General features: G+C 71.3%; 53 protein-coding genes and 1 tRNA gene (1 of these 54 running past the window's edge). 24 read left to right on the top strand and 30 right to left on the bottom strand.

The genetic code is table 11. From position 1 onward, the window contains the following. Both FHY05_RS18140 and FHY05_RS18135 read left to right on the top strand, forming a co-directional pair. On the top strand, positions 1-344 hold the 3' portion of the coding sequence (locus FHY05_RS18140; protein WP_183945849.1) for an opacity protein. 283 nt of this gene lie to the left of the window's left edge; 344 of the gene's 627 nt are visible here — the last part of the coding sequence; its start codon lies off the left edge, out of view; it ends in the stop codon at positions 342-344. Between the two features lie 199 nt (positions 345-543). Further along, on the top strand, positions 544-1,245 hold the full coding sequence (locus tag FHY05_RS18135) for a DUF2490 domain-containing protein (RefSeq protein WP_311732519.1): 702 nt from the start codon (positions 544-546) through the stop codon (positions 1,243-1,245). Positions 1,246-1,420: 175 nt separating this feature from the next. Here FHY05_RS18135 and FHY05_RS18130 read toward each other — a convergent pair whose 3' ends face one another. Further along, entirely contained in the window at positions 1,421-3,199 is a 1,779-nt protein-coding gene (locus FHY05_RS18130; protein ID WP_183945847.1) for an ABC-F family ATP-binding cassette domain-containing protein, read from the bottom strand. Positions 3,200-3,298: 99 nt separating this feature from the next. On the opposite strand from FHY05_RS18130, the gene FHY05_RS18125 reads away from it, so the two are divergent. The 7 genes from FHY05_RS18125 to FHY05_RS18095 all read left to right on the top strand — a co-directional run bounded on the left by FHY05_RS18125 (position 3,299) and on the right by FHY05_RS18095 (position 7,375). Further along, complete coding sequence (locus FHY05_RS18125; protein ID WP_311732518.1) at positions 3,299-3,754, top strand: copper chaperone PCu(A)C; 456 nt, start codon at positions 3,299-3,301, stop codon at positions 3,752-3,754. Beyond that, positions 3,738-4,034, top strand: coding sequence for a hypothetical protein (locus FHY05_RS18120; RefSeq protein ID WP_183945846.1), 297 nt, complete (start codon positions 3,738-3,740; stop codon positions 4,032-4,034). The genes FHY05_RS18125 and FHY05_RS18120 overlap by 17 nt, the downstream gene beginning before the upstream one ends. After that, positions 4,022-4,486, top strand: coding sequence for a vgr related protein (locus tag FHY05_RS18115; protein WP_183945845.1), 465 nt, complete (start codon positions 4,022-4,024; stop codon positions 4,484-4,486). The genes FHY05_RS18120 and FHY05_RS18115 overlap by 13 nt, the downstream gene beginning before the upstream one ends. Before the next feature lie 190 nt (positions 4,487-4,676). Then, complete coding sequence (locus tag FHY05_RS18110; RefSeq protein WP_183945844.1) at positions 4,677-5,576, top strand: DUF6662 family protein; 900 nt, start codon at positions 4,677-4,679, stop codon at positions 5,574-5,576. An 11-nt stretch (positions 5,577-5,587) separates the two neighbouring features. Continuing rightward, a complete protein-coding gene (locus FHY05_RS18105; protein WP_183945843.1) occupies positions 5,588-6,109 on the top strand; it encodes an FMN-binding protein in 522 nt (173 codons plus the stop codon). Further along, the gene (locus FHY05_RS18100; protein WP_183945842.1) at positions 6,096-6,893 is read left to right on the top strand and encodes an FAD:protein FMN transferase; all 798 of its coding nucleotides are present in this window, start codon (positions 6,096-6,098) and stop codon (positions 6,891-6,893) included. The genes FHY05_RS18105 and FHY05_RS18100 overlap by 14 nt, the downstream gene beginning before the upstream one ends. Next, complete coding sequence (locus tag FHY05_RS18095) at positions 6,890-7,375, top strand: hypothetical protein (protein ID WP_183945841.1); 486 nt, start codon at positions 6,890-6,892, stop codon at positions 7,373-7,375. The genes FHY05_RS18100 and FHY05_RS18095 overlap by 4 nt, the downstream gene beginning before the upstream one ends. Before the next feature lie 37 nt (positions 7,376-7,412). Here FHY05_RS18095 and gorA read toward each other — a convergent pair whose 3' ends face one another. From gorA to rpiA, 5 genes are all read right to left on the bottom strand, one after another. Next, positions 7,413-8,762: a glutathione-disulfide reductase gene (gene gorA, locus FHY05_RS18090; RefSeq protein WP_183945840.1), complete on the bottom strand. Its 1,350-nt coding sequence runs from the start codon at positions 8,760-8,762 to the stop codon at positions 7,413-7,415. 267 nt (positions 8,763-9,029) lie between these two features. Further along, positions 9,030-9,413 carry a response regulator gene (locus tag FHY05_RS18085; RefSeq protein WP_183945839.1) on the bottom strand — a complete coding sequence of 128 codons (384 nt, stop codon included), beginning with the start codon at positions 9,411-9,413 and terminating at the stop codon, positions 9,030-9,032. 520 nt (positions 9,414-9,933) lie between these two features. Further along, on the bottom strand, positions 9,934-11,043 hold the full coding sequence (gene tal, locus FHY05_RS18080; RefSeq protein WP_183945838.1) for a transaldolase: 1,110 nt from the start codon (positions 11,041-11,043) through the stop codon (positions 9,934-9,936). A gap of 297 nt (positions 11,044-11,340) precedes the next feature. Further along, entirely contained in the window at positions 11,341-13,422 is a 2,082-nt protein-coding gene (tkt, locus tag FHY05_RS18075; RefSeq protein WP_183945837.1) for a transketolase, read from the bottom strand. A 139-nt stretch (positions 13,423-13,561) separates the two neighbouring features. After that, on the bottom strand, positions 13,562-14,233 hold the full coding sequence (gene rpiA / locus FHY05_RS18070; RefSeq protein WP_183945836.1) for a ribose-5-phosphate isomerase RpiA: 672 nt from the start codon (positions 14,231-14,233) through the stop codon (positions 13,562-13,564). Positions 14,234-14,465: 232 nt separating this feature from the next. On the opposite strand from rpiA, the gene FHY05_RS18065 reads away from it, so the two are divergent. Next, positions 14,466-16,034 (top strand): anti-phage dCTP deaminase, encoded by a 1,569-nt coding sequence (locus tag FHY05_RS18065; RefSeq protein WP_183945835.1) that lies wholly within the window; start codon positions 14,466-14,468, stop codon positions 16,032-16,034. 17 nt (positions 16,035-16,051) lie between these two features. Further along, positions 16,052-16,234: a hypothetical protein gene (locus FHY05_RS18060; RefSeq protein ID WP_183945834.1), complete on the top strand. Its 183-nt coding sequence runs from the start codon at positions 16,052-16,054 to the stop codon at positions 16,232-16,234. Positions 16,235-16,337: 103 nt separating this feature from the next. Here FHY05_RS18060 and FHY05_RS18055 read toward each other — a convergent pair whose 3' ends face one another. Next, the gene (locus tag FHY05_RS18055; protein WP_183945833.1) at positions 16,338-16,757 is read right to left on the bottom strand and encodes a hypothetical protein; all 420 of its coding nucleotides are present in this window, start codon (positions 16,755-16,757) and stop codon (positions 16,338-16,340) included. Between the two features lie 45 nt (positions 16,758-16,802). Continuing rightward, entirely contained in the window at positions 16,803-17,756 is a 954-nt protein-coding gene (locus FHY05_RS18050) for an energy transducer TonB (RefSeq protein WP_183945832.1), read from the bottom strand. A 122-nt stretch (positions 17,757-17,878) separates the two neighbouring features. Here FHY05_RS18050 and uvrA point away from each other — a divergent pair, with 122 nt between their 5' ends. Continuing rightward, positions 17,879-20,800 (top strand): excinuclease ABC subunit UvrA, encoded by a 2,922-nt coding sequence (gene uvrA / locus FHY05_RS18045; protein WP_183945831.1) that lies wholly within the window; start codon positions 17,879-17,881, stop codon positions 20,798-20,800. Positions 20,801-21,359: 559 nt separating this feature from the next. On the opposite strand, the gene FHY05_RS18040 is transcribed toward uvrA, so the two are convergent. From FHY05_RS18040 to FHY05_RS18030, 3 genes are all read right to left on the bottom strand, one after another. Continuing rightward, positions 21,360-21,842, bottom strand: a complete 483-nt coding sequence (locus FHY05_RS18040; RefSeq protein WP_183945830.1) for a hypothetical protein — start codon at positions 21,840-21,842, stop codon at positions 21,360-21,362. A gap of 64 nt (positions 21,843-21,906) precedes the next feature. Further along, on the bottom strand, positions 21,907-22,206 hold the full coding sequence (locus tag FHY05_RS18035) for a BrnA antitoxin family protein (protein ID WP_183945829.1): 300 nt from the start codon (positions 22,204-22,206) through the stop codon (positions 21,907-21,909). Then, positions 22,166-22,438, bottom strand: a complete 273-nt coding sequence (locus tag FHY05_RS18030) for a BrnT family toxin (RefSeq protein WP_183945828.1) — start codon at positions 22,436-22,438, stop codon at positions 22,166-22,168. The genes FHY05_RS18035 and FHY05_RS18030 overlap by 41 nt, the downstream gene beginning before the upstream one ends. 136 nt (positions 22,439-22,574) lie before the next feature. Between FHY05_RS18030 and FHY05_RS22835 the strand changes: the two genes are divergently transcribed. Then, positions 22,575-24,488: a DUF3597 domain-containing protein gene (locus FHY05_RS22835; RefSeq protein WP_311732517.1), complete on the top strand. Its 1,914-nt coding sequence runs from the start codon at positions 22,575-22,577 to the stop codon at positions 24,486-24,488. A 230-nt stretch (positions 24,489-24,718) separates the two neighbouring features. Here the strand turns inward: FHY05_RS22835 and FHY05_RS18020 are convergent, their stop codons facing one another. From FHY05_RS18020 to FHY05_RS17990, 7 genes are read right to left on the bottom strand one after another with little or no spacing between them, the layout of a single operon-like run. After that, complete coding sequence (locus FHY05_RS18020; RefSeq protein WP_183945827.1) at positions 24,719-25,333, bottom strand: SURF1 family cytochrome oxidase biogenesis protein; 615 nt, start codon at positions 25,331-25,333, stop codon at positions 24,719-24,721. Next, a complete protein-coding gene (locus FHY05_RS18015; protein WP_183945826.1) occupies positions 25,330-25,704 on the bottom strand; it encodes a DUF983 domain-containing protein in 375 nt (124 codons plus the stop codon). The genes FHY05_RS18020 and FHY05_RS18015 overlap by 4 nt, the downstream gene beginning before the upstream one ends. Before the next feature lie 5 nt (positions 25,705-25,709). Further along, positions 25,710-26,621 carry a cytochrome c oxidase subunit 3 gene (locus FHY05_RS18010; RefSeq protein ID WP_183945825.1) on the bottom strand — a complete coding sequence of 304 codons (912 nt, stop codon included), beginning with the start codon at positions 26,619-26,621 and terminating at the stop codon, positions 25,710-25,712. Between the two features lie 35 nt (positions 26,622-26,656). Further along, the gene (locus tag FHY05_RS18005; protein WP_183945824.1) at positions 26,657-27,211 is read right to left on the bottom strand and encodes a cytochrome c oxidase assembly protein; all 555 of its coding nucleotides are present in this window, start codon (positions 27,209-27,211) and stop codon (positions 26,657-26,659) included. Positions 27,212-27,213: 2 nt separating this feature from the next. Continuing rightward, the gene (locus FHY05_RS18000; RefSeq protein ID WP_183945823.1) at positions 27,214-27,351 is read right to left on the bottom strand and encodes a hypothetical protein; all 138 of its coding nucleotides are present in this window, start codon (positions 27,349-27,351) and stop codon (positions 27,214-27,216) included. Next, positions 27,348-28,247: a heme o synthase gene (locus FHY05_RS17995; protein WP_183945822.1), complete on the bottom strand. Its 900-nt coding sequence runs from the start codon at positions 28,245-28,247 to the stop codon at positions 27,348-27,350. Before FHY05_RS17995 ends, FHY05_RS18000 begins: the two co-directional genes overlap by 4 nt. A gap of 12 nt (positions 28,248-28,259) precedes the next feature. After that, positions 28,260-29,186: a LysR family transcriptional regulator gene (locus tag FHY05_RS17990; protein WP_183945821.1), complete on the bottom strand. Its 927-nt coding sequence runs from the start codon at positions 29,184-29,186 to the stop codon at positions 28,260-28,262. Positions 29,187-29,278: 92 nt separating this feature from the next. Between FHY05_RS17990 and FHY05_RS17985 the strand changes: the two genes are divergently transcribed. Next, positions 29,279-30,226, top strand: coding sequence for an NAD-dependent epimerase/dehydratase family protein (locus tag FHY05_RS17985; protein WP_183945820.1), 948 nt, complete (start codon positions 29,279-29,281; stop codon positions 30,224-30,226). An 8-nt stretch (positions 30,227-30,234) separates the two neighbouring features. On the opposite strand, the gene FHY05_RS17980 is transcribed toward FHY05_RS17985, so the two are convergent. Further along, on the bottom strand, positions 30,235-30,900 hold the full coding sequence (locus FHY05_RS17980) for a GntR family transcriptional regulator (RefSeq protein ID WP_183945819.1): 666 nt from the start codon (positions 30,898-30,900) through the stop codon (positions 30,235-30,237). Positions 30,901-31,056: 156 nt separating this feature from the next. Between FHY05_RS17980 and FHY05_RS17975 the strand changes: the two genes are divergently transcribed. Further along, positions 31,057-32,280, top strand: coding sequence for an FAD-binding oxidoreductase (locus FHY05_RS17975; RefSeq protein ID WP_183945818.1), 1,224 nt, complete (start codon positions 31,057-31,059; stop codon positions 32,278-32,280). Then, entirely contained in the window at positions 32,277-33,455 is a 1,179-nt protein-coding gene (locus tag FHY05_RS17970; protein WP_183945817.1) for a Xaa-Pro peptidase family protein, read from the top strand. Before FHY05_RS17975 ends, FHY05_RS17970 begins: the two co-directional genes overlap by 4 nt. 161 nt (positions 33,456-33,616) lie before the next feature. On the opposite strand, the gene FHY05_RS17965 is transcribed toward FHY05_RS17970, so the two are convergent. The 4 genes from FHY05_RS17965 to FHY05_RS17950 form a co-directional block, all read right to left on the bottom strand. After that, positions 33,617-34,039 (bottom strand): DUF6278 family protein, encoded by a 423-nt coding sequence (locus tag FHY05_RS17965; RefSeq protein WP_183945816.1) that lies wholly within the window; start codon positions 34,037-34,039, stop codon positions 33,617-33,619. A 64-nt stretch (positions 34,040-34,103) separates the two neighbouring features. Next, positions 34,104-35,036 carry a DNA/RNA non-specific endonuclease gene (locus tag FHY05_RS17960; protein ID WP_183945815.1) on the bottom strand — a complete coding sequence of 311 codons (933 nt, stop codon included), beginning with the start codon at positions 35,034-35,036 and terminating at the stop codon, positions 34,104-34,106. 229 nt (positions 35,037-35,265) lie between these two features. Next, a complete protein-coding gene (locus FHY05_RS17955; RefSeq protein WP_183945814.1) occupies positions 35,266-36,693 on the bottom strand; it encodes a methyl-accepting chemotaxis protein in 1,428 nt (475 codons plus the stop codon). Between the two features lie 127 nt (positions 36,694-36,820). Next, on the bottom strand, positions 36,821-37,420 hold the full coding sequence (locus FHY05_RS17950; RefSeq protein ID WP_183945813.1) for an NADPH-dependent FMN reductase: 600 nt from the start codon (positions 37,418-37,420) through the stop codon (positions 36,821-36,823). A gap of 69 nt (positions 37,421-37,489) precedes the next feature. Between FHY05_RS17950 and FHY05_RS17945 the strand changes: the two genes are divergently transcribed. Beyond that, positions 37,490-39,730, top strand: a complete 2,241-nt coding sequence (locus FHY05_RS17945; RefSeq protein WP_183945812.1) for a transglycosylase domain-containing protein — start codon at positions 37,490-37,492, stop codon at positions 39,728-39,730. 369 nt (positions 39,731-40,099) lie between these two features. Here FHY05_RS17945 and FHY05_RS17940 read toward each other — a convergent pair whose 3' ends face one another. Further along, positions 40,100-40,675: an opacity protein gene (locus tag FHY05_RS17940; RefSeq protein ID WP_183945811.1), complete on the bottom strand. Its 576-nt coding sequence runs from the start codon at positions 40,673-40,675 to the stop codon at positions 40,100-40,102. 145 nt (positions 40,676-40,820) lie between these two features. After that, complete coding sequence (locus FHY05_RS17935) at positions 40,821-42,560, bottom strand: VWA domain-containing protein (protein WP_183945810.1); 1,740 nt, start codon at positions 42,558-42,560, stop codon at positions 40,821-40,823. 352 nt (positions 42,561-42,912) lie between these two features. Between FHY05_RS17935 and FHY05_RS17930 the strand changes: the two genes are divergently transcribed. Both FHY05_RS17930 and FHY05_RS17925 read left to right on the top strand, forming a co-directional pair. After that, positions 42,913-43,917 (top strand): low specificity L-threonine aldolase, encoded by a 1,005-nt coding sequence (locus tag FHY05_RS17930; RefSeq protein WP_183945809.1) that lies wholly within the window; start codon positions 42,913-42,915, stop codon positions 43,915-43,917. A 298-nt stretch (positions 43,918-44,215) separates the two neighbouring features. Beyond that, positions 44,216-45,145 carry a DMT family transporter gene (locus FHY05_RS17925; protein ID WP_183945808.1) on the top strand — a complete coding sequence of 310 codons (930 nt, stop codon included), beginning with the start codon at positions 44,216-44,218 and terminating at the stop codon, positions 45,143-45,145. On the opposite strand, the gene FHY05_RS17920 is transcribed toward FHY05_RS17925, so the two are convergent. The 3 genes from FHY05_RS17920 to FHY05_RS17910 form a co-directional block, all read right to left on the bottom strand. Further along, positions 45,055-45,885: an NAD(P)-dependent oxidoreductase gene (locus tag FHY05_RS17920; RefSeq protein ID WP_183945807.1), complete on the bottom strand. Its 831-nt coding sequence runs from the start codon at positions 45,883-45,885 to the stop codon at positions 45,055-45,057. The genes FHY05_RS17925 and FHY05_RS17920 overlap by 91 nt on opposite strands. A 72-nt stretch (positions 45,886-45,957) precedes the next feature. Then, positions 45,958-47,427, bottom strand: a complete 1,470-nt coding sequence (locus FHY05_RS17915; RefSeq protein WP_311732516.1) for a CehA/McbA family metallohydrolase — start codon at positions 47,425-47,427, stop codon at positions 45,958-45,960. Between the two features lie 135 nt (positions 47,428-47,562). After that, a complete protein-coding gene (locus FHY05_RS17910; protein WP_260181686.1) occupies positions 47,563-50,082 on the bottom strand; it encodes a TonB-dependent siderophore receptor in 2,520 nt (839 codons plus the stop codon). A 248-nt stretch (positions 50,083-50,330) separates the two neighbouring features. Between FHY05_RS17910 and FHY05_RS17905 the strand changes: the two genes are divergently transcribed. The 5 genes from FHY05_RS17905 (at position 50,331) to FHY05_RS17885 (ending at position 53,583) form a co-directional block, all read left to right on the top strand. Beyond that, positions 50,331-51,572 (top strand): sulfotransferase, encoded by a 1,242-nt coding sequence (locus tag FHY05_RS17905; RefSeq protein ID WP_183945804.1) that lies wholly within the window; start codon positions 50,331-50,333, stop codon positions 51,570-51,572. Between the two features lie 62 nt (positions 51,573-51,634). Then, a complete protein-coding gene (locus FHY05_RS17900) occupies positions 51,635-52,630 on the top strand; it encodes an aldo/keto reductase (protein WP_183945803.1) in 996 nt (331 codons plus the stop codon). A 16-nt stretch (positions 52,631-52,646) separates the two neighbouring features. Beyond that, entirely contained in the window at positions 52,647-53,144 is a 498-nt protein-coding gene (locus tag FHY05_RS17895; protein ID WP_183945802.1) for a hypothetical protein, read from the top strand. A gap of 80 nt (positions 53,145-53,224) precedes the next feature. Further along, positions 53,225-53,392: a Flp family type IVb pilin gene (locus FHY05_RS17890; RefSeq protein ID WP_183945801.1), complete on the top strand. Its 168-nt coding sequence runs from the start codon at positions 53,225-53,227 to the stop codon at positions 53,390-53,392. Then, positions 53,389-53,583 carry a hypothetical protein gene (locus FHY05_RS17885; protein ID WP_183945800.1) on the top strand — a complete coding sequence of 65 codons (195 nt, stop codon included), beginning with the start codon at positions 53,389-53,391 and terminating at the stop codon, positions 53,581-53,583. The genes FHY05_RS17890 and FHY05_RS17885 overlap by 4 nt, the downstream gene beginning before the upstream one ends. A 54-nt stretch (positions 53,584-53,637) precedes the next feature. Here the strand turns inward: FHY05_RS17885 and FHY05_RS17880 are convergent, their stop codons facing one another. After that, complete coding sequence (locus tag FHY05_RS17880; RefSeq protein ID WP_183945799.1) at positions 53,638-54,921, bottom strand: Hsp70 family protein; 1,284 nt, start codon at positions 54,919-54,921, stop codon at positions 53,638-53,640. Positions 54,922-55,075: 154 nt separating this feature from the next. After that, positions 55,076-55,152, bottom strand: a tRNA-Met gene (locus FHY05_RS17875). Positions 55,153-55,277: the final 125 nt, after the last annotated feature.

Below are 55,277 nucleotides of genomic sequence, written 5' to 3'. Positions count from 1 at the left end.
CGCTCGGCGCCTTCTTCGTCGGCGCCGAGGGCAACGTCGCCAAGGGCATCTCGGGCGACATCGACTGGCAGTACGGCGCCGCCGGCCGCTTCGGCCTGCGCGCCGGCGAGAGCGGCCTGATCTACGGCAAGGTCGGCTACCAGTGGGTCAATTTCGACAAGCGCGTGAACACCGACCGCGACTTCCACGACGTCACCTACGGCATCGGCTTCGAGGTCGGCCCCAAGGAGATCGGCCTCGGCGGTCTGACCGGCAACTCGGGCATCCGTCTGCGCGGCGAGGTCTCGACCTTCGGCTGGACCAACAGCTTCCGCCCGACGCTCGGCATCGTGGCGCACTTCTGATCCCGGCTTCGGTCGCCAAGGGAGCCTAGCGCGACCGACCGCACCAGTGGCGTCCCGTGCGGGGGAGAGAGGGGCGGGGCCGGCGACGGCCTCGCCCTTTCTCTGTTCCGCATCGGCGCATGCTGCCCGCTCCGCTCTGGCCAGTGCCCGCCGCCGCGTGTAGCGCCGCGCGGCTCGCAGAGGGAGGAACGGTTCGGTGGTGCCATCACGTCGCGCGGCGGTGTCGCTCCCCGTGCCGCTCGCTGCCCTGCTCCTCTCGGCCGCGCCCGCCGCCGCGCAGGTCGAGGACCGTCAGCTGTGGGAGCAGGTCAACCTCGTCGTGCCGCTGACACCCGAGGTCCGTGTCACGCTCGAGCAGATCGGCCGCTGGGGCGATCGCATCGAGGGGCTGACCCAGACCGAGCTCGGCGGCGTGCTCGGCTACAAGCTCAGCGACACGATCGAGCTGGGCGTCGGCTACCGCCATGTCGGGCTGTACAGCGCGTCCGGCCCGACCGTGCACGAGAACCGGCTGCGGCAGCAGGTGGTGCTGACCCACGGGCGGCTGATCGGGCGGCTGCGCGTCGACGAGCGTTTCAACCCCGGCGGCAGCGAGATCGGCTTCCGCATCCGCCCGCTGGCGCGCTACAATCACCCGCTGGGATCGCGCGGCTACGCGCTCTACGCCAGCCACGAGAGCTTCATCGTGCCCAACAGCACGGCCTGGGGGCAGCGCTCAGGCTACGAGCGGATGCGCAACATGGCGGGAGTCACCCTGCCCTTCGTCCGACGCAAGGTGATGCTCGACGTCGGCTATCTCAACCAATATCGCCTCGGGCTGGGCGGCGCGCGGCCCCAGATGGAACATGCGCTGAGCCTGCAGCTGACCATCAACGCGCTCGGCCCGATCCTGCACGACTGAGGCGGTGACGGCGTGCAACTCGTCCTCCCCTGGAAGGAGAGGTGGCAGCGCGTCAGCGCTGACGGAGGGGTGTCGTCAGTCGTGAGTCCGCGACCCTAACCGACCGGATCACCCCTCCGACAGGCCTGCGGCCTGCCACCTCCCCTTACAGGGAAGGATGACATCGCCCCCTCCGTCAGCCCTCCACCTTCTCCGCCAGCTCGAGCCAGCGCAGCTCGGCCGCCTCCTTCTCGTCGCGCAGCGCGGCGATGCCCTTGCTCAGCCGGTCGAACGCCGCGGCGTCGCGGGCGTAGAGGCCGGGGTCGGCCATCGCCGCCTCGTCGCGCGCGATGGTGGCGTCGATCTCCTCGATGCGCTTGGGCAGCAACTCATAGTCGCGCTGGTCCTTGTAGCTGAGCTTGGTGCGTGCCGGGGGCGGCGGCGCGGCCGCGGTCGCCACCTTCGCCGCGGGTCGGCGCGCCGCCTCGACGCGCGGGCGCCGCTGCCGCTCCCAATCCTCATAGCCGCCCGCGACCACGTCGACATGGCCCGAGCCGTCGAGCCCGAGCGTCACCGTCACGGTGCGGTCGAGAAAGTCGCGGTCGTGGCTGACGATCAGCACCGTGCCCTCGTAATCCGCGATCACCTCCTGGAGCAGGTCGAGCGTCTCGAGGTCGAGGTCGTTGGTCGGCTCGTCGAGCACCAGCAGGTTGGAGCGCCGCGCGAACTCGCGCGCCAGCAGCAGCCGCGAGCGCTCGCCGCCCGACAGCGTCCCCACCTTGGCCTCGGCGAGCGAGGGATCGAACAGGAACTCCTTGAGATAGCCGTGGAGGTGCTTGCGCGTGCCGAGCACGTCGATCCACTCGCCGCCGTCGGCGACGACGTCGCGCACGGTCTTCTCGGGCGCCATCAGGCTGCGCTGCTGGTCGATCACGATCCCGTCCAGCGTCTTGGCGCGGCGGATCGTGCCCTGATCCGGCTCGATCTCGCCGGTGAGCAGCCGGAGCAGCGTCGTCTTGCCCGCGCCGTTGCGCCCGACGATGCCGATCCGGTCGCCGCGCGCGACGCGCAAGCTCAGGTCGCGGATGATCGCGCGCTCGCCGTAGCTCTTCGAGACATGCTCGACGTCGATCACCACCTTGGTCTTCACGTCGTCGCTCGCGATCGACAGCGCCGCGGCGCCCTGCGGCCCGGTCATCGCGGCGCGCTCGGCGCGCATCTCCTTGAGCTTGGCGAGCCGGCCCTGGTTGCGCCGCCGCCGCCCAGTGACGCCGCGCTGGAGCCAATGCTCCTCGATCTTGAGCTTGGCGTCGAGCCGCGCGGCGTTGCGCTCCTCCTCGGCATAGACCTGCTCGGTCCAGGCCTCGAAGCCGCCGAAGCCCACCTCGGCGCGGCGCAGCTCGCCGCGGTCGAGCCACAAGGTCTGGCGCGTCAGCCGGGTGAGGAAGGTGCGGTCGTGGCTGATGACGACGAAGGCGCCCTTGAAGCGCTTGAGCCAGTCCTCGAGCCACTCGATCGCGGCGACGTCGAGGTGGTTGGTCGGCTCGTCGAGCAGCAGCACGTCGGGGTCGAGCGCGAGCGCGCGCACGATCGCGGCGCGGCGGCGCTCGCCGCCCGAGGCCGACTGCGCCTCGTGCGTGAGATCGATGCCGAGCTGCCCCGCGATCGCCTCGGCCTCATAGGGCTGCGGCGGGTGCTCGCCGGAGAGGACATAGTCGGCCAGCGTGGCGAAGCCGGCGAGGTTCGGGTCCTGCTCGAGCATCACCACCTTGGTGCCGGGCACGATCGTGCGGCGCCCCTCGTCGCTGTCGATCGCGCCCGCGATCAGCTTGAGCAGGGTGGACTTGCCTGCGCCGTTGCGCCCGATCAGCGCGAGCCGGTCGCGCTCGCCGATGAACAGGTCGAGGTGGCGGAACAGCCAGCCGGCGCCCTGCACCAGCCCGAGGTCTTCGTAGGAGAGGATGGGTGCGGCCATCGCGCGGACCTAGGTGGCGGGGGCGCGGCTGGCAATGGCGGGGGCGATGCTTGCCGGGCGGAGCGGCGCCTCCTACACCGCACGGCCGAGGAGACCAGAGTGACCGCACGCCGATGGACCTTCGCCGCGACTGGGTTGCTGGCCGCATCGCTCGCCGCCTGCTCGGCGCAGCCGAGCGCACCCGCGGTCGGGGACGCCTATGTCCGGCTCGCGGCGGTGCCGGGGCGGCCGGCGGCGGGCTATTTCCTGCTCCACGGCGGCGCCGCGGACGCCACCTTGGTGCAGGTCGAGGCGCCCGGCGCGGCGCGCGCCGAGCTCCACACCAGCCGCATGACCGGCAACGGCATGGCGACGATGGACTCGCTGCCGGGCGTGCGCGTGCCCGCGCGCGGCAGCGTCGCCTTCGCGCCGGGGGCGCAGCACGTCATGCTGTTCGGCCTGCCCGCCAGCGTCGCGCCGGGCAGCACGCTGCCGCTGACCTTGCGCTTCGCCGACGGCAGCGCGGTGGGGGCGGATGCGCGCGTGATCGCGGCGGGTGATGCCGCGCCGGAGTGAGCCGGGCTATCGCCCTCCGACCGACGAGGTGGAGGGCCTTGCCGGCTGCCTGCTGTTCCTCCTCTTCTTCGCCGGCGAGACGCTGATCGGCGGCGTCGCCGCGTTCGGCGCGTACCGGCTCGTACGGGTCGAACAGCTCGACCCCGGCCATGCGGTCGCGTGCGCCGCCGCTTTCATGGGAGGGCTCGCCGCCTTGTGGTATGCCGACCGCCACTGCCTGCGCCTGACCGGCTTCAGCGCCGCTACGGTCGGCTTGGAGCTGCTGGCATGGTGGCCATGACCCGCCCGCTCACCCCCGGCGAGATCGATCTCGCGCGCTCGGTCTACGGCGACTCGATCGACTATGCGCCGGTGCGGCTGGCGCGGCGCCAATGGGCCTTCTTCCAGCCGCGCGACGTGGTGATGGCGCCGCGCGGCACGATCCACTTCCACCCCAAGGGCGAGCTGTGGCGCGACGATTTCGCCGCCGCGCCGCTCGGGCTGCAGGGGCTGTTCGTCCACGAGCTGTGCCACGTCTGGCAGCACCAGCGCGGCGTGTGCCTGCCGCTCGCGCGCCATCCGTTCTGCCGCTACCATTACACCATCCACCCCGGCTGGCCGCTCGAGCGCTACGGGCTGGAGCAGCAGGCCGAGATCGTCCGCCACGCCTTCCTGCTGCGCCGCGGCGCCACCGTCGCGGGCGCGCCCGAGCTGGCGCGCTACGAGACGATCCTGCCGTTCGGGACAGGGTGAGCGGCCGGCCGCGATCGTGTCGGTCCGGACTTGCACGGAGGGAGGTTGATCGGACGTCGCGCCGCTCGCCCGCCCCGGTGTAGCTCCGCCTCGCTCACTCCCCACCGCGGGTAACCCGTCGCTTGAGACCGCGCCCCGCCGCCGCGTACATGCGAGCGGATCGCAAGAACCGACACGGGGGATCATCCGTATGACATCTCACGCGCGCGCGCTCGGCGCCGCGCTGCTCGCCGGCGCGTGCCTCGCCGCCGCGCCCGCCCGCGCCGGCGAGGGCATGTTCTCGCGGCTCTACACCACCGATCTCACGCCAAGCGGCCATGTCGAGGTCGAGCAGGTGGTGCGCGAGCGCGCCGGGCGCCGCTTCGGCCATTACGACGCCACCGATTTCCGCAGCGAGCTGGAGGTCGGCGTCACCGACGATCTGCAGGCGTCGCTCTACGTCAACTCGAACCGGATGCACGCCACCGGCGCGCCCGACGACGACGACCCGAGCGCCGACACCGGCTTCACGCGGCACCGTTTCTCGCCGCAGAGCGTCTCGGCCGAGTTCGTCTACCGCGCACTCAGCCCGTACAAGAACAAGGGCGGCTGGGGCTTCGCGCTCTACCTCGAGCCCGAATACGACTTCCGCGATCTCCACAACGGGCTGCGCTACGCGCCGGGCACTTTCGAGCTGGAGACTCGCGCGATCGTGCAGAAGAACTTCGCCGAGGATCGCGTGATCGTCGCGTACAATCTCGTGCTCGAGGCCGAGTCGATCCGCTTCGCCGGGCGCGACGACACCAACAGCGAGCTCGACTGGAACAACGAGCTGGGCGTCACCGCGCGCGTCGCCCCCAAGCTCTACCTCGGGGTCGAGGGACGCAACCACAACGAATACGGCAATTTCACCCATCACGAGCACTCGATCTACTGGGTCGGCCCGTCGCTCCACCTCGCCGGGCAGCACGGCTGGGCGACGCTCGGCTGGCTCCACCAGGTCGCGGGCAACCCCGGCCATGACGACGACGGGCGCGACATCGGTCGCCATCTCTTCCTGCGCAGCCACGAGCGCGACGAGGTGACGCTCAAATACGGCATGCCCTTCTGAGCGCCGCGAGGATGCGCTGCCGCTTCGTGCTGCTCGCCGCCGCGCCGGTGCTGGCCAGCCCGGCGTGGGCGACCACCTATATGACGGTCGAGCAGGCCAAGGCCGCACTCTTCCCCGGCGTGGCGCTGGTGCGCGACGACCGCGAGCTGACCGACCCGCAGGCGGCGGCGATTCGCGCGCGCTCGGGGGTGAGCGTCCATTCCCGCGCGGTACACAGCTGGCGCGCCCCCGACGGCGCGCGGCTGATCGTCGACCAGGTGCTCGGCAAGCACGAGAACATCACGCTCGCGCTCGCGCTCGACCCCGCCGGCGCGGTGCGCGCGCTCGAGATCCTCGACTATCGCGAGAGCTACGGCGGGCAGGTGCGCGACCCGGCGTGGCGCGCGCAGTTCACCGGCAAGCGCGACGGCGCGCCGCTCGCGCTGGGGCAGGACATCCGCAACAACTCCGGCGGCACGCTCTCGGCGCGCCACGTCGCCGACGGCGTGCGCCGCCTGCTCGCCACCGACCGGATCGTCTTTGCGCCGCATTGAGCGCGCGCGCCCGCTGCTCGGCACGCTCGTCGCGGTGCGCGCCGAGGGGACGGGCGAGCTGGAGCGGGCGGTCGAGTCCGCCTTCGCCGCGATCGCCGCGGTCGAGGCGCGGCTGAGCGCCTATCGCGACGACAGCGACCTCGCCGCGGTGGCGCGGCTCGGCACGGGCGAGCGCGCGCCGGTGCATCCGCTCACCGCGCGCTGCCTGTGGCTCGCGCTGGCGCTGGCGCGCGCGAGCGACGGCGCGTTCGACCCGGTCGTGCCCGCGCCGGCGGGGGCGCCGCACGCGGCGTCGTGGCGCGACCTGCGCGTGGCGCGCGGCGCGGTGGCGGTGACGCGGCCGCTGCGGCTCGACCTCGGCGGGATCGCCAAGGGCTCCGCAGTCGACCGCGCGATCGCCGCGCTGCGCCGCGCCGGCGTGGCGGCGGCCACGGTCAACGTCGGCGGGGACCTGCGGAGCTACGGATCGGACGAGTGGGTCGCGCTGGCGCCGCGCCACGCCGCACCGCCGGTCGCGGTGCTGATCGCCGACGGTGCGCTCGCCAGCAGCGACGTCGTCGCCGCGACTGCGGACCGCGGCGCGCCGCAGCACCGCGACCCGGTCACCGGCGCGCCGCTGCTACCCGGTTTCGCCAGCGTCGCCGCGCCGCGCTGCGCGGTGGCGGACGCGCTCACCAAGGTCGTGCTGGCACGCGGCACCGCGGCGGGGTCGCTGGTGGCGCGGCTGCGCGCGTGCGCCTTCCTCCACCGCCCCGGCGGCGCCTGGCAGGAGATCGTGGCGTGACGCGCGGGCTACGACGTCTCGCCCAGGCGGTGCTGGCGCTGCTGTGGGCGAGCGGTGCGGCATGGCTGGTGCTGCATCATTGGGGCCAGCGCGCCGGTGCCTTCGGCCCCGAGCCGAGCGCGGCCGAGCCCTGGGCGCTGCGCGCGCACGGCGTGGCGGCGACCGCCACGGTGGCGCTGCTCGGGCTGCTCTACGGACTCCACGTCGCCCCGGGCTGGCGCGCGCGGCGGCGGCGCCGGTCGGGCGGCGCGCTGTTCGGCACCGCGGTCGCGCTCGCGCTCAGCGGCGACCTGCTCTACTACCTCGCCGACGAGGACGCGCGCGCCGCGGTGGCGCTGGCGCACTGGGCGGTGGGGCTGGCGGGGCTACCGCTGTTCGTGGCGCATCGGTGGCGGCGGGAGCGGCGTCATCCTGAGCTCGTCTCAGGATCCACCGAGCCGAAGGAGCCGCCGCCGCTGAGTCAGCCGCGCCGTGGATCCTGAGACGAGTTCAGGATGACGGGAGGAGAGAAGGCGCTCCTCACCGCAGCAGCACCAGCTCCTCCGCCATGGTCGGGTGGAGCGCCACGGTGGCGTCGAACTGCGCCTTGGTCAGCCCCGCCTTCACCGCCACCGCGGCGGCCTGGATGATCTCGGGCACGTCGGGCCCGATCATGTGGATGCCGACGACGCGGTCGGTCTCGCCGTCGCACACCATCTTGTAGAGCGCGCGCTCGTCGCGCCCCGCCAGCACGTTCTTCATCGGCCGGAAGTCCGAGGAATAGACCTTCACCGAGCCGAGCTGCTGGCGCGCCTGGCTCTCGGTCAGCCCCACGCCCGCGATCGGGGGATGGCTGAACACCGCCGAGGGCACGCAGTCGTAGTCGACGCGCGTGTCCTTGCCGCCGTACAGCCGGTCGGCGAAGGCCTGGCCCTCGCGGATCGCGATCGGGGTGAGCTGGATGCGGTTGGTCACGTCGCCGACCGCGAAGATCGAGGGGCAGGTCGAGCGGTTGTCGTCGTCGACCTTCACCGCGCCCTGCTCGTCGAGCTCGACCCCGGCGCTCTCCAGCCCCAGCCCGGCGGTGTTGGGGCGGCGCCCGGTGGCGAACATCACGAGGTCGACGATCGCCGGCTCGTGCCCGCTCATGCTGACCTTGAGGCAGCCGTCGTCCATCTTCTCGATGCCCTCGAAGGTGGCGTCGAAGCGGAACTCCAGCCCCTTCATCATGCTGATCTGGAGCAGCCGGTCGCGGATCTGCAGGTCGTAGCCGCGCAGGATCTCCTTGGTGCGGTTCATCAGGATGACGTGCGCGCCGAGCTGGTGGAAGATTCCCGCGAACTCGTTGGCGATATAGCCCGCGCCCGCGATCAGCACGCGCTTGGGCACGTTATCGAGGTGGAACGCCTCGTTCGAGGTGATGCCGTGCTCGTGGCCGGGGCAGGACGGCACCGCGGGGTGCGCGCCGACCGCGATCAGGATGGTCTTCGCGCTGCGGGTCGTGCCGTCGCCGAGCGTCACCTCGTTGGGGCCGGAGACGGTGGCGCGCTGGTGGATGATCTCGGCGCCCGCGTTCTCCAGCGTGTGGGTATAGGCGCCGTTGATTCGATCGACCTCGCGCAGCACGTTGTCGCGCAGCCGCTGCCAGTCGAACGCGCAGTCGCTCGGCACGTCCCAGCCGAAGTGGCGCGCGTCGCGCAGGTCCTCGGCGAAATGCGCGCCGTAGACGAGCAGCTTCTTGGGGACGCAGCCGCGGATCACGCAGGTGCCGCCGACGCGATATTCCTCCGCCACCGCGACCCTGGCGCCGTGCGCGGCGGCGACTCGCGCCGCGCGCGTCCCGCCCGAACCGGCGCCGATGACGAAGAGGTCGTAATCGTAGTCGGGCATGGGTCGGCGGCTCCGTGGACGCGGGAAGACGGACGCGCGCGCCGTGGCGTCGATGCGGCGCGCTGCGGTCCCGGCGCTGCTAGACGCCGGGCCCACCAAGCTCAACCGTGCTCCTGCGGACGCAGGAGCCTAGGGTGACGGAGCGAGATGCTCGCGGCTGTGGGCCCGTGCGTGCGCAGGCGCCCATCAGCGATCCCATAACCTTCTGCCGAGCAGGGATGCCCCGTCAGATGGGGCCGCGCGCACGCTCAGGGAAGGGGTGCGCGCTCAGCACGCTCCCGAGGTGAGCAGGTCGCTCAGCTCGCGCTGCAGCCGCGCCATGGTGAAGGGCTTGCCGATGAAGCGGTCGGCGGCGCGGGTCTCGAGATGGTCGTCGCCGACGAAGCCCGACATCACGATCGTGCGCGCGCCCGGCAGCAGCGCGAGCACGCGACGCACCAGCCCGAAGCCGTCGATCGTGCCCGGCATGCGCACGTCGGTGAGCAGCACGTCGAAATGCACGCCCTCGCTGATCATGTCATAGGCCTCGTCGCCCGAGGCGGCGGTGTGAACGCTGTAGCCGGTGCTCTGGAGCTGCTCGCAGACGGTGCTCCGCACCAGCGGCTCGTCATCCACCACCAGGATCACTGGCGCACGCTGGTCGTCAATCATCCCGTGCGAAGCCCCGTGCGACACCGTTCATCGTATAAAGTCATCCACTCGACGATGTCTTGCCGCTGGCTCGACGCGTGTCAAGGCGGGACAGGAGCGCCGCCGCTCCGAACTTGACGCAACGGTAATTTACAAGCGCGGGTGTGGCGCGGAGTCCGCAGTTCTGCCGGAAGGGCGCGTGTTGGGCTGCTGGCGCGGCAATTGGCGGCAAGGGCCGAGGGCTCGGACGAGCGCGGGCAACGCGATCGTGGTGATTCGGCTGAGGGGGGAAGGCGTCGCAGCCCCGAGTTCGTCATCCCTGCGCGGGCAGGGATCCAGACGCGCGGAGCTGTGGATGGAGTCGCGTCGCCAGCGTGTCTGGATCCCCGTCTCCGCAAGGATGACGGGAATGGGCGAGGATGGCGTGGAAAAGCACCGAGGCGCGAGCGGCGACTTAGCACTCGTCTTCGGGACGCCGCTGCCGGGGGAGCAGCGCCGGCCGCGATCGTCGCCGCCGCTCCCCTGCCCGCTCACCGCGGCGTCACGCCGCGGCGGGCTGCTTCGACTTGATCACCGCGAGCAGGTCGTCGAACGACTTGGAGAAGCTCGCCACGCCCTCGTCGACCAGCTCCTTGGTCACGCCGTCGAGGTCGAGCCCGAGCCGCGCCTGCTCGGCGATCACGTGGCGCGCGTCGTCGACGTCCTGCTGGAGCGTCTGCGCCACGGTGCCGCGCTCGCGGAAGGCGTCCATCGTCTTGGGCGGCATGGTGTTGACCGTGTCGGGCCCGATCAGCTGGTCGACGTAGAGCGTGTCGGGATAGTCCGGGTTCTTGGTGCCGGTCGAGGCCCAGAGCAGCCGCTGCGGGCGCGCGCCCTTGGCGGCGAGCGTCTGCCAGCGGTCGGAGGCGACGAACTCCTCGTACCAGGCATAGGCCAGCTTGGCGTTGGCGATGGCGACCTTGCCCTTGAGCGCCTTCGCCTCCTCACCGCCGACGCCGGCGTCGATCTTGTCGTCGATCTTGCTGTCGATGCGGCTGACGAAGAAGCTGGCGACGCTGGCGATCTTGTCGATCGACAGGCCCTTGCCGACGCGCTCCTCGAGCCCCTCGACATAGGCGTAGGCGACCTTCTTATAGGCCTCGACGCCGAACAGCAGGGTGACGTTGACGTTGATGCCCTTGGCGATCGTGTCGCGGATCGCGCGGACGCCGTCGTCGGTGCCGGGGATCTTGATCATCAGGTTGGGGCGATCGACCGCCTGCCACAGCCGCTCGGCCTCCTCGGCGGTCTCGGGGCCCTTGAGCGCGAGATAGGGCGAGACCTCGAGGCTGACGTAGCCGTCGGCCGCGTCCAGCCGCTGGTAGACCGGCAGCAGCGTGTCGCACGCCGCCTGGATGTCCTTGATCGCCTGCGCCTCGTAGCGCGCCATCGGCTCGGCGCCGGGGTTGGCGCGGTCGAACTCGGAGAAGCCGGCGTCATAGGCGTCGCCCGCGCCCATCGCCTTCTCGAAGATCGTCGGGTTGGAGGTGACGCCGGTCAGCCCGTCGTTATCGACCAGCTTCTGCAGCCCGCCCTGCTCGAGGAACTTGCGGTCGACGAAGTCGAGCCACACCGCGGTGCCCGCCTTGCTGAGGTCCTGTAGCTTGCTCACTCGCCTTCCTCCATCTCGTCGCGCGTCCCGCCGATATAGGGGCGACGGGGGCGCCAAATAAGCCTGTGCGGGCGGGCGGGGCGGCGGCAGTGGAGTGATCGCCGGCCCATCCCCCTCACTCCGTCATCCAATTCTCACGTCATCCCCCACTCCCGTCATCCCTGCGGAAGCAGGGATCCAGACGCGCGAACCGCACGGCTCCATCGCCGACGTCGGCGCGTCTGGATCCCCGCCTGCGGGGGGATGACGGGAGTGGGCGGTCGCCGGCACGACGGCCACCCGCGCCCCGGCCGCAGATTACCGCCCCATCGCCTCCTTGGCGACCTTGACGACATTCTCCACGGTGAAGCCGAACTTGTCCTGCAGCTTCGCCATCGGGGCCGAGGCGCCGAAGGTCGACATCGTGATCTGCCGCCCCTCGAAGCCGACATAGCGGTCCCAGCCGAGCGAGCCCGCCATCTCGATCGCGACGCGGGCTTTCACCGCCTTGGGCAGCACGCTCTCCTTGTAGGCGGCGTCCTGGCGCTCGTAGCGGAACCAGCTCGGCATCGAGACGACGCGGGCCTTCACGCCCTCGCCGACGAGCTGCTCATAGGCCGCCACCGCGAGCCCCACTTCCGAGCCGGTCGCGATCAGGATGACGTCGGGCACGCCGCCCTCGGCCGCGTCGGCCAGCACATAGGCGCCCTGCTCCACGCCGTCCGCGCTCGCGTACTTGGAGCGGTCGAGCGTCGGCAGCGCCTGGCGCGACAGCACCAGCGCGGTCGGGTGGTCGGCCGACTTCATCACCGCGCGCCACGCCGCCGCGACCTCGTTGGCGTCGCCCGGGCGGATCGTGTCGAGGCCCGGGATCGCGCGCATCGTCGCGAGATGCTCGATCGGCTGGTGGGTCGGCCCGTCCTCGCCGACGCCGATCGAATCGTGCGTGAAGACGTAGACCGCGCCGATCTCCATGATCGCCGCCAGCCGCACCGGCGCGCGCATGTAATCGAGGAACACCAGGAAGGTGGAGCCGTAGGCGCGCAGGTGCGACAGCGCCATGCCGTTGACCACCGCGCCCATCGCATGCTCGCGCACGCCGAAGTGGAAGTTCGTCCCGCCGTAGTTGTTCGCCTCGAACGAGGGCGCGCCCTTGACGTCGGTCTTGGTCGAGGGCGCGAGGTCGGCCGAGCCGCCGACCAGCCACGGCACCTTCTTGACGATCGCGTTGAGCACCTTGCCCCCGGCGTCGCGGCTCGCCACGCCCTTGGCGTCGGCGTCGAAGGTCGGGATCTCGCTGTCCCAGCTGTCGGGCAGCTCGTCCTTGAGCAGCAGGTCGAGCTCGCCCGCCTGCTCGGGGAACGCGGCGCGATAGCGGTCGAACAGCGCGACCCACTCGTCGCGCGCCGTGGCCCCGCGCGACGCCACCGCCGCGCCGAACGCCTCCTTCACGCCCTCGGGGACGTAGAAGTCCTTGTCGACCGGCCAGCCATAGGCCTCCTTGGTCTTCGCGACGTTCTCCGCGCCGAGCGGCTCGCCGTGCGCCTTCTCGGTGCCGGCGCGCGGGCTGCCCCAGCCGATCACCGAGTGGACGACGATGAAGGTCGGCCGGTCGTCGGTCTTCCTGAACGTCTCGATCGCCGCGGTCAGCGCGCCCACGTCATTGGCGTCGTCGACGTGGATCACGTTCCAGCCATAGGCCTGGAAGCGCGCGCCGACGTCCTCGTCGAACGCCAGATCGGTGCCGCCCTCGATCGAGATATGGTTGCTGTCGTAGATCCAGCACAGGTTGCTGAGCTTGAGGTGCCCGGCGAGGCTCGCCGCCTCGGCCGCGACGCCCTCCATCATGTCGCCGTCGCCGCACAGCGCGTAGACGTCGTGCGAGAACAGGTCGTAGCCCGGCCGGTTGTAGCGCGCCGCGAGCCAGCGCTCGGCGATCGCCATGCCGACCGAGTTGCCGCAGCCCGCGCCGAGCGGGCCGGTGGTGGTCTCCACGCCCGTGGTGTGGCGATACTCGGGGTGGCCCGGCGTCTTGGAGTTGAGCTGGCGGAACTGCTCGATGTCGGTCAGGCTGATCGCGGGCTGGCCGGTCTTGTTGCCGTCCGCGTCGATCTCCTCGACCCCGGCGAGATACAGCAGGGAGTAGAGCAGCATCGAGGCGTGGCCGACCGACAGCACGAAGCGGTCGCGGTTGGGCCAGTCGGCGTGGCGCGGGTCGTAGCGGAGGAACTTGGTCCACAGCGTCCAGCCGACGGGCGCGAGCGCCATCGGCGTGCCGGGGTGGCCCGAGTTGGCCTTCTGCACCGCGTCCATCGACAGGGTGCGGATCGTGTCGATCTGGAGCCGCTCGGGGCTGCCGTCCTCGTGGACGTCCGCGTTGATGGTAGCGGTATCAGTCATGTCAGCCCCTCGCTTCGTGTCGTCGCAACAGGTTAGGTCACACCGTGAGAAGAACGGCGCGCGCCGGGCACGTCACCGCCCCGGACCTCGCGCGATCGAACGCACCGGCGCACCGCCGGTTGCCCGATTCACCGCATCCTTAACGCCTCGTCGCCGCGCGTTCCAGTCGCGTAACGACGCCGCCCTGCGCCACATAGGCCGCGTCGACCTCGTCGAGGAATAGCCCGTGCCCCATCACGCCGGGGATGGCGTCGAGCGCGCGGGCGAGCTCGCGCGGCTCGGGGAAGGCGGCGAAGCGCGCGTCGAGGATGAGGTTGCCGTTGTCGGTGAGCGAGTCGCGCGGGGTGACGGCGGCGCCCAGCGCGGCGAGCCGCGCGGCGACGAAGGCGCGCGCGAAGGGGATCACCTCGACCGGCAGCTTGGCGGCGCCGATCGCGGCGACCTGCTTGGAGGAGTCCGCGATCACCACCATCCGCGCCGAGGCGGCGGCGACGATCTTCTCGCGCAGCAGCGCGCCGCCCGCACCCTTGATGGCGTAGAAATGCGCGTCGAGTTCGTCGGCGCCGTCGACGGTGAGGTCGACGTGGGCGACATCGGCGAAGTCGTCGACCGCGATGCCCGCGGCGCGCGCGCGCTCGGCGCTGGCGAGGCTGGTGGCGACGGCGCGGATCGCGAGCCCGTCACGGACGCGCGCGGCGAGCGCGTCGATGAAGTACGCGACGGTGGAGCCGGTACCGAGGCCGACGCGGAGGCCGGGGGTGACCTCGGCGACGGCGGCTTCGGCGGCGAGGCGTTTGTCGTTGGGTGGCATATCGACTCTCTAATTTACTACTCGTGGTTCAAGCACGAACATGCACCAAGAAGCCACTAACGTCCGGTTGCAGCGCTCAGCTAATTTGGTCGGACTCGAGGCGCCTGAGCTCTCCCCATGATCGTTTGCCCCAGTATGAACCTGAACACTGTGCTTAGTTCCAGAAACACGCGATTATAAGACATGGTCGCAGGATGTCAGGCGACGGTTTCAGCGGATAAGGGGGACGAAATTGGAGGACATTAAGAAGCCCGAACTTATATTTGCCCTTGCCGGTCCAATTGGAACGGATCTGCATTTACTTGCACAAACGCTGGAAGAGTCACTATCCGCCTTTAAGTACGAAAGCGTAGTTATAAGGGCTAGCAAATTGATAGAAGTGGCTTGCAAAGAGGAACTCGCCAAGAAGATAGCAGATGCTAAACAAGATGAAAGAATCAAGCTTCTTATGGCAGCAGGGGACCATATACGACAACAAACTAATAAGGGTGACGGAATAGTCCCGCTTATCATAACTAACATTCGAGCCGATCGCAAGGACAGACTTGAGCGCATTGGTATCACCGAGCCAGACGTTCCAGCATACAATACTTGCTACATAATCGACTCACTTAAACATCCTCACGAGGTTGAGACACTTCGGAGATTATACGGCAATAACTTTGTGTTAATATCTGGATTCGCTTCTCGTGGCGAGAGACGGTCTAGGCTCGGTAACGTGATTGCGAAATCGTACGCCAAAACCAATGAAGACGAGTTTTCGGAATCCGTAAAAAGCCTGATAGAAATTGATGCCAAAAGGGACGGTGATAAGATTGGGCAAAATCTAAGAGACACATTCCCATTAGCGGACCTATTTATCCGTGTGTCTGGTAATTTTAAAATTGCGTTAGACAGATTCTTAGATTTATACTTTAATAGCCCATACATAACGCCTACTCGGGACGAGTTCTTTATGTATGAAGCAAAAGCTAAGTCGTACAGATCGGCAGACCTATCAAGGCAAATTGGTGCAGTCATTGTGGATAGTGATAGTCATCTAGTAGCATCCGGATGTAATGAAGTGCCGATCGCCAGGGGCGGATGTTATTGGCCTGACATGGATGAGGCGTTAGACAATCGTGATTATAAAACAGAAAAAGATTTTAACGCCGTAAAGAAGGTGGAGATTATACAAGAACTAATAGATCTTCTTGATAGAGAGAAGATAGTGAAGTTACCAGATGGCAAGTCATCAGAAGATATCGTTGATGAGTTGATATTTGGAAAATTTAAAAGCTCATTTAAAAACATAAGAGCTTCAAATCTTATTGAGTTTGGTCGGGTTGTCCACGCAGAGATGAATGCGATTACCGAATCAGCTAGGCGTGGGATCAAAATCGGTAACGGTCAAATCTTTTCTACTACATTTCCTTGCCATATGTGTGCTCGGCATATCATCGCCTCTGGCATAATTAGAGTGGTTTACGTTGAGCCGTATCCAAAGAGCATGACGGAGGAGTTATACGGCGATATCGTCTCCGTTGATGCCACCCCATCAGCAACAGATAGCGGAAGCGATAAAGAGGCTCCTAAACACGTTGTTTCTTTTGAGCCGTTCGAGGGCGTTGCTCCTAGTTTCTACCGAGAGCTATTTCAGGCACCCGTTCGAAAAGACAACAAGGGTTATACCGTATCTTGGAATAAAGCCGGTTCGGTTCCAAAAATTGCAAGAGTTACAAAGGTTCATCTAGAACTGGAACAAGCCTTTGTGAAAGCGGTTGGACAGATCTCCGATGTCGGTTTAGAGGATGTTGAGTGACTGGAGGAGGGCAGGCCATGGCGATCACGAAAGACCGCATTCGGGCGCAAGTTGAGCAGGATAGCGCAGCCTATGACGCTTTGCCAGAGGCTCTCAAAGAGCTTCTTCTAAAAGAGATGGATGTCGTTAGAAATTCGTACATAATACCCGAGCGTCGTGCAGTCATACAGTACACAGCTTCCCCCGCTCAGGCTGCTTGACGAATCACAATATAGTCGACGCGAAGCATAAGGCCCCTTCGATGTTCCTCGAAGGGGCCTTTTTTATTGAGCCTTTGATGTTCTTATTTTTGCTGGTACGTTGTCACTGTCTCGTACCAAGTTTACCGAAGAACGCCGTCGCCACCCGCGTCACCGCGTCCCCGATCTCCTGCTCGCGCGTGCGCTGGCCACCGCCGGCGCCCGCCTCCCCTGCGCCCGCACCCGGCGCCTCCGCCGCGCCGCCCGCCGGCGCCGCGTTCCTCGCGGCCTTCTCCGCCGCCTTGGCCGCGACCGCGCTCGCGGCGACGCCCGCCACCGCGGTCAGCGCGCTCGCGATCGCCTGCTGGCCCGCGGGCGACTGGGCGCGCTCGATCCACGCCTCGCCCTGGCGGCGCAGCTCCTTGGGCAGCTTCACGCCGAACAGCTCCTTGGGCAGCTTCGCCGACCGGCCCGCGCTCTTGCCCGCGTCCTTGCCGGCGCCCGCGCCCGAACCCTTGCCGTCCGCACCCTTCTTCTTGCCCATGCGCACCTCCTGTGTACCACAGAGGTAAGACACGCGCGCGGGCGATCAACCCTCGCCGCGCGCGGCCTCGCGACGCTGGCGCACATAGGCGCGATAGGCGGGATCGTCCTGCCACGCGCCGGGCAGCTCCCACTTGATCACCTGGGTGGTGTGGCTCGTCATCGGCCGGCCGTCGCGCCCCGTCGCGGGGGTGAAGCGCGCGCGCAGCCGCGCCGCGTCGCAGCCGGCCTTGTCGAGCGCCTCGCTGCCGCTCGGGATCACGGTGCGGCACTCGCTGACGCGCCCGTCGGTGTCGATCGTCCACAATTGCGCCGAGGTGCCGAGCTCGCCGCGCGCCACCGCCGCCTTGGCGTAATCCTCGGGGCCGATGAAGCGCGCCGGGTTGCCGCGCAACTGCGCCTCGGTCGCCACCGCCTCGCGCTCGCCCGGCGCGATGCCCCAGGTCTTCGCGATATCGTCGTTGCAGCGCGCCAGCGCGGCGAGCGCGCGCGCGGTGCCGACCAGCGACACCGCCAGCGCGGGCTCGCTCGAGGGGGTGAGCGTCAGCACCGCGCGCTCGGGCAGGTCGGCGAACAGCGCGGGGCTGGTCCAGCCGCGCAGCGTGCGGCGCTTGTCGCCGGTGCCGTTGAACGCCTCGTAGCTGGTCTCGTCGCCGCGCCCCTCCACCGCGATCGTGAGCACGCCGCGGCGCAGCCCGCGCTGGCCGAGGCGGCGCTGCACGCTCAGCTCGACGCGGTCGCTGAACGGCAGCGAGCGCCACGCCACGATCACGGGCGAGTCCGAGGGACCGAAGGCGCGCGCCATCGCGCAGCCGCGCTCGCCGTAGTTGACCACCCATTTGCCCTGCGGCGCGAGCGGGGCGGGGTCGGGCGGCGCCGCGGCGGCGAGCGCGGGCGCGCTCCCCAGCAGCGCCGCGCCGGCCAGCGCGCGCGCCGCCGTCGCCCCGCGCCGCTCCGCTCGCCCGCGCGCCCGCCCGCTCCGCCGCTCAGCCTGCCGCATCGCTTGCTCCCGTGCCGGCGCGTGCCCGTGTGCGCCTTGTCGCCCGCAGCCTAGCGTCCCACATCGCGCGGGCAAGCGCCCCGCGCTGGACCTGCCCGAACAAATCTGGAACAGACGAACGCATGCCCCTTACCACCCTCTCCGTCCGCGGCGCACGCGAGCACAATCTCAAGGACGTGTCGGTCGACATCCCGCGCGACACGCTCACCGTGATCACGGGGCTGTCGGGCTCGGGCAAGTCGAGCCTGGCGTTCGACACGATCTACGCCGAGGGCCAGCGCCGCTACGTCGAGTCGCTCTCGGCCTATGCGCGCCAGTTCCTCGAGCTGATGCAGAAGCCCGACGTCGATCATATCGAGGGCCTCTCCCCCGCGATCTCGATCGAGCAGAAGACGACGAGCCGCAACCCGCGCTCGACCGTCGCCACCGTCACCGAGATCTACGATTACATGCGCCTGCTGTGGGCGCGCGTCGGCGTGCCCTACTCGCCCGTCACCGGGCTGCCGATCGCGGCGCAGACGGTCAGCCAGATGGTCGACCGCGTCATGGCGCTGCCCGAGGGCACGCGGCTGTACCTGCTCGCGCCGGTCGTGCGCGGGCGCAAGGGCGAGTATCGCAAGGAGCTGGCCGAGTGGCAGAAGGCGGGCTTCACCCGCGTCCGCATCGACGGCGAGGTGCACGAGATCGACGAGGCGCCCGCGCTCGACAAGAAGTACAAGCACGACATCGAGGTGGTGGTCGATCGCCTGGTGGTGCGCGAGGACGTCGCGACGCGCCTCGCCGACAGTTTCGAGACCGCGCTGAAGCTCGCCGACGGGCTCGCCTATGTCGACCCGGCCGACCCCGTCGAGCCGCGCACGCCCGAGAGCGTCGTGCTGGGCGACCACGCGCCGCCGGGGCGGATCGTCTTCTCCGAGAAGTTCGCCTGCCCGGTCAGCGGCTTCACCATCGCCGAGATCGAGCCGCGGCTGTTCTCGTTCAACGCGCCGCAGGGCGCCTGCCCGGCGTGCGACGGGCTCGGCGAGAAACTGGTGTTCGACGAGGACCTGATCGTCCCCAACCACGAGCTCAGCATCAAGAAGGGCGCGGTGGTGCCCTGGGCCAAGAGCAACCCGCCCTCCCCTTATTACATGCAGGTGATGGCGAGCCTGGCGCGCGAGCTCGGCTTCTCGCTCGACACACCCTGGGGCGAGCTCCACCCCGAGGTGGCGGACAAGATCCTCTACGGCACGGAAGGGCAGCCGGTGACGCTGACCTTCATCGACGGCAAGAAGAGCTACGACGTCAAGAAGCCGTTCGAGGGCGTGATCGGCAACCTCAACCGCCGCATGCTCTCCACCGAGAGCGCGTGGATCAAGGAGGAGCTCGCCAAGTACCAGTCGTCGCAGGCGTGCGAGACCTGCCACGGCGCGCGGCTCAAGCCCGAGGCGCTCGCGGTCAAGATCGCGAACGAGGACATCAGCCACGCCACCCGGCTGAGCGTGGTCGACGCGCTCGCCTTCTTCACCGATCTGCCGAACCATCTCGGCGACCAGCAGCGCGCCATCGCCGAGCGGATCCTCAAGGAGATCATCGAGCGGCTCGGCTTCCTCAACAACGTCGGGCTCGACTATCTCAACCTCGACCGCACCTCGGGCACGCTGTCGGGCGGCGAGAGCCAGCGCATCCGCCTCGCCTCGCAGATCGGCAGCGGGCTGTCGGGCGTGCTGTACGTGCTCGACGAGCCCTCGATCGGGCTGCACCAGCGCGACAACGACATGCTGCTCGCCACGCTGCGGCGGCTGCGCGACCTCGGCAACACCGTGCTGGTGGTCGAGCATGACGAGGACGCGATCCGCACCGCCGACTATGTCATCGACATGGGGCCGGGCGCGGGCGTGCGCGGCGGCCAGGTGGTGGCGCAGGGCACGCTGCCCGAGCTGCTGGCGAGCGAGGGATCGGTCACCGCCGACTATCTCAACGGCGTGCGCGCGGTGCCGGTGCCGGCCAAGCGCCGCAAGGGCTCGGGCAAGAAGCTGACGGTGCACAACGCGCGCGCCAACAACCTCACCGGCGTCACCGCCTCGATCCCGCTCGGCACCTTCACCTGCGTGACGGGCGTGTCGGGCTCGGGCAAGTCGAGCTTCACCATCGACACGCTGTTCGCGGGGGCGGCGCGCCAGCTCAACGGCGCGCGCGTGCTCGCAGGCAAGCACGACAAGATCACCGGGCTGCAGCATCTCGACAAGGTGATCGACATCGACCAGTCGCCGATCGGCCGCACCCCGCGCTCGAACCCCGCGACCTACACGGGCGCCTTCACCCAGATCCGCGACTGGTTCGCCGGGCTGCCGGAGTCACTGGCGCGCGGCTACAAGCCGGGGCGGTTCAGCTTCAACGTCAAGGGCGGGCGCTGCGAGGCGTGCCAGGGCGACGGCGTGCTCAAGATCGAGATGCACTTCCTCCCCGACGTCTACGTCACCTGCGACGTGTGCCACGGCGCGCGCTACAACCGCGAGACGCTGGAGGTGAAGTTCAAGGGCCACTCGATCGCCGACGTGCTCGACATGACCGTGGAGGACGCCGCGGGCTTCTTCGCCAACGTGCCGCCTATCCGCGACAAGATGGCGATGCTGGTCGAGGTCGGGCTGGGCTACGTCAAGGTCGGCCAGCAGGCGACGACGCTCTCGGGCGGCGAGGCGCAGCGGGTGAAGCTGGCCAAGGAACTGTCGCGCCGCGCGACGGGGAACACGCTGTACATCCTCGACGAGCCGACGACCGGGCTGCACTTCGAGGACGTGCGCAAGTTGCTCGAGGTGCTCCACGCGCTGGTGGAGCAGGGCAACACCGTGGTGGTGATCGAGCACAACCTCGACGTGATCAAGACCGCCGACTGGATCATCGACCTGGGGCCCGAGGGCGGCGTCAAGGGCGGCGAGATCGTCGCGGTCGGCACGCCCGAGGAGGTGGTGAAGGAGAAGCGGAGCTATACCGGGCGGTATCTCAAGCCGCTGCTGGGGAAGCGCGGGACGGGCGTGAAGGCGGTGGCTGAGGCGGCGGAGTAGCGCCGCACCGCGCCAAACTGCTGCGCGCGCTGAGGCTGCTCGCATGGCTGGAAAGCGTGTCGATCACGAGACTGGAGAGGGTCATAGCGTCGCAGACCTCGATGTCCGACACCGCCCCGACCCGCAGGGTCGCGTGATCGGCCACGACGATGTCGTCTCCCTTCTTACCGTGCGACGACAGGCGATCGGCCAGCGCGCGTGAGCCGCCGTTCGCCAAGCGAACCGATCGGGGTCGACCCTCTAGAGCAACGCGCGAAGGCAGCACGGTGAGCGCGCTTCCGCGCATCGTCGCCGTCTAATATGATGGCGCGAAGCTACCGATCGTCCCTGACGCCGCGTCGTCGACGAGGCGCCCACCTATGACGCGCGGTTCCGCACCAAGGTCGAGAAGGCACCGGCCGCTACCGAGCCGGGCAGCCCGCATGAAGAAGTCATGGCGCTGGTCCGGGCGATCGTCGATCGGCGTAGCGGAAGATCTAGCTCTGCGCGACCGGCCAGACCACGCCACCGCAGGCGACGGCACGCTCGACGGGGACCACGCCGTGGCGCGTCGCCGCGGTCACGGTCGCCCCGGCGACGGTACATACTGTTTCCACGCCGTCAGCGGCGCCTCCGGGGCGGGCCAGAGCGTCAGCCGATAGTGGTCGTCACCCTCCAATCCATCCTCGCTCAGCGTGTCGAGCCCGCCCAGGCAGACCCGGACACGATAGCTGCCTGGCGCAACCGAGATCCGGTCAATCGGCTCCTCCTGCCAAGCTTCCAGCTCCAGTTCGCCCGACGGCAGTGTTAAGCTGACGTCGACCACATGATCCCACTCGGTCAGATTGGGATCGGCGGGCGCCGCGTCGCGCAGGTCGAGTACGACCGGCACGGTCATGTTACGGACCGGCATGATGACGAGCGCGTGTGGAGCGACCTTGACGTGCCGCGCGCATTCCTCGTCGGTGAAGACGCCGAGATCGTCGGGATGATAGCGCCCGTCCCAAAGATAGAATTGAAAATAGTCGGCAAAGATCTCGTAGCATCTCAGCTCTCCCACCATCAGCCCCGCGCACGCACTATTCTGCCGAACGACGGGTCGGCCGAGCGGACGCTGCAGTTCGACATCACAGCCCCGCCGCCTTCCGCAACGCGTCGTTGATCCGCCCCTGCCACCCCGGCCCGTCGGCGCGGAAGCGCTCGACCACGTCGGGGTCGAGCCGCAGCGTCACCTGCTGCTTGGCGCGCGCGCGCTGCGGCGGGCGGCCGCGCACCACGCCGTTCGGACCGAGATAGCCCGTCGCGGGGCGGATGACCTTGCCGCCGATCGAGAACTCGGCGATCTCGAACAGCTCGTCCGTCCACTCCGGCGCGTCATCCGCAGGATCAAGCGAGCTTGCCGCGGTATCGTGCTTGTTCTCGCTCATTGGCCTTCCTCATCGACAGGACACGACGGCCGCTCTCGGCCTCGGTCCAGATCACCACGACCATTCGGTCATCCAGCAGCCCGATCGTCGACCACCGCACCTCCGGATAATCGAAGCGGTCGTCTTCGAACTCGAATTTCGGCGCATCGAACACCCTGGCGGCGTCGGCGAAATCGAGCCCGCGTTCCCTCAGCGTGGCGGCGCGCTTCTCCGGATCGAAGCTGATCTCCATCCCTACATTATGTAGCTACACAATCCGCGACAAGCCCCCTGCGCGTCTTTCGACGACCCGATGCGGCGCCCCCTGTCCTACACTGTCCAACACCGCGCACCCTCGCCGCCTTCCCCAGCCGCAGCGAGCCGCGCCCATGACCGTCATGACCCCGATGGAAGGCATCACCGACCCCGCCCGCCGGGCCGACACGCCTCCCGCCCCCGCCACCGATCCGCACACCGATCCGCTCGTCACCCCGCTCACGTCATCGCGCCGCGCTGACGGCTGGTCCGCCGAGCGCCAGCGCGCCTTCCTCGAGGCGATCGCCGAGGGTGACAGCGTCGAGCGCGCCGCCGCGCGCGTCGGGCTCTCCGCCACCTCGGCCTTCGCCTTCCGCCGCTCGGCCAAGGGCAGCGCCTTCGCGCTCGGCTGGCGCGCCGCCACCCTGATCGCGCGCGAGGCCGTCGCCGAGACGCTGATGGTGCGCGCGCTCGAGGGCCAGACCGAGACCCACGTCCGCGCCGACGGCAGCACCGTCACGCGTCACCGCCACGACAACCGGCTCGCGCTCGGGCTCCTCCACCGGCTCGACCGTCAGGTCGAGTCCGCCCCCGCGGCGGACGCGCAGGCGGCGCGGCTGGTCGCGCAGGAGTTCGACGCCTTTCTCGACTGCGTCGCGGCCGAGGGCAGCGCCGCGCGCGCCGGGCTGTTCCTGGCGCGGCGCAGCGGCGCGCTGCGCGATCTGCTCGGCGGCGCCGCACCCGCCGACCCCGCCGCACCCGACGGGGCCGCGGCGGGCGGCGACGCGACCGGCGGCGGCGCGGCCGCCGCCTCACCCGATCCCGCCGCCGCCGACGCGCTCGCGCGCGAGCTCGCGCCGATCCTCGCGCTCGCCGCGGCGGACCGGTTCCAGCGCGTCGCCGCCGCGCGCGCCGAGGAGGTCGACGTCGCCGACCTCGACGCCGCGGCGCGCCACCAGTGGAGCGCGGCGCAATGGGCGCGCGCCGAGGCGGCGGGGCTGGTGGTGCTCGCCCCGCCCCCGGCCGCTCCGATCGCCGACGCGAGCGCGCCGGAGGCTCAACATTCGCAACATTCGGCCGTGTGGTGGGACACCGACGCGCGCGACTGGCGCACGCACTTCCCGCCGCCTTACGGCTTCCACGGCGCCGAGCAGGGCCTGCCCGGCGAGCGCGGCTATGCGCGCGCGCTCACTCCCGCGGAGGCGCGCGTGATGGGTCCGGGGCCGGACCGCCTCGACGACGACGAGTGGGACTCGCTGATCGAGGCGCGCGACGAATGGTTCACCGCCGCCGCGGCGCGCGCGCGCGTGCCCGCGCCGCCGACCGCACGCAGCACCCATGCCGAGCAGGCGGCGGGCGCGTGGGACGCGCGCCGCGGCGAGACACCGCTCGGCCCGGCCAGCATCGAGCTGATGCGTCGCCTGCGCGTCGCCACGCGCACGCCGCAGACGCCGCTCGAGCAGAGCGCCTGGGCGCTGTGGGGCGAGGCGGACAATTGGGACGACACCGCCGCGCTGGTGATCGAGTGCACGGGTGAACCTTCGCGCCGACGTGACGTTGCCGAGGACGATTCGGATCTGATGGGAGACAGCGACATGAGCATCTTCGGCGCGATCAAGACGGCGATCTTCGGCGACAAAGGCCCGCTCGGCGGCCAGTTCGGCGGCCACCGCGACGCCCCCGCCGACGCCGCGCCGCCCGCCGCCCCGGCGACCCCCGCGACCCCGGCTGCGAGCGGCGCGCCCGCGGCCCCAGCCGCGCCCGCCGCGCCCGCTACGCCCGCGGCGCCGGTCGACGTCGAGCAGGTGCTCACCGCCACCGCGCAGGCGAAGGGCAACCCCGACCTCCACTGGCGCACCTCGATCGTCGACCTGATGAAGCTGCTCGACATCGACTCGAGCCTGTCCAACCGCAAGGAGCTCGCCACCGAGCTCGGCTATAGCGGCCCGCTCGACGGCTCGGCCGAGATGAACATCTGGCTCCACCGCGCGGTGATGCGCGCGCTCGAGCAGAACGGCGGCATCGTCCCCGCCGCGCTGCGCGGCTGAGGGTTGGGCTCCGCTCCTGCCGAGGAGGAGGGACGTGCCGCGTCGGCGCGGCGGGGACGGTCGTGGCGCGCGCCGGCTGGCCCCGCAGCGAGGCGACGGGCGGCGAACGTCACTCCCGCGACGACCGCGGGCTGGAAGAAGGGCGGTCCGCCGCCGCTGCGCTTGCCGGGAAGTCCGCGTCACCGCCGCGCCGCGCCCGGCGGCCCGCCGCTCACCACGTCGGCCGGATCTCAGCGGTCCGGCCGCCCCTCGCCGCGCCGCCGCAGCGCGACGACGTAGACCACGAGCGCGACGCCGGCGAACAGGAACCATTGCACGGCATAGGCGAGGTGGTTGTTGGGCACGCTCGCCGGGTCCGGCGGCGCGTTCGCCGCCAGCCCCGGCGCGGGCCGGTCGCTCACCAGCATCAGCTCGCGCGCGCGCGGCGCCATCACCGTCGCGATCAGCGGGCGCGCGTCGGGTGCGTGCGCGATCCAGCCGCTGACGCTCCCGCCGCGCCACGTCGGCGACGCTTTGACGTCGCGCGTCGTGCCGATCTGGACGCGCAGCCCCGGCCCCTCCGCCCCGGTGCGGCAGACCGCGATGACGCGGAACCCCGCCGCGCCCGCCCCCGCGCGCTCGAACGCGACGGGCTCGAGGCAGAAGGCGCTCGCACGGCGGAACAACAGCGTCTCGTCGGGGAAGCGCGGGAAGGCGACCGCCGGCTTGCTCGGGTTGGCGGCGAGCTGCGCCAGCAGCGCCTCCTTCTGCGGCCTGCGCTCGAGCAGCTGCCACAGCCCCAGCGCCACCATCGCCGCCGCGGCGAGCGCGACCAGCAGCGTGGGCACGACCGGCACGCGCCTCATTCCGCCACCCGCCCCTCGCGCGCGGCGTTGCGATACTCGGCCGCGATCAGCCAGCCCTTCGCCAGCCGCAGCGAGGCGATCACGCCCGCGAGCGTCAGCGGCACCCAGAGCAGGGCATGGACCCACCAGGGTGGCGCCAGCGAGAGCTCGAGCGCGATCGCCAGCGCGACCACGATCGTGCCCCAGATCAGGGTGAGGAAAGCGGCCGGGCCGTCACCGACGTTGAAGTCGGCGAGGCGAAGCCCGCAAACGCCGCACCGCTCGGCGAAGCGCAACAGCCCGGCGAACAACGTCGGCGCGCCGCAGCGCGGGCACAATCCCCTCAGCCCGACGTCGAGCGGTCGCGGCGCGATCCGCTCGTCGCCCGACATGCGCCTCAGCCCGCGTGGACCGGCGCGCCCCAGCCACCCCAGACGTAGATGGTGACGAACAGGAACAGCCACACCACGTCGACGAAATGCCAGTACCAGGCCGCCGCCTCGAAGCCGAAGTGCTGCCGCGGCGTGAAGGCGCCGTTGTACGCGCGGATCAGGTTGACGATCAGGAAGATCGTGCCGACCAGCACGTGGAAGCCGTGGAAGCCGGTCGCCATGAAGAAGGCGGCGCCGTAGTTGATGCCCTTGAACGGGAAGGGCGCGTGCATGTACTCATAGGCCTGAATGCTGCTGAACAGCACGCCCAGCGCCACCGTCACCCACAGTCCCTTGAGCACGCCGTCGCGGTCGCCCACGCCCAGCAGACCCCAGAAGCCGCGCTTCTCGCCGCCGCGCTGGTCATGGATCAGCGCGTGATGCGCCCAGGTGATGGTGGTGCCCGAGCACAGCAGGATCAGCGTGTTGAGCAGCGGGAAGGCGAAGGGATCGATGACCTCCAGCCCCTTGGGGGGCCATTGCGCCGCGATCGCCGCCGCTCCCTCGGTGGCGCGCTCGACCTGGCCGTCGACGAAGGACATCGCGGTCGGGAACAGGGAGAAGTCGAAGAAGGCCCAGAACCAGCCGACGAAGAACATCACCTCGGAGGCGATGAACAGGATCATGCCGTAGCGGAAATGGAGCTGCACCACCGGCGTGTGGTCGCCGGCATGCGCCTCGCGGATCACCTGGTGCCACCAGCCGTACATGCAGAACAGCACCGCGGCGAGGCCGATCAGGAAGACCCAGCCGCCCGCGGCCGCCTGGTGCATGTACATGATGCCACCGGTCGCCAGCACCAGCGCCGCCATCGAGCTGAGCAGCGGCCACGGGCTGGGCGGCAGGATGTGGTACTCGTGGTTCTTGGCACCCGCCATGCGCGGCTCTCCCCGTTACGCTTATCGGCTCTCGTCTAGCCGGCTCGTCCGGCGGAATCCACCGGGTAAAATGTGTAGGAGAGCGTGATCGTCTGCACGTCCCTGGTGTCCGGATCGGTGAGGATCGCGGGATCGACGTAGAAGATCACCGGCATGCGCTGCGACTCGCCCGCCTTGAGCGTCTGCTGCGTGAAGCAGAAGCACTGGATCTTGGTGAAATACTTGCCCGCGATCGCGGGGGTGACGTTGTAGGTCGCGGTGCCCGTGGTCTCCTGCGCGGCGCGGCTGGTGGCGGCGAAGAAGGCCATGTCGCGCGCGCCGATCTCCACCACCTCCTGCTCGCGCTCGGGCTGGAAGCGCCACGGCAGCTTGGGGCTGGTGTTGGCGTCGAAGGCGATCGTGATCGAGCGGTGCACCCCGCCGGGCGCGCGCTCGGCGCGGCCGGTGGTGCCGTTGAGCCCGGTCGCCTGGCAGAACAATCGATAGAGCGGCACGCTGGCGAAGGCGAGCCCGGTCATGAAGCAGATGCCCAGCACCGCCAGCAGCGCGGTGCGGCCGGTGCGCGTGAGCCCCAGGAACGACCGCGGCATGCTCAATGCCCCATGCCCTGGTGGATCTTGGCGATGGTGATGAAGAAGATCAGCACCACGAAGGCGGCGAGCAGCAGCGCCACGACGATCGCGCGCGCCTTCTGCCGCTTCTGGACGAGTTCCTGTTCCTCCGGCGTCATGCCACCCACCGATCCACCACGAGCGCTCCGAACACGACGAACAGGTACAGGATCGAGAAGCCGAACAGCTGCTTCTCGTGGCGCATCGGCTTCGCCGCGCTGGTCCGCCCGGCGGCGACCAGCGCGGCGAGCAGCGCGAACACCGCGGTCATCGCGGTCGCCACCACGCCGTAGACGGGCCCGGCCAGCCCGAGCGGCCAGGGCGCCAGCGCCACCAGCGCCATCGGGATGGTGTAGAGCCCGATCTGGCGTCGCGTGACGCGCTCGCCCGCCACCACGGGCAGCATCGGCACGCCCGCGTTGGCGTAATCGGTCTTCACGAACAGCGCGAGCGCCCAGAAGTGCGGCGGGGTCCACAGGAAGACGAGCGCGAACAGCAGCAGCGGCAGCAGCGCCACCTCGCCGGTCGCCGCGGCCCAGCCGATCAGCGGCGGGAAGGCGCCCGCGGCGCCGCCGATCACGATGTTCTGCGGCGTGCGACGCTTCAGCCAGACGGTGTAGATCAGCACGTAGAACAGGATCGAGACGGTCAGGATCGCCGCGGCGGCGAGGTTCACCGCCAGCCCCATCAGGATCACCGAGAAGGCGCCGAGCCCGACGCCGAAGTGCAGCGCCGACTGGCGCTCCATCCGCCCCGCCGGCAGCGGGCGCGCCGCGGTGCGCTTCATCACCGCGTCAAGATCGGCCTCATACCATTGGTTGAGCGCCCCCGCCGCGCCCGCGCCGAGCGCGATGCACAGGATCGCGGTGAAGCCCAGCACCGGATCGACCGCGACCGGCGCCGCGAGCATGCCGCACAGGCCGGTGAACACGACGAGCGTCATCACGCGCGGCTTGGTCAGCGCGAGGAAGTCGCGCCAGTCGGCCGGGGGCAGGAGGGGAGCGGCGGTGGTCATCGCCCGCCGCTCCTACTCCGCTGGCGGGGCGAGGGAAAGGGCGCGCGCGTCGGCCGTGGCGACCCGCGACAGACCCTCCGCCAGCGCGTCGAACACGGCGCGGTAGCGCGCCCCGCCGCGCAGGTCCTCGTGCATCACGATCCATAACGGCAGCGCCATGTCGAGCGCGGCGGGTAACACGCGTGTGAGCGCGGGGTCGCGCCGCGCCACCGCGGTCTGGCAGATGCCGATGCCGAACCCCGCCGCGATCGCCGCCACGTGCGCTGCGTCGCTGTCGGTGCGTAGCGCGAAGGCCGCGCGATCGAGCCCGGGCAGCCAGCGCGCCGCGGCGCGGGTGAACGCGGTCTCGGCGTCGGGGCCGATGAGATCATGGTCGCGCAGGTCCGCGGCGGTCGCGGGGGTACCGCAGCGCGCGAGATAGTCGCGGTGCGCGTGGAAGCCGATCCGCACCGCACCGACCCGGCGCGCCACCAGCGCCTGCTGCGCCGGCTCGACCATCCGCACCGCCACGTCCGCCTGACGCTGGAGCAGGTCGTCGACCGAGTCGCTCAGCGCGAGCTCGACCGTCAGCCGGGGATGCGCGCGGCGCAGTGCGGCGAGGATCGGCGGCAGGTGCCACACGCCCACCGCCTGGCTCGCGCTGACCCGCACCACGCCCTCGGGCGCGTCGGGTGATCCGGTGCCGGCGCGGCGCAGCGCGGTCGCCGCGGCGACCAGCGCCTCGGCGTGCGGGCGCAGCGCCAGCGCGCGGTCGGTCGGCGACAGGCCGCGCGGCGAGCGTACGAACAGCGCGCCCCCGACCGCCTGTTCCAGCGCAGCGACGTGGCGCGCGACGCTCGGCTGCGTCAGCCCCAGCGTGCGCGCCGCGGCCGACAGCGAGCGCTCGCGCAGCACCGCGGCGAAGCTGCGATAGACGTCCCAGCTCGGCTCCCCGTTCATCTATATGCGTATAGCAGATCGTCCATTATCGGCAATTTCCGATCATCCCGGGCGGCCCCATCCTCGGCCCGACACGAACGAGGAGGACGATCATGAGCGAGCGACAGGCCCTGATACTCGGCGCCACCGGCGGCATCGGCGGGGCGACCGCGCGACGGCTGCTCGACGGCGGATGGCGCGTCCGTGCGCTGGTGCGCGGCGAGCCGATGCGGCTCGATCCGCGCTGCGAGCTGGTGCGCGGCGACGCGCGCGACGCCGCCGCCGTGACGCGCGCCGCGGCGGGGACAGACGTGATCGTGCACGCGGTCAACCCGCCGGGCTATCGCGACTGGGCGGGGCAGGTGCTGCCGATGCTGGACAGCACGATCGCCGCGGCGCGCGTGACCGGCGCGCGCGTGGTGCTGCCCGGCACGGTCTACAATTACGGGCCCGACGCGCTCCCGCTAGTCGACGAGGACGCGCCGCAGCGGCCCGCCACGCGCAAGGGCGCGATCCGGGTCGAGCTCGAGCGGCGGCTGGAGACGCTGGCGGCGAGCGGCGCCGCGCCGGTGCTCATCGTGCGCGCGGGCGACTTCTTCGGGCCGGGCGCGGCGAACAACTGGTTCGCGCAGGGGCTGGTGACGCCGGGGGCGCGCCCGCGCGTGGTACGCCAGCCGGGGCACCGCGGTGTCGGGCACGCCTGGGCCTATCTGCCCGACGTCGCGGAGACGATCGCGCGGCTGCTCGACCGCGCCGACCTGCCCGCCCTCGCGCGCTACCATCTCGAGGGCCAGTGGGACGCGGACGGGCGGCAGATGGTCGAGGCGATCGTGCGCGTGCTCGGCGACCCGGCGGTGCCGATCCGGCGGCTGCCGTGGTGGCAGCTGCGGCTCGCCGCGCTGGTGGCGGAGACGCCCCGCGAGCTGATGGAGATGCGCTACCTCTGGCAGCGCCCGCTGCGACTCAGCAACGCGCGGCTGCTCGCGACACTGGGCGAGGAGCCGCGCACGCCGCTGCTGGACGCGGTGCGCGCGACGCTGGCGGACCTGGGCTGCGTGTGACGGAAGCGCTAGGCCGCGACCGCGCCGCCGGCGAACTGCGCGCGCAGGTCGGTGAGCGTGCCGGCGATATGGTCATGGAGCAGCCGCTCGTGCGCGGCGGCGTCGCGGGCCATCCAGCTGTCGATCAGCCCGCGATGCTCGACATGCGCGCGCGCGTCCCGCCCGGCAGGGGCGAGATGCGCCACGGTGTACCGCTCCGCCAGGATGCCGAGGCGCTCGACCAATCCGGTGGTCAGCCGCCGCCCGCCCGGGCGCACCAGCGCGATGTGGAAGACGCGGTTGCGCACCGCCACTTCGGCGAGGTTGCTCGAGGCCGCCTCGTCGAGCGCGTGGAACGCCGCCAGCGCCGCCTGTCGCCCCGGCTCGTCGGCGGCGAGCGAGGCGCTGGCCGACGCGGCGGGCTCGATCGAGAGGCGCAACGCGTAGATCTCGTCGGCCTGCGCCGCCGACATCGGCTGCACCGAATAGCCGCGATTGGCCTGGCTCGTCAGCAATCCCTCCTGCTCGAGCCGCGCCAGCGCCTCGCGCAGCGGGATCTTGCTGACGCCCAGCTCGCTGGCGAGCGCGTCCTGGCGGATCGGCATGTTGCCGCGCAGCTCACCGGTCACGATGCGCTCGCGCACGATCTCGAACACGCGGTCGGACAGGGTGCGGGCGATAATACTAACGGACATGATGATCCTCGAGAGCGCACGGGTGGTGCACGGCGCTATCATCTCAGATGCGTAGTTGACGATCAATCAACAAGGTCGCCCTGTTCGGGACCACGGCTTGTGTCGCCAGTTTGTATACGATAGAACTCGCGACGTGGAGCGGCGGACGACTGAGCGATGCGCATCCTGATGGTCGGCGGCGGCGTGGTCGGGCGTACGCTGGCGCTCGCCCTCGCTCGGCGCGGCGCGGCGGTGACGCTGCTGGACCAGCGCGCCGCCGCGCCTGCCGCCTCCTGGGGCAATGCCGGCCATATCGCCACCGAGCAGGTCGAGCCGCTCGCCTCGCCCGCGACGCTGCGCGCCTTTCCGCGGCGGCTCTTCTGGCGCGGCGGGCCGCTCAGCCTGCCGCCCGCGCAGGCGCGCGACTGGCTGCCGTTCGCGCTGCGGCTCGCCTGGGCGTCGCGACCGGCGCACCACCGCCGCGGCCGCGTCGCGCTGGGCGCGCTGCTGGCGGAGGCGCTGCCGGCGTGGCAACGGCTCGCCGCGACGCTGGGCGACCCGACCCTGGTGCGCGCGGACGGCCATCTCGTCGCCTGGGAGAGCGACGCCAGCGCCTCGCGCGGCCGCGCGGCGTGGCAGGGGGCGGACACCGGCACCGCGACGGTCCATGCCGTCGATGCCGCGACGCTGGCGCGCGTGCGCGCGCTCGCGCCGGGCGTCGCGGACGCGATCCGCTTCGCCGGCAGCGCGCAGGTGAGCGACCTCGACCGGCTCGCTGCGACGCTCGACACCGCGCTCGACGCCGCGGGCGTGGCGCGCGCCACCGGCGCGGCGACACTGGAGCGCGTCGGCGAACGGGTCGCGGTGCCCGGCCATGCCACCGACCTGGTCGTGGTCGCCGCCGGGGTCGGCGCGCGCGCGCTGATGGCGGCGGCGGGCGAGCGCGCCCCGCTGATCGCCGAGCGCGGCTATCACGTCCGCGCCGCTGCCGGTCGCTGGCCCGCCGACCTGCCGCCGCTCGTCTTCGAGGATCGCTCGATCATCGCCACGCGCTACGCCGACCGCGTCCAGCTCGCGGGCTTCGTCGAGTTCGGGCGCGCCGACGCGCCACCCGACCCGCGCAAGTGGCAGCGGCTCGAGGCGCACGCCGCCGCGCTCGGGCTGCCGCTCGCCGCGCCGTTCGAGCGCTGGATCGGCGCGCGCCCGACCTTGCCCGACTATCTCCCCGCGATCGGCCGCTCGACCCGCGCCGCCAACCTGTACTATTCCTTCGGCCACCAGCATCTCGGGCTGACGCTCGCGCCGGTCACCGCCGAGCTGCTGGCCGACGCGATCGCGGGCGCGGCGCCGGCGGTCGATCTCACGCCCTACGACCTTCGCCGCTTCGGGACGCTCGCATGACCATCGGCACCTCCGACCCCGTTACCGAGATCGCCGCGATCCGTCCCGCCCCCGCAGTGCCGCCGATCACCGCGGCCGAGCACCTCGCTCGGCTCGAGCGCGCGCGCGCGCTGGCGGGGGCGCTCGGGCTGGACGCGCTGCTGGTCGGCGCGGGGGCGAGCCTGCGCTACTTCACCGGGGTGAGCTGGGGCGCGACCGAGCGGATGGTGGCGCTGCTGCTGCCCGTCAGCGGCGACCCGCTCATGATCTGCCCCACGTTCGAGCAGGGCTCGCTCGCCGCCGAGCTGGCGATCCCCGCCGCGACCGCGCTGTGGGAGGAGGACGAGGACCCGGTCGCGCTGGTGGCGCGCGCGCTGGTGCCGGCGGCGCGGGTGGGGCTCGACCCGCTGCTGCCGTTCGGCTGGGGCGAGAAGCTGCGCGGCGCCGGGCTGGCGGTGAGCGACGGCGCGGCGGTGATCGACCGCTGCCGCATGATCAAGTCCGCCGCCGAGCTCGCCTGCCTCGCCGCCGCCAAGGCGATGACGCTGGAGGTACAGCGCCGCGCCGCCGCGATCCTGCGCCCCGGCGTCGCGGCGAGCGCGGTGAAGCGCTTCATCGACTCGGCGCACCAGGCGATCGGCGGTGGCGGCTCCTTCTTCTGCGCGGTGCAGTTCGGGGCGGCGACCGCCTATCCGCACGGCCTGCCCGGCGACCAGCTGCTCGAGGAGGATCAGCTGGTGCTGGTCGACACCGGCTGCCGCGTCCACGGCTACCACTCCGACATCACGCGCACCTACGCCTTCGGGCGCGTCGCGCCCGAGGTGCACGAGACCTTCGCGGTGGAGCGCGAGGCGCAGGCGGCGGCCTTCGCCGCGGTGCGGCCGGGCGCGACATGCGAGGCGGTCGACGCCGCGGCGCGCGCGGTGCTGGAGCGCGCCGGGCTCGGGCCCGGCTATCGCCTCCCGGGCCTGCCGCACCGCACCGGGCACGGGATCGGTCTGTCGATCCATGAGCCCGCCTATCTGGTGCGCGGCGACCGCACGCCGCTGGAGCCGGGGATGTGCTTCTCCAACGAGCCGATGATCGTCGTGCCCGAGCGGTACGGCGTGCGGCTGGAGGACCATTTCCGCGTCACCGCCGACGGCGCGGCCTGGTTCACGCCGCCGCAGGAGTCGCTGGAGCGGCCGTTCGGCTGAGGCGAGCGGCGGCGCCGCTTCGGGACGAGGCCTCGACGAGCTCAGCCTCTGCTCAGCGCGGACGGTCTGGCCAGATCGCGCCCGGTCGGATCTCGACGTCGGGGCAGGGACTCGTCGTCCTGTCCCCGAGAAGGGGAGGATCAGCTGAACCTCACCTCGTCTCAGGCCAGATCCTCGACGTGCGGGATGATGGTGCGCTCCACCGCCTCGTAATAGATCTCGATCGTGTCCTCGCCCGGGTCGCGCAGCCGTGCGCGGACCTTCTCGACCGGCGAGACGGTGATCACGCCGAGATCGAGCATCGGCGCGAACGCCGCGCGGGCGCCGCCGAACAGGCCGAGGAAGCCGCGCCTGACGGGCGCCGCGGGCGTGTCGCGCCAGCGGCCGCCGAGCTGGCGGCGGATCACCTCGCCGACATAGCAGCCGGCCTCGGCGGCGGCGCTCGCGGACTTACCCTTCGCCTGTCGCCGCGCGTCGAGCAGGCGGTCGACCAGCGCCAGGCTGGCGGCCGAGTAATCGAGCACCTCCGCCTGATGCGCCGCCGCGAACCGCTCCGCCAGCCGCGCCACGTCCGCTATCGTCATCACCCCGTCCCCCCGTGCATCAGCGCTCATTATAGGCGACCGCGCCGCGGGGTTCGGCAGCGGCTCACACCAGCACGTCGGCGGCGACCCGGATCACGCGCTCGACCCGCGCGCCGGTCGCGGCTTCCTCGTTGGAGAAGCCGTCGCGCAGCGTCAGCGCACCGAAGTCGAGCCCGGTGGCGCGCTCCACCGCGGCGACCGAGCGCTGGTAGGTCTTGTACGGCCCGAAGATCAGCTCGACGCGCCCGAGGTCCACGTCGTGGTCGATCATGTACGCGGTGGCGGAGGGCGTGCCATCGTCGTGGACGAAGGCGATCACCTTCCAGTAAGCGAGCGGGATGGCGACCCCGCGATAGACCGGGTCGTCGGCGCGGAACACCGGGCCGGTGAAGACGCTGGCGCGCTCGCGCTGGCGGCGCGTGTTGCCGAGCACCAGGTCCTCCAGCCCGAGCCAGGTCTGCTGGTTGTAGGCGGAGAGCTGCGGCGCGCAGTTGGTGAAGTGGAAGGTGTCGCGGTTGGCGGTTGCCGCGTCGGCGCCCCAGTTGGGGTCCTCGCGCCGCACCAGATGGCCGCGATCGAAATCATTGTCCGCGTAGAGTTCCTCGCCGACCTGCGCGTCGGCGGGAAGGCGGCCGTCGAGCGCCCAGGGATCGCCGCCGCGCGGCACCGAGACGCTCTGCGCGCCGTCGAGGTTGGCGGCGGTGAACAGCGCGAGGCGCCGGCTGGCGGACAACACCACGGAGAAATGCGTGTAGTCGAGCCGCCCGTCGTCGCGCCCCGGCACCGCGCGCACGTCGCTGCGCACGCCGGCGGTGGAGGGCAGCGCCACGGCGAAGTCGGGGAGGTGCGCGGGGTCGTAGCCGGCGCGGCCGGCGAGGTCGCCCGCCGGGGTGACGCGCGCCAGCGCGGGGGCGAGCGTCGGCGCGGCCGCTGGGGCGGCGGCGGGCACGAGCGGGCGCAGGTCGCGCAGGCGGGGGCGGTAGGACGGGATCGGCACGGTCGGTCTCCTGCGCTGAGCGGCGGACCGACCCGGTATAGCGATTTGCGTGACGGCGCGGCGACGGTGGGGGAGCGCGATCCCCGCCCCGGCACCGCGCGCGACGGTCGTTCAGGCGTCGCCGTCCGAGATGCGCGAGCAGGACGTGCGAGCGGTGCAGCGCGTCGCGGCCGGCGGGCAAGATGCGCCCGGTGGCGTCGCCCCCTCGCCGAAGCGCCGCCTCTCGCCGCTAGAACGAGGACCAGTCGTCCTGCGCCACCGCCACCGCCGCAGCGCCGCGCCGCGCGACCGCGGCCGGGCGACGCGCCGCCGCCGGCGCCGGTGCCGCCGCGCGCGTCGGCAGCGGGCGGACGGTCGAGCGCGGCCCCGCCACCGGCGCGCCGCCCAGCGTGAAGCGCGCGATCTCGGCGGCCAGCGTGTCCGCCTCGCCCGCCAGGTTGCGCGCGGCGGCGGTGGCCTCCTCCACCATCGCCGCGTTGCGCTGGGTCACCCCGTCCATCTCGCCGACCGCGGTGTTGACCTGCTGCAGCCCCTGCGACTGCTGCTCGGCCGAGCCCGAGATGTGCGAGACCAACGTGCTGATCTCGCCGATACGGCCGATGATCCGCTCGAGCGAGCGGCCGGTCTCGCTGACCAGGGCGACGCCGGCGTCGACCGTCTCGACCGAGGCGGTGATGCGCTGTTTGACGTCCTTGGCCGCCTCGGCCGAGCGCTGCGCCAGCGCGCGCACCTCGGAGGCGACCACCGCGAAGCCCTTTCCCGCGTCCCCGGCGCGCGCCGCCTCGACGCCCGCGTTGAGCGCGAGCAGGTTGGTCTGGAAGGCGATGGCGTCGATCACCGCGATGATGTCGGAGATCTCCGCCGAGGTCCGCTCGATCCCTGCCATCGCCTCGACCGCGCGGCGCACCACCGCGCCCGATTCCTCCGCCTCGCCGCGCGCGACGCCGACGATCTCGTTGGCGCGACCCGCGCCGGCGGCGGTCTCGCGCACCGTCGCGGTGATCTGCTCCATCGCCGCCGCGGTCTCCTCCAGGCTCGCCGCCTGCTGCTCGGTGCGCTGCGACAGGTCATCCGAGGCGGCGCTGATCTCGCCCGCGCCGCGGTGAATGCCCTCGGACACCTGCGCGACCGAGCTCATGGTCGCCTGCAACGCCGTCACGGCGTCGTTGAAATCGTGTTTGAGCTTCAGGAACGGGCCGGTGAGCTCGGCGTCGATCCGGGCGGTGAGGTCGCCCGCGGCGAGGCGGCCGAGCCCCTCGCCCATCGCGAGCGCCATCTCCCGCTGCGTATCGCACTCGCGCGCGGCGAGCGAGTTCTCGCGGAAGATCGACATCGCCTTGGTCATGCGGCCGACGCAGTCGCGATTACCGGTATGCGCCACCGCGCTGTCGAGGTCGCCCGCGGCGAGTCCCTCCATCCGCACCACGGTCTCGACATAGGGCGTGCAGATCAGCCGCGCGGCGATCATGGTCACCGCCAGGATCGCGACGACCCCGGCCAGTGCGCCCCCGATGACGATTCGCGGATCGGCCGCGGCGCCGGCGAGCACGCCGTAGGCGGCACAGCCCGCGATGGCGCCCGAGAGCACCAGGTACACCAAGGTCAGCACCTTGAACTTCACACGAATCGGCGCGTGCCGACCGAACCAGTCGATCATCGGGACGTCCCCGCTGACGGCCGACGGGATGAGCGGCCGAGGAAGCCATCCTGCGCCCGACACGGCTAAGATTCCGCTAAGTCACTTCATTCAACGGAGAAGTATAACATCCATCCTGGATGGTACTTCACGCCGCCGGCACCGCGCCGGCGAGCGGGGCGAAGCGTGCGACCTGCCGCCCGATCAGCCGCAGCTGGTCGCGCACCGCCGGGTCGCTGACCCCGCCAGCGTCGTCGAACTTGGTGAGCTGGGTGTTGATCGCGGCGGCGAAGGGCGTCGGCCAGCCGCGCAACGCGTGGACGATCGAGCGCAATGCCGCGATCGTCGAGCCCGTGGCCTGCCACCCGTAGGCGGTGGCGATCAGCCCCACCGGCAGGTCGGCGAGGTAGGGCCGCCGGTCGCGCGCGGTCTCCTCGAGCAGGTCGAGCGCGTTCTTGACCACGCCCGAGATGCTGCCGTGATAGCCGGGGCTGGCGATGATCACCGCCGAGGCCTGGCGCACCGCCTCGACGAAGGCCTGTTCCTCGGGCGTGCGGCTGGTCGCGCGCGGGTCGTAGAGCGGCAGCCGCGCCATGTCCTCGCCGCCGAACAGCCGCGTGCGGAAGCCCTCCTCGCACGCCGCGTCGAGCGCCACGCGCAGCGCGCGCTCGGTCGATGAGATGCCGCCGATCGTCCCACCGATCCCGACCACCAGCGGCGCGCCCGCGCCTGTCGTTTCCTCGCTCATGCAAGGGTCCTCATGCCACGCGGTCGCGCCTTGCGACAACTGTCATATCGCTGTAAGACACTTCGCAGCATGCGCCCCCCCTACGAACCTGGCCGCGTCCGCTACCATCACACGCGCGGCGACTCGCCCGACGCGGCGAACGATCAGCGCGACGCGCCGCTCCCCTCCTTCGACCCGTGGCGCGACGACGGCGCCGCTTCCCCGCCTCCGCCGCGCGACGAGCGGCCGTGGGACGGACCGCCGCGCGACGACGGCTTCTGGCAGCAGGAGCGGCGGCGCTGGCCCGATCCGCTGCCGCCGCCGCGGCCATGGTGGCGGCGCGTGCGCTGGGGACGCTGGCTGGTGCGCGGCGCCGCGGCGCTCATCGTGCTGTTCGTCGTCGCGGTGATCTGGCTGGCGGTCACCGCGCCGCTGTCGCGCTCGCTCAAGCCGCCGACGCCGCCCTCGATCACGCTCACCGCGGCGGACGGCACGCCGATCGCGCGGCGCGGCGCGATCATCGGCGCGCCCGTCGACGCCGCCAAGCTGCCCGCGCACGTGCGCGAGGCGTTCCTGGCGATCGAGGACCGCCGCTTCTACTCGCACTGGGGCGTCGACCCGCGCGGCATCGCGCGCGCGGCCTGGGCCAATCTCGGCTCGGGCGGGGTGCGCCAGGGCGGCTCGACGATCACGCAGCAGCTCGCCAAGAACGCCTTCCTCGACTCCGACCGCACCGCCGCGCGCAAGCTGCGCGAGGCGATGATCGCCTTCTGGCTGGAGGCGTGGCTGAGCAAGGACGAGATCCTCTCGCGCTATCTCTCCAACGTCTATTTCGGCGACAACGTCTACGGCATCACCGCGGCGTCGAAGCATTATTTCGGGCGCACCCCGATGCAGCTCAACGTCGGGCAGGCGGCGATGCTGGCCGGGCTGGTGAAGGCGCCGTCGCGGCTGGCGCCGACCGGCAACCTCAAGGGCGCGCGCGCGCGCCAGGCGGTGGTGGTCGGCGCGATGGTCGACGCGGGCTTCCTGTCGAAGGACGAGGCCGCCCGGGTACAGCCGCAGCGCGTGCTCGCCGAGCGCCCCGAGACGCTGCCGACCGGCACCTATTTCGCCGACTGGGTGCTGCCCTCGGCGCGCGAGGTCGCGGGCGAGTCGGGCACCGAGGCGACGGTGCGCACCACGCTTGACCGCGGCTTCCAGCGCACCGCCGAGCGCGTCGTGCGGCAGGCCGCGCTGCGCGGCATGCAGGCCGCGCTGGTGGCGATGAAGCCCGACGGCACCGTCGTGGCGATGGTCGGCGGCAAGGATTACGGCGCCAGCGCGTTCAACCGCGCGGTCCAGGCCAAGCGCCAGCCGGGCTCGACCTTCAAGCTGTTCGTCTATCTCGCCGCGATGCGATCGGGCCTGACCCCCGCGACGGTGATGGACGACACGCCGGTCGAGATCGCGGGATGGAAGCCGCGCAACGACGACGGCCGCTACCTCGGCCCGATCACGCTGCAGCGCGCCTTCGCGCGCTCGTCCAACGTCGTGGCGGCGCGGCTGACGCAGCAGGTCGGCGTGCGCAACGTGATCCGTGCCGCGCGCGACCTCGGCATCACCACGCCGATCGCCAACGAGGCGACGATCGGGCTGGGCACCGCCGAAGTGTCGCTGCTCGAGCTGACCGGCGCCTATGCGGCGGTGGCGAGCGGGCGCTACCCCGTGGTGCCGCGCGGCGTGGAGGGCGGGCGCGGCGCGAGCTGGTACGAGGCGATCGCGGGGCGCGACACCGCCATGCCCGACAAAATCCGCGACGAGATGCGCACCTTGCTGGGCTCATCGATCCGCGGCACCGGGCGCGGCGCCAATCTGCCGGTGAGCGCCTTCGGCAAGACCGGGACGAGCCAGGGCGGCCGCGACGGCTGGTTCATCGGCTTCGCCGGCGACCTGGTGGTGGGCGTATGGGTCGGGCGCGACGACAGCGCGCCCAACCCGGGGCTGCACGGCGGCGGCATCCCGGCGCAGATCTGGCGCCAGTTCATGATGTCGGCGCTGCACATCCCGGTCGCGGTCGCGCCGGTGGAGGACGAGATGGCCGCCCCGATCGATCCGGGCAATATGCTCGACGGGCTGGGAGTCGATCTCGGCGGCGATGTCGGCCGCGCGGTGGACGAGGCGCGCCCCCGCGTCGAGGACGCGCTCGACCGACTGCGGGAGATGGGGATCGAGCTTCCCCGCCCGCCCGCGCCGCGCGAGCGCCTGCCCGAGCGGCGGCGCCTCGACGAGGGTCGCGGCGAGGACGGCGGCGACGGCGCGAAGGAGGACGGCGGGCCGGGCGGGTTCTGACGCGACGCGGGGAGGAGTTCACGCCGAGGTGCGGCGGGCATCATCGGGCGGCAGGCGAGTCCCGCTACCAGCGAGTGGCGAACGGTTGCCTCACCTTGAGCCGGCCCCACGCCCCTCGTCACCCCGGCCCTGACCCGAGATCCATGGTCCCGCGAGCACATCGGCCGGGACGGGCACCGCACGATCGCCCCTGGCTCAGGGCCGCAATGACGAGGACCCACATTCGGTATTCGTGACGGCGAGCCGCCGCCGTGGCACGGCCTCCTCGGCGCCTCGCGCCTCGGCGTGAACTGATCCAGGTCGCGCTATCGCGACATCGCGGGAACCACCCCACGCGCCCGAGCGCGCGCGGGGGGTGGCACGCTTGCCTCAGAAGTGCGCGATCACGCCTGCCATCGGGCGCACCGTCTCGAAGTCGCCGCGCGTCGAGATCTCGGCGCGGAAGCGCACGCCCTCCTTCTTGACCAGCCCGTCGAGGCCGATCGCCGACGGGCCGAACTCGCCGCCGATGCCGTAGGAGATGCGGCCATAGTCGCCGCTGTTCGAGCCGTAGCGGTCGAAGTTGACCCACTGGTAGCCGACCTTGCCGTAGACCAGCCCGGTCTCGCCCGCGCGCACGCCGGCGCGGCCGTGGACGCCATATTCCCAGTCGATGTCGCCGGTGAAGCCCTTGGCCGCATTGCCCTCGACGCCGACGAAGAACGAACCGAGCGGCACGTTGACGCCCGCCACGCCCTCGACCAGCCCGCCCTTCAGGCGGTTGCCCGGCGCGTTATAGGGGATGCCGTGGCCGGGATCGCTCTCGAACCCCTCGTAGCCGCCCATCACGCCGACATACGGGTCGATGCCGAACGCGCGCGACCCGTCGCTGGTGGTGTCCTGCGCCTGAGCGGCGGCGGGAACGAGGAAAGCGGCAGCAACGGCTGCCAGAAGCAACGTCTTCATGAGATACCTTCGTGAGAGAGGCGCGATACGTCGGCGCCTCACCCGGTCGAACGGGTCGAAGGCGCGGCAGGTCCGGCGAAATTGGAAAAAACCGCCGGTGTGGCCGATCGGTCACGCCCGTGCTGCCGCTCCTCAGAGCGCCGGTCTAGCGCGCCGCGGCGGCGAGCCCGGCGAGGCGGACGAACTCCTGCCGCCAATAATCCTCCTGTCGCCCGGCGAGCCGCTGCGCGTCGGCGAAGGTGAAATCGCCCAGCAGCGGGTCGCCGCGCAGCTTCTGCCCATAGGCCGCCACCGCGGCGACGAAGGCCATGTCACCGCGCGCGGGCGCCGCCGCGGTGAGCGCGCGCGCCGGCACCGCGCGCGCCAGCTCGCGCGAGCGCGTGCCGTCCGGGTCCTTGTAGCGCAGCCGCACGTAGCAGGCCTCGCCGCCGCGCGCGCCCGCCGCGGCGCCGGCGGCAGGAGCGGCGTAACGGCGCGGCGCGGTCCAGCCCGCCGCGCCGGCGGGCACCACCTCGTAGAGCGCGGTGACCTGATGCCCCGCGCCCATGTCGCCGGCGTCGACCGAATCGTTGCGGAAATCCTCCTCGCGCAGCGCGCGGTTCTCGTAGCCGATCAGGCGATACTGGCTGATCTGCGCCGGGTTGAACTCGACCTGGACCTTCACGTCCTTGGCGATCGTCACCAGCGTGGCGGAGAGCTCGTCGCCGAGCACCTTCTGCGCCTCCATCGCATTGTCGATATACGCGTAATTGCCGTTCCCGACGTCGGCGATCCGCTCCATCATCGCGTCATTGTAATTGCCCGAGCCGAAGCCGAGCGTGGTCAGCGTGATCCCCTCGTCGCGGCGGCGCTTGACCAGTTCCTCGAGCACGCGCGTGTCGCTGATGCCGACGTTGAAGTCGCCGTCGGTGGCGAGGATGATGCGGTTGATCCCGCCCTCGCGGAAGTGCGCGCGCGCGGTGGCGTAAGCGAGCTCGATCCCCTGCCCGCCCGCGGTCGAGCCGCCCGCCTCGAGGCAGGCGAGCGCCGCCTCGACATAGCCTTTATCCGCGGTGGGCTCGAGCACGATCCCGGCGCTGCCGGCATAGGCGACGATCGCGACTCGGTCGTCCGGGCGCAGCCGCTGCGCCAGGCCGCGCAGCGCCGTCTTCACCAGCGGCAGCTTGTCCGGCTCCGCCATCGAACCCGAGGTGTCGACGAGGAAGACGAGATTGGCCGGCGGTCGCGCGGCGGCGGTGCGATCGTCGCCGCGTAACCCGACGCGCAGCAGCCGCGTCGCCGGGTTCCACGGCGTCACCGCCACGTCGGTGGTGATGCTGAACGGCTGCCCCGGCGTGGTCGAGCGCGGATAGTCGTAGCGGAAATAGTTGATCAGCTCCTCGGTCCGCACCGCCTCGGGCGGGACGGTCGCGCCCTGGTTGAGCAGGCGGCGGACATTGGCATAGGCGCCGGTGTCGACGTCGATCGCGAAGGTGGAGACCGGCGCGGTGGCGGTGTCGACCACGGCGGCCACGGCGCGGCCCTCGTAGCGCTCGCGATTCGCGGCGGAGCCGTACGGGGCAGACGGCGCGACGACGGCGGAGGCGGTGTAGCCCGGCGCCGGCGGCGCGGCGGGCGCGCTGCCCGGCGGTGGCGGGGGTGGAGGTGGTGGCGGCGGAGGCGGCGGGGGCGGCGGCGGCGGCGCACCCGGCGCGAACACCGGAGGCGGCGTGGGCACGCCGGCGGTGACGATCGCGCCGGACCCGGCCCAGGATCGCTCTCCCGCCTGGGTGCAGCGCACCGGCGACCGTGCCGGCGTCGCGGCCCGCGCCGGCTCCCGCGGCGGCGCCGCCCCGACCAGCAGCGCGGCACTGACCAGCGATCCGATGACGGTGCGACCCGACATGACCTTCTCCCTTTTGGGCGTCAGCGTGACAGCCCGGTCCCGCGCCTACAAGCCGCCCCATCGGCGATCGCCACCACTGTGGGTCAGATGGGGTGCCGCCCCGTGCGCCTCTACCGAGCGGCCGTGCCACTCGGTCGCCGGTGCGGCGTACGTCGCTGCCGCTGTCCTACACGTCCGCGCTCGTGCCATCCTGCGCCGCATGCGCCATCGCCACCGCGCCCTGCTGCGTCCCGCCCCTGACTCCCTCCCGCGCGCCCGCGCCGCGACACACGCCGGTGACTCAACATTCGCAACATTCGCGCCCGCCGGCACCACCTTGACCGCCCCGCGCGGCTGACCGAAGGCACTGACTATGCGCTTCTTCTCCGACAATGCCGCGCCGGTTCACCCCGCCGTGCTGCGCGCCCTCGCCGACGCCGACCGGCTCGACACCGCCTATGACGGCGACCGCTGGTCGAAAGCGCTCAACGCGCGATTCGCCGCGCTGTTCGAGACCGAGACGCTGCGCGTGCTGTGGGTGCCGAGCGGCACCGCGGCCAACTGCCTCGCGCTCGCGGCGCTGTGCCCGCCGCACGGCGCGGTGCTGTGCCACCGCGACTCGCACATCCAGAACGACGAGTGCGGCGCGCCCGAGTTCTTCACCCACGGTGCCAAGCTGCTGCTCGCCGAGGGTGCCGGTGCCAAGCTCACGCCCGAGAGTGCCGCGGCGGTGCTCGACCTGCAGCGCTACGACGTCCACCAGCAGCGCCCGCACGCGCTCTCGATCACCAACGCGACCGAATATGGCCGCGTCTACGCGCCCGCCGAGGTCGCCGCGCTCGGGTCGCTGGCGGCGGCGCGCGGGCTCGGCTTCCACATGGACGGCGCGCGCTTCGCCAACGCGGTGGTCTCGACCGGCGCCTCGCCCGCCGATCTCACCTGGCGCGCGGGGATCGACGCGCTGAGCTTCGGCTTCGTCAAGAACGGCGGGATGAACGCCGAGGCGCTCGTCTTCTTCCGCCCCGAGCTGGCTGAGGAAACGCTGTTCCGCCGCAAGCGCGCCGGGCACCTGCTGAGCAAGGGGCGCTATCTCGCCGCGCAGCTGCTCGCGATGCTCGACGGCGACCTGTGGCTCGACTGCGCGCGCGCGAGCAACGCGGGCGCGGCGCTGCTCGCCGCGGCGGCGGGCGAGCGGCTGGTCCACCCGGTCGAGGCGAACGAGGTGTTCCTGCGCGTCACGCCCGCGGAGGCGGCGCGACTGCGCTCGCTCGGCTTCGACTTCTACGACTGGGGCCCCGGCGAGGCGCGGCTGGTGATCAGCTGGGACCAGCGCGCCGAGGACATCCGCCCGCTCGCCGCGGCGATCGCGGCGCTGTGAGCGGGGGTAAACCTCTCCCCTCCCCTTCAGGGGATCGTTGCGAAATTCGTTTTTGTGCTCCTGCGGAAGCAGGAGCCCATGGTCGCACACACCGCAAGCTGTTGTTCTGCTTGGCCCTGGGTTCCGGCGTTCGCCGGAACACGGTCACCAAACCCGCAAGTTGGGCAATCTCGCAATGGTCCCCTGAAGGGGAGGGGTCGGGGGTGGGGCGCCCCGGCGATCGGCGCGCTCGGGGAGGTGCCTCACCCCAACCCCTCCCATCAAGGGGAGGGGCTTCGCTCGCGGGCACATCCGCGCCATGACCCTGCCCCGCCCCAACAGCACGCGCGCCGCGGTGCTCATCCCCTTCGCGATCGTCACGCTGATCTGGGGCTCGACCTGGATCGTCATCCGCGACCAGCTCGCCGGCGCGAACGTGCCGCCGAGCTGGTCGGTGAGCTATCGCTTCCTCGTCGCCGGGCTGACCCTGGCGGCGGTCGCCGCCTGGCGCGGCGAGCTCGGCGGGGCGCACCGGCGCGATCCCGGCTTCTGGCGCTTCGCCGCGCTCGTCGGGCTGCTCCAGTTCGTGATGAACTTCAACTTCGTCTACCGTGCCGAGCAGCATATCACCTCGGGGCTGGTGGCGGTCACCTTCGCGCTGCTGCTGGTGCCCAACGCGCTGTTCGGGCGCGTCTTCCTCGGCCAACGGCTGGGACCCCAGCTGTTGATCGGCTCAGGCATCGCGATGCTGGGAGTGGTCCTGCTGTTCGTGCGCGAGGCGCGCGGCGACCCCAATGGCGCGCGCGAGACCGTGGCAGGCATCGCGCTCACCCTGGTGGCGATCCTCTCCGCCTCGGTGTCGAACGTGATGCAGGCGACCGAGCGCGCGCGACGCTACCCGATGCTACCGATGCTCGCCGCGGCGATGCTGCTCGGCGCGAGCATGGACGCGGGCTGGGCCTGGCTCACCACCGGCCCGCCGGTGTTCGACCCGCGGCCGAGCTATGTCGCGGGCGTACTGTACCTCGGGATCGCCGCCTCGGCGCTGGCCTTCACGCTCTACTTCCGCCTCATCCGCGTGATCGGCCCGGCCAAGGCGGCCTACAACAGCGTGATCGTACCGGTGATCGCGATGCTGCTCTCGACGCTGTACGAGGGCTATCGCTGGACGACGCTGGCCGCGGCGGGGGCGGCGCTCGCCGGAATCGGGCTGGTGGTGGCGCTCAGCGCGCGCAGGCCGGCGCGATAGTCGGGGTAGAGCAGGTACCAGCCGAGCACGCGTTTGGCCTTGGCGTTGGCGACGCGGCGGTTCTCGGCGTGGAAGGCGCGCGCCGCCGGGCTGAGCGCCTCCACCGGCACGATCGGCGGTGCGGGCAGGCCGAGCTTCCGCGCGGCGTGCTCGAGCACCGCGTCCTGCGGCGCGGGTACGTCGTCGGCGAGGTTGTAGGGGCCCGCGGGCGCGGCGAAGCCGGCGACGACGCCGCGCGCGAGGTCGGCGACATGGACTCGGCTGAACACCTGCCCCGCCACGCCGGTGCGCCGCGCCGCGCCGGCGGCGACGCGGTCGAGCGGCGAGCGCCCAGGGCCGTAGATGCCGGGTAGGCGAAAGACGCGGGCGCCGAGCGCCAGCCAGGCGGCGTCCGCGCGGTTGCGCCCGGCGCGGCGTCCGCGATCCGCGGGGGCGCTCTCGTCGACCCAGGCTCCGGCGGTGTCACCGTAGACGCCGGTCGAGGAGAGATAGCCGAGCCACTGCCCGCCGAGCAGCGCGCCATAGCGGGCGAGCACCGGGTCGTCGCCCGCACCGTCGCGTTCGGGCGGGACCGAGGCGAGCACATGAGTCGAGGCGGCGAGTCCGGCGCGCACCGCGTCGGCGTCGTCGAAGCGGATCGTGCCGTCGCGGCCGTCGCGCGTGGTGGCGAGCAGCGGGGCGCCGGCCGCGTCGGCGATCGCGCGCGCGGCATAGCCGAGGCCGAAGACGAACAGCCGCATGTGGTGGTGCCCCCTCGATCTGCCCAACGGGGGAGACGAGCGGGCGTGCGCGTGGTTCCGCGGCAGCGACCGTCAGCCGGTCGAGCCCGGGCGCCCTGCCACGGGGGCCGTGCCGGCGACATAGATCGCGTTGCCGATCAGCAGCGGCGCGCCGTCGCGCTCCACGGTGGCAGCGATCCAGCGCCGCGCCGCGCCGGCGGGCACGTCGAGCGTCAGCACCGCCGCCTCGCCCGCCACAGCGCGACGCGCCAGCTCGCCGCCGTCACCCCACAGCCGCAGCGTGGCGCCGTCCGCGCCCGCGACACGCACGCTGAGCCGGACCGGCACCCCGACCGGCAGCGTTCCGCCCATCGCCGCGCTGGTCCCGCCGGCGGTCGCGGTCAGCTCGAGCTGCCGCCCCGCACCCGCCACGTCGATATAGGCCCGCCCCGCGCGGATCCCCTCGAGGATCGCCGCGGTGGAGAGCTCGCTCGCCTCGACCACCGTGGTCGGCCGGCCGATGGGCGACTGGCCGGCGGGCGCGTCGGGGTCGTGGTTGTCGCTGCCCGCGACCGCGGTGACGCGATCGCCCGCGCTCAGCCGCGCACGCCACAGGGCCAGCCCGGTGAGCGGCCCGGTCGTGATGGCGCCGTTGATCACCTCGATCGAGTCGACCTGGCCCCAATCGGTGTCGGGCCAGCTCCAGCCGCAGCCCATGCAGCGCTCGCCCGACGGCAGGCCGGGGTGATTGAGCGAGAACAACGCGCCGGCGGCGTGCGCGTCGCGCTGCAACGCCGCCACGCCAGCACGCCCGGCGAGGCGGAAGTCGACGAAGCGCGACGGCGCGAGGATGTTGGCGTGACCGTGAAAGGTGGTGAGCTCGACGCCCGGGATCAGCAGCAGCGGCGCGACCCAGGGCTGGAGCTCGCGCAAGGCGGTGAAATGCGCGACGGTGTTGTGATCGGTCACGGCGACGAAATCGAGCCCGGCCGCGGCGGCCGCGAGCACCGTGCGGAACAGCGGGCAGGGCACACGCGCGGGGGTCGGCACCGCGACTTTGGCGCGGGTGGCGCAGGAGCCGTCGCTGTTGCCGTCGTGGAGGTGGAGGTCGCCGCGGTACCAGGCGCGTCCGGCACGCAGCGGCGCGCCCTCGGCCTGGGCGATCGCGGCGCGCGCGCCGGCGCGGTCGAACCAGAGCTGGACGCGGTAGCGGCTGCGCGTGCCGGCACGGATGTTGGGCACGCCGAGCATCACCTGCCACGTGCCGGCGGGAAGCGGGCCGGCGAGATAGCCGGGGGTGGCGTCCGTGGTGGCGACCGTCACGCGGTCGCGCGCGCCCCCGCTCCAGCCGCGAAAGCGCGTCGGGTCCCACAGGCCGAGATCGACCACGGTGTAATCCGCCTTGTCATAGCGGAGCGCGAGCGTGATTCGCTCGACCCCCTCGGGAACGGCGACGGGAACCGCACGATACGTCTCGTTGTCGGCGCGGGTGAGCTCGCCGGTGAGGGTGACGTCCTGGGCGACGGCGGGAGGCGCGAGAAGCAGGAGAGCGAGGACGGTCACGAGGAAGCGGCACAAGCGTTCACCCGTCGCGTTCGGGTCCCCCGCGGCGATGCCCCCCTTCCCTCCCCCTCTCCCCGCGGGAGCAGGAGGGTGGCGCGTAGTGCGGCGAGGGTGGGAGTGGGCCACGGGCGCGCCTCAGAACCGCACGTCCACCGCGAAGCGCAGGTTGCGGCCCAGGATCGGTCGGCCGATGAACAGCGAGTCGCTCGCCTGACCGCTGGTCAGCTCGCCGGCGCGCGGGTTGCCCTCGGTCAGGCCGAGCGCGTTGGTGAGATTGTCGCCATAGGCCCAGAGCGAGACGCGGTCGGTGAGCGCGAAGCGCGCGCTCGCGTTGAGCACGGTATAGGCCGGCAGCTCGGAGGTATTGGCCGCGTCGGCGTAGCGCCTGGTATAATGCTCGACGTCGCCCTGCACGCGCAGCCGATCGCCCAGCAGCGTCACCGCCGGCGTGGCGCGCAGCGCCAGCCTGGGCACGCGGAGCAGCTGGTTGCCCGAGTAATCGCGCGGCGTCAGCGTCGTGCCCGACAGCTCGTTGTAGCGCAGGTCGCGGAAGGTGGGGTCCTGCGCGGTGGCGTTGAGCGTGAAGTCGAACCAGCGCGCCGGCCGCACCGTCGCCTCGAACTCCAGGCCATAGGCGCGCGTGTTGGTGTAGATCGTCTGCTGCGTGTAGCCGCCGCTGGCGGCGTCGAACTGGAAGTTGCCGATCGAGTAAGCGTCGAAGTCGGTCAGGAAGGCGGTGGCGTAGGCGCTCAGCAGCCGATCCGAGTATTTCAGCCCCGCCTCGTACAGGCGGATGCCCTGGGTGCGCGGCTGCGCGGTCGCGCTGGTGATGAAGCTGCCGACGCTCGGCAGGCGGAAGGCCGAGGTGTAACGCGCGAAGACACCCGCCACGTCGGCGAACTGCCAGTCGACGCCGATGGTCGCGCCGACTCGGTCGAAGGTGCGGTCGAAGCCGACGAACTGGCCGTTGCCGGTGAGCACGTTGTTGTCCGCCAGCGTCGCGGGGTCGCCGAGGTTGACGCTGGTCGAGCCCTCCTGCGCGCCGTCGGTCTGGACATGCTCGTAGCGCAGCCCGCCATCGATCCGCACGCTCGGCAGCAGCTGCCACTCGTCCGAGGCGTAGACCGCCCAGGTCGTCTGCTGGCCGCTGCCGTCGGCGAACTCGGAGCCGTAGCGCGAGACGCCGTTCTGCGTCGCCGCGCCGACCACCTGGCCGGCCGCGTTCACCGCGACGAAGTCGAGCAGGCGCGAGTTGTCCGAGACGTCCTGCAGCGTCGTCGCCGAGTAGCGCCGGAAGGTCTCCTTCACGCGCGCGAGATAGCCGCCGACGGCCACGTCGTGGCTCTGGCCGAACAGCTCGAAGCGGCGGCTCAGCCGCAGGTCGTCGAGGAACTCGCTCTCGATCACCGTCACCGGGCGCGCGCTGTTCTCGAACACCAGCCCGTTGCCGTTCTGCGCGGCGAGATCGAACGCCTCGCCCGTGTCGGTGTAGCGCAGCCGCACGTCGCTCGCGCCCGGGTAAGCCGCGAGCAATCCGGCGCGGCGCGACGCGACGTAGCTCGCCGCGGTCGCGATCGAGGCGGGATAGACGCCGTTGCGCACCGTGTTCGACGAGCGATAGCGCGCGTTGTTGGTGAGCTTGAACCCGTTCCCCATGTCCCAGGCGGCGAGCACCGAGAATTGGTCAAGCCGGATGCTGGTGCCGTCGGTGTTGTCGAAGTTCACCGGGCCGCTCGCGCTGCGCAGCGTGAGATAGGCCGAGGCGCGGCTGGCGGTGGTGCCGTAATGCGGGTCGAAACCGGGGATGCCGGTGACCTCGCCGTGGCGGTCCTTGGTCAGCGGGATGCCGGTGTAGAAGATCGCGTTGTCGTCGAGGTGCTTGTAGCCGAGGGTCAGCTGCGCGTCGCCGAAATCCTTGGCCAGGTCGGCACGCACCTGCCCGCCCTTGTTGCCGGTGTAACCGGGATCGCGCACGCCCTGCTCGCTGCGGTAGAAGCCGCCGACGCCGAGCGTCCAGCCGTCCGCCAGCGGCGTGCCGACCCAGCCGTCGAAGCGGAACAGCTCGGCGGTCGGCCCGTACAGCACGCGCGCGTTGGCGCTGAGCGTGTCGCCAGGCTTGCGCGTGATGTAATTGACCACGCCGCCGGGCGCGTTCGAGTAGAAGATCGAGGACGGACCGCCGCGCACCACCTCGATCCGCTGCACCGACTCGTCGATGCGATAGGCCTGGTCGGCGTTGAGATAGCCGAGCGCGGGATCGTGCTGCACCGGCAGCCCGTCCTCGAGCAGGTTGATCGAGCCGAACCCGTCCACGGGGATGCCGCGCGCGCGCACGTTGCCGCTGCCCTCGCCGCCCGAGGCCTCGACCCAGAAGCCGGGAACCGACTTGAGCGTCTCGGTCACGCTCGACGGCGCGCGCGAGCGGATCCCGGCGTCGTCCAGCGTGGTGACCGAGTAGCTGGTCTCGAGTTTGGTCCGCTCGCCGCTGCCAGCGCGACCCGTCACGACAATGTCCTCGCCGCTCGGTGCGACAGGGTCGGCCGTGGCACTGCCGGCGGCGGGTGTCTCACCCTGGGCGTTGACCTGGGCGGCGACCGACATCGGCAGCAGCAGGAGCAGCGCGGCCGGGGCCGCGCCGAGCGTGAGTCGTGACATGATCCGTTCCCCGCGACATCCGGTCGATTGGGCGGGGCCTAGGCAGTAACCATGACTTGCACGGGTCAGATATGTGGCAGTGAGGTTACCCCAATCGCCGATCTCACACCTTTGTCGGCGTTCGCGGCTGTTCACCGGCGGCGTGCGCGACATTGGCTGCCATGTCGGCGACTCTGCCGCACATATGTAAATTATTGTTATGGCGCGCTTCCTCTGGCACGTCGCGGCCACACGCGCGTTCTTGCGCCATGCTGCCGCCCGCCGTACCGCCCCCGTCGCTGCACCGCGGGACGCCCTCGACCCGCATCCGCGTCGCCGACGCGGCGCTCCGCCGGCTGTGGGCGGCGGGCTGGGCCGAGACGCCGAGCCTCGATCCGGCGGTGCTGATCGCCAAGGCGACGCGACGCGCCGGGGTCGCGGCCGACGAGGACCGCGTCGGCTGGCGCCGGCGGCTGGCGCTGCTGTGCGACGATCTCGAGGGTCCGGCCCGGCTGAGCGGACTCGGGCGCACCATCGCGCACGGCCAGCTCGTCGGCGCGCTGGCGACCCGCTTCCGTGCGCACGCACTGTGGCAGCGCCATCCCGAGATCGCGGCGCAGCCGATCGCCGCGCCGGTGATCGTCGTGGGCCAGATGCGCTCGGGCAGCACCCGCGTGCAGCGGCTGCTCGCTTGCGACCCGCGGCTGACCTACACGCGCTTCTACGAGGGCTGGCACCCGGTCGGCACGCCCGCCGCGCGCCTCGACTCGCGCCGCCTCAAGGGTCGCCTGGGACTCGCCTGCGCGCACGCGCTCAACCCCGCCTTCGCCGCGATCCACCCGACCAGTCTCGATGCCGCGGACGAGGAGATCGGGCTCCACAACGTCTCGATCTTCGGCGCCGCCTTCGAGGCGCAGTGGCGCGTGCCCGGCTTCACCGCCGCCGTGGAGCAGGACGATGCCGCGCCGGTCTATGCCGAGTTCCGCCGGTTGCTCCAGACGATCCGCTGGCAGCGACGCGAGCGCTGTGCCCGGCCGTGGATCCTCAAGGTGCCGCAGTTCGCGCAGGACCTGCCGAGCCTGCTCCGCGTCTTCCCCGACGCGCGGCTGATCCATCTCCACCGCGACCCTGAGGCGGTGGTGGCATCGTCCGCCTCGCTCGTGTGCAACCAGATGCGGCTGCAGTCGCACCACGTCGATCCGACGTGGATCGGCGCGGAATGGCGCCGCAAGGTCGCGCTGCGTGCCTCGCGCGTCGCGGCCGCGCGGGCGCGTGCCGACGTGCCGCAGCTCGACCTTGCCTATGACGACGTGGGCGGCGACTGGCTCGGCGAGATGCGCCGGGTCTACCGCGTGCTCGACCTACCACTCACACCCGAGGTGAGCGCGGCGATGCGCGCCTATGTCACGGCCACGGCGCCGGGGCGGCGCGCGGCTCACCGCTACGACCCGCTCGCTTATGGGCTGGCGCCGGCGCCCGCGCTACCGGCCGCGGCAGCGGTCGCGGCGTGAGCGACGGACCGCGGCGCGGTCCCGGACGTTCGGGCCGGGCGAACACGAGACGAGGCACCCAGATGGACTATCGCAAACTCGGCACCACCGGCCTGGACGTGTCACCCTTGTGCCTGGGCTGCATGACCTTCGGCGTGCCCGACCGCGGCAACCACGCCTGGACGCTCGACGAGGAAGCCAGCCGCCCGATCCTGCGCCAGGCGGTGGAGGCGGGGATCAACTTCTTCGATACCGCCAACGTCTATTCGGACGGCACCTCGGAAGAGATCGTCGGCCGAGCGCTCAAGGAGTTCGCGCGGCGCGACGAGCTGGTGATCGCCACCAAGGTGCACGGCCGCATGCGCCCCGGCCCGAACGGCGGCGGGCTCAGCCGCAAGGCGATCATGACCGAGATCGATGCCAGCCTGCGCCGGCTCGGCACCGACTATATCGATCTCTACCAGATCCACCGCTTCGACTTCGAGGTGCCGATCGAGGAGACGCTCGAGGCGCTGCACGACGTGGTCAAGGCGGGCAAGGCGCGCTACATCGGGGCCTCGTCGATGGCGGCGTGGCAGTTCGCCACAATGCTCCACGTCGCCGACGCCGAGGGCTGGACCCGCTTCGCGACGATGCAGAACTATCTCAACCTGCTGTACCGCGAGGAGGAGCGCGAGATGCTGCCGCTCTGCGCCGCGGAAGGGGTCGGCGTGATCCCGTGGAGCCCGCTCGCGCGCGGGCGACTGACGCGGGACTGGGACGAGACCACCGAGCGCTCGCAGACCGACGCGTTCGGCAAGACGCTGTACGAGCACACCGCCGCGGCCGACCGCCGCGTCGTCGAGACAGTCGCGGCGGTCGCGGCCGAGCGCGGCGTGCCGCGCGCGCAGGTCGCGCTGGCGTGGGTGCTCGCCAAGCCCGAGGTGTCTGCGCCGATCGTCGGCGCCTCCAAGCCGGCACACCTCGACGACGCGCTCGCCGCGCTGGAGCTGGGCCTGAGCCAGGCCGAGATCGCGCGACTGGAGGAGGCCTATGTCCCGCACGCGGTGGTAGGCCACTCGACGCAGGGCTTTCTGTGAGCGCGGGGCGAAGGGCATGACCCCGCTGCTGCTCTTCGCCGCCGCGGCGGCGCCAGTGCCGGGCACGGTGGCGGTGGTGGTGCGTGACGGCGAGACGGTGCCCGCCGCAGCGCGCTACGTCGAGGCGGCCACGGCGGCGCTGGCGCGCGCCGACTTCACCCCGCTGCCCGACGCGGGGCACAGCCGCTACGTCGCCGAGCTCGCGGTGAGCACGACCGAGAACGGTGTGGTCGCCTCGCGCGGCGCCGAGGTGGCGCCCCCGGTCTACCATGGCGGCGGTTTCTCGGTCGGCCTGCCCTCGCGCAAGGAGCAACTCCACGCCTTGGTGGTGACCAAGCTGCGCGTCACCGTCTCGCTGCGCGCCGACTCGCAGGTGGTGTGGACCGCCGAGGCCAGTACCGCGCGCGCCGCCGGCACCGCGAGCGGCTCACCCGAGGCGGTGGCGACCGCACTGTGCGATGCGCTGCTGCGCTGGTTCCCCCACGCTCTGCCCGGCCCGCTCTCGGTGCCGTGAGACTGGTGGCAAAGCGTTAACGTCGCGAAGTTAAGACGACGGTGAACGGCCCGCCACGCGGGCGCCGAGGATAGGCTGCCATGTTCCGACGCTTATTTGGAAACCGCCGCGGCGCCACCGCGATCGAATATGGGCTGATCGCCGCGCTGGTGGCGGTCGCGGCGATCGCGGCGATGAAGGGTCTCGGCAACCAGCTCGGCAACAGCTATCGCGGCACCGCCGCCAAGATCAGCGCGGCGGGCGCGTGAGCGCGCTGGCGCTCGGCTGGGCGATGGCGCAGCTGCTCGCCGCCGGCGTGATCGTGGTCGCGGCGCTGAGCGCCGGCGTGACGATGTCGGCGCGGGGCGAGCGTCGTCGCCTGGGCACGCTGCCCTGCGCGGCGCCGCGCGGCCGCATCTCGGCGCAGACGCGCGCCTTGATGGAGCGCGGCGCGGACTGAGCGGCGCGGCGCGGCGCGATCGAGGACCTCGCCGCCGAGCGGAGCCGCGGACGCTCAATCTTCCGCGTGAACCCAGACACTAGGGTCGTCCTCGCGCGCCACCAGCGCTAGGCCGTGGGCGATCGAGGTGAGCTCGCCGCCCGAGGCGATCCGCTCCGGGCCGAAGCGCGCCTCGAACAGCGCCCGCACGGCGGGGACCAGCGAGGTACCGCCCGTCAGGAAGACTCGATCGATCGCCGCCTCGGCCACGCCCGCCCGGGTCAGCGCGCAGTCGAGCGTGGCGGCGATGCGGCCGACATCCTCGGCGATCCAGTGCTCGAACTCGGCGCGGCGCACCTCGGTGTCGATCGCGATCCCCTCGCCCTCGAAGCGGAAGCGCGCCTGCTCGGCCGCGCTCAGCGCGCGCTTGAGCTGGCCGACGGCATCGTACAGGGCATAGCCCTGCTCGTGCTCGATCAGCGCGATCATGCGCACGATCGCCGCCGGATCGAGCGCGCTGCGGCGCAGTCTGTCCAGCTCGGCAAGCGTGCGCCGGTTGCGCATCAGCGCCAGCTTGGACCAGTCCGCGACGTCGGCGAACCAACCGGCGGGGATGTCGAGTATCTTGTCGAACGAGCGGTACCGCCCGCCCTTGCCGAGCTGGGGCAGGACGAGCTGGTCGACGATGCGCGCGTCGAAGCGATCGCCCGCGATGCCGACGCCGGCGTGCGCGAGCGGGGTGCAGCGTGGCGCGGCACCGCGGGCGGCGACCCGGACGATCGAGAAGTCGCTCGTACCGCCGCCGAAGTCCGCGACCAGCAGCGTCGCCGGGCGATCCAGCGCGCTGGCGTCGGCGAAGGCGGCGGCGAGCGGCTCGTAGACATAGTAGATCTCGCGCGCGATGCCGTCGAACATCGCGTCGTAGCGCCGACGCGCGAGCGCTGCGTCGGGGCGCGCGCCCGCGTAGGTGACCGGACGTCCGACGACGAGCCGGTCGATGCGGTCGAGCGCGCCGCCCGCCGCTCGGCCGAGCTCGGCGAGGAAGAGACGACCGAGTTGCTCGAAGGCATAGCGCTTCTCGAACACCGGTGCGGTATCGAACGAGCCACTCGCCGCGACCGACTTGAACGACTGGAGAAACCGACTGTCGGCGGGAAAGTCGAGATACTCGCGGATCGCGGCGGGACCGGCGGCGACAGCGATCCCGTCGCGCGCACCCGCCTCGTGCCAGAAGCACAGCGCGGTGCGGTAGACCGATGAGTCCTGATCGAGCGCGACCAGGGTGGGGACGGTGTCGCCGCCGCTGGTGCGCGCGATCACGGTATTGGTGGTCCCGAAGTCGAGGCCGAGCGCGGTCATGCGGGTCTCCGGTGAGGGGAGCCTGCCCTAGCGTCCCGCGGCGTGCGCGGCCAGTCCGCCCGACTGATGGGCTGTGCCGGCGCGGATGTCGGGACGCGCGCACGAGCGTGCCCGCCAGCATCGTGCTGCGGGGCGTGGGCTGCTGTAGGAAGGTTGGTTGCGGGGACAGGATTTGAACCTGTGACCTTCAGGTTATGAGCCTGACGAGCTACCGGGCTGCTCCACCCCGCGTCACGCTCTCCTTGCTGGAGAGCGGTGTGTGTGAATGGGTTCTTGTGTGATGGGTATGCAACGCGCGGGCTGCAATGCCTGGCGGCGACCTACTCTTCCACTGCTTAGGCAGTAGTACCATTGGC

The sequence above is a fragment of the Sphingomonas sp. BK580 genome (genome assembly GCF_014194975.1).
Lineage (GTDB): Bacteria > Pseudomonadota > Alphaproteobacteria > Sphingomonadales > Sphingomonadaceae > Sphingomonas.
The sequence above is the reverse complement of the archived record's forward strand: the minus strand, read 5'-3'. Positions and strand labels throughout refer to the sequence as shown.

What these genes read in the sequence shown, in the direction of transcription:
- FHY05_RS18130 (WP_183945847.1), bottom strand. Translation starts at nt 3,199, where the DNA reads ATGGCCGCACCCATCCTCTCCTACGAAGACCTCGGGCTGGTGCAGGGC.
- FHY05_RS18120 (WP_183945846.1), top strand. Translation starts at nt 3,738, where the DNA reads ATGCCGCGCCGGAGTGAGCCGGGCTATCGCCCTCCGACCGACGAGGTG.
- FHY05_RS18115 (WP_183945845.1), top strand. Translation starts at nt 4,022, where the DNA reads ATGGTGGCCATGACCCGCCCGCTCACCCCCGGCGAGATCGATCTCGCG.
- FHY05_RS18110 (WP_183945844.1), top strand. Translation starts at nt 4,677, where the DNA reads ATGACATCTCACGCGCGCGCGCTCGGCGCCGCGCTGCTCGCCGGCGCG.
- FHY05_RS18105 (WP_183945843.1), top strand. Translation starts at nt 5,588, where the DNA reads ATGCGCTGCCGCTTCGTGCTGCTCGCCGCCGCGCCGGTGCTGGCCAGC.
- gorA (WP_183945840.1), bottom strand. Translation starts at nt 8,762, where the DNA reads ATGCCCGACTACGATTACGACCTCTTCGTCATCGGCGCCGGTTCGGGC.
- FHY05_RS18085 (WP_183945839.1), bottom strand. Translation starts at nt 9,413, where the DNA reads ATGATTGACGACCAGCGTGCGCCAGTGATCCTGGTGGTGGATGACGAG.
- tkt (WP_183945837.1), bottom strand. Translation starts at nt 13,422, where the DNA reads ATGACTGATACCGCTACCATCAACGCGGACGTCCACGAGGACGGCAGC.
- rpiA (WP_183945836.1), bottom strand. Translation starts at nt 14,233, where the DNA reads ATGCCACCCAACGACAAACGCCTCGCCGCCGAAGCCGCCGTCGCCGAG.
- FHY05_RS18060 (WP_183945834.1), top strand. Translation starts at nt 16,052, where the DNA reads ATGGCGATCACGAAAGACCGCATTCGGGCGCAAGTTGAGCAGGATAGC.
- FHY05_RS18055 (WP_183945833.1), bottom strand. Translation starts at nt 16,757, where the DNA reads ATGGGCAAGAAGAAGGGTGCGGACGGCAAGGGTTCGGGCGCGGGCGCC.
- FHY05_RS18050 (WP_183945832.1), bottom strand. Translation starts at nt 17,756, where the DNA reads ATGCGGCAGGCTGAGCGGCGGAGCGGGCGGGCGCGCGGGCGAGCGGAG.
- uvrA (WP_183945831.1), top strand. Translation starts at nt 17,879, where the DNA reads ATGCCCCTTACCACCCTCTCCGTCCGCGGCGCACGCGAGCACAATCTC.
- FHY05_RS18040 (WP_183945830.1), bottom strand. Translation starts at nt 21,842, where the DNA reads ATGGTGGGAGAGCTGAGATGCTACGAGATCTTTGCCGACTATTTTCAA.
- FHY05_RS18035 (WP_183945829.1), bottom strand. Translation starts at nt 22,206, where the DNA reads ATGAGCGAGAACAAGCACGATACCGCGGCAAGCTCGCTTGATCCTGCG.
- FHY05_RS18030 (WP_183945828.1), bottom strand. Translation starts at nt 22,438, where the DNA reads ATGGAGATCAGCTTCGATCCGGAGAAGCGCGCCGCCACGCTGAGGGAA.
- FHY05_RS22835 (WP_311732517.1), top strand. Translation starts at nt 22,575, where the DNA reads ATGACCGTCATGACCCCGATGGAAGGCATCACCGACCCCGCCCGCCGG.
- FHY05_RS18020 (WP_183945827.1), bottom strand. Translation starts at nt 25,333, where the DNA reads ATGAGGCGCGTGCCGGTCGTGCCCACGCTGCTGGTCGCGCTCGCCGCG.
- FHY05_RS18015 (WP_183945826.1), bottom strand. Translation starts at nt 25,704, where the DNA reads ATGTCGGGCGACGAGCGGATCGCGCCGCGACCGCTCGACGTCGGGCTG.
- FHY05_RS18010 (WP_183945825.1), bottom strand. Translation starts at nt 26,621, where the DNA reads ATGGCGGGTGCCAAGAACCACGAGTACCACATCCTGCCGCCCAGCCCG.
- FHY05_RS18005 (WP_183945824.1), bottom strand. Translation starts at nt 27,211, where the DNA reads ATGCCGCGGTCGTTCCTGGGGCTCACGCGCACCGGCCGCACCGCGCTG.
- FHY05_RS18000 (WP_183945823.1), bottom strand. Translation starts at nt 27,351, where the DNA reads ATGACGCCGGAGGAACAGGAACTCGTCCAGAAGCGGCAGAAGGCGCGC.
- FHY05_RS17995 (WP_183945822.1), bottom strand. Translation starts at nt 28,247, where the DNA reads ATGACCACCGCCGCTCCCCTCCTGCCCCCGGCCGACTGGCGCGACTTC.
- FHY05_RS17990 (WP_183945821.1), bottom strand. Translation starts at nt 29,186, where the DNA reads ATGAACGGGGAGCCGAGCTGGGACGTCTATCGCAGCTTCGCCGCGGTG.
- FHY05_RS17985 (WP_183945820.1), top strand. Translation starts at nt 29,279, where the DNA reads ATGAGCGAGCGACAGGCCCTGATACTCGGCGCCACCGGCGGCATCGGC.
- FHY05_RS17980 (WP_183945819.1), bottom strand. Translation starts at nt 30,900, where the DNA reads ATGTCCGTTAGTATTATCGCCCGCACCCTGTCCGACCGCGTGTTCGAG.
- FHY05_RS17975 (WP_183945818.1), top strand. Translation starts at nt 31,057, where the DNA reads ATGCGCATCCTGATGGTCGGCGGCGGCGTGGTCGGGCGTACGCTGGCG.
- FHY05_RS17970 (WP_183945817.1), top strand. Translation starts at nt 32,277, where the DNA reads ATGACCATCGGCACCTCCGACCCCGTTACCGAGATCGCCGCGATCCGT.
- FHY05_RS17965 (WP_183945816.1), bottom strand. Translation starts at nt 34,039, where the DNA reads ATGACGATAGCGGACGTGGCGCGGCTGGCGGAGCGGTTCGCGGCGGCG.
- FHY05_RS17955 (WP_183945814.1), bottom strand. Translation starts at nt 36,693, where the DNA reads ATGATCGACTGGTTCGGTCGGCACGCGCCGATTCGTGTGAAGTTCAAG.
- FHY05_RS17950 (WP_183945813.1), bottom strand. Translation starts at nt 37,420, where the DNA reads ATGAGCGAGGAAACGACAGGCGCGGGCGCGCCGCTGGTGGTCGGGATC.
- FHY05_RS17945 (WP_183945812.1), top strand. Translation starts at nt 37,490, where the DNA reads ATGCGCCCCCCCTACGAACCTGGCCGCGTCCGCTACCATCACACGCGC.
- FHY05_RS17940 (WP_183945811.1), bottom strand. Translation starts at nt 40,675, where the DNA reads ATGAAGACGTTGCTTCTGGCAGCCGTTGCTGCCGCTTTCCTCGTTCCC.
- FHY05_RS17935 (WP_183945810.1), bottom strand. Translation starts at nt 42,560, where the DNA reads ATGTCGGGTCGCACCGTCATCGGATCGCTGGTCAGTGCCGCGCTGCTG.
- FHY05_RS17930 (WP_183945809.1), top strand. Translation starts at nt 42,913, where the DNA reads ATGCGCTTCTTCTCCGACAATGCCGCGCCGGTTCACCCCGCCGTGCTG.
- FHY05_RS17925 (WP_183945808.1), top strand. Translation starts at nt 44,216, where the DNA reads ATGACCCTGCCCCGCCCCAACAGCACGCGCGCCGCGGTGCTCATCCCC.
- FHY05_RS17920 (WP_183945807.1), bottom strand. Translation starts at nt 45,885, where the DNA reads ATGCGGCTGTTCGTCTTCGGCCTCGGCTATGCCGCGCGCGCGATCGCC.
- FHY05_RS17910 (WP_260181686.1), bottom strand. Translation starts at nt 50,082, where the DNA reads ATGTCACGACTCACGCTCGGCGCGGCCCCGGCCGCGCTGCTCCTGCTG.
- FHY05_RS17905 (WP_183945804.1), top strand. Translation starts at nt 50,331, where the DNA reads ATGCTGCCGCCCGCCGTACCGCCCCCGTCGCTGCACCGCGGGACGCCC.
- FHY05_RS17900 (WP_183945803.1), top strand. Translation starts at nt 51,635, where the DNA reads ATGGACTATCGCAAACTCGGCACCACCGGCCTGGACGTGTCACCCTTG.
- FHY05_RS17895 (WP_183945802.1), top strand. Translation starts at nt 52,647, where the DNA reads ATGACCCCGCTGCTGCTCTTCGCCGCCGCGGCGGCGCCAGTGCCGGGC.
- FHY05_RS17890 (WP_183945801.1), top strand. Translation starts at nt 53,225, where the DNA reads ATGTTCCGACGCTTATTTGGAAACCGCCGCGGCGCCACCGCGATCGAA.
- FHY05_RS17880 (WP_183945799.1), bottom strand. Translation starts at nt 54,921, where the DNA reads ATGACCGCGCTCGGCCTCGACTTCGGGACCACCAATACCGTGATCGCG.